The 47262-nt window shown below is 47.2% G+C and carries 51 protein-coding genes; 33 read left to right on the top strand and 18 right to left on the bottom strand.

What is annotated here, in order from left to right; genetic code table 11:
- Window positions 1-256: 256 nt before the first annotated feature.
- From BKE30_RS15885 to BKE30_RS12550, 17 genes are all read left to right on the top strand, one after another.
- Window positions 257-574, top strand: coding sequence for a hypothetical protein (locus tag BKE30_RS15885; RefSeq protein WP_143253732.1), 318 nt, complete (start codon window positions 257-259; stop codon window positions 572-574).
- The gene (locus BKE30_RS12625) at window positions 552-1541 is read left to right on the top strand and encodes a DUF262 domain-containing protein (protein ID WP_076878940.1); all 990 of its coding nucleotides are present in this window, start codon (window positions 552-554) and stop codon (window positions 1539-1541) included. The genes BKE30_RS15885 and BKE30_RS12625 overlap by 23 nt, the downstream gene beginning before the upstream one ends.
- A 146-nt stretch (window positions 1542-1687) precedes the next feature.
- Window positions 1688-2251 carry a DUF4126 domain-containing protein gene (locus tag BKE30_RS12620; protein ID WP_076878939.1) on the top strand — a complete coding sequence of 188 codons (564 nt, stop codon included), beginning with the start codon at window positions 1688-1690 and terminating at the stop codon, window positions 2249-2251.
- 261 nt (window positions 2252-2512) lie between these two features.
- Window positions 2513-2926 (top strand): hypothetical protein, encoded by a 414-nt coding sequence (locus BKE30_RS12615; protein ID WP_076878938.1) that lies wholly within the window; start codon window positions 2513-2515, stop codon window positions 2924-2926.
- 125 nt (window positions 2927-3051) lie between these two features.
- Window positions 3052-3441, top strand: coding sequence for a VOC family protein (locus tag BKE30_RS12610; RefSeq protein WP_076878937.1), 390 nt, complete (start codon window positions 3052-3054; stop codon window positions 3439-3441).
- 211 nt (window positions 3442-3652) lie between these two features.
- Entirely contained in the window at window positions 3653-4318 is a 666-nt protein-coding gene (locus BKE30_RS12605) for a pseudouridine synthase (RefSeq protein ID WP_076878936.1), read from the top strand.
- Window positions 4319-4405: 87 nt separating this feature from the next.
- The gene (locus BKE30_RS12600) at window positions 4406-5218 is read left to right on the top strand and encodes an RNA pseudouridine synthase (RefSeq protein ID WP_198938083.1); all 813 of its coding nucleotides are present in this window, start codon (window positions 4406-4408) and stop codon (window positions 5216-5218) included.
- A gap of 210 nt (window positions 5219-5428) precedes the next feature.
- The gene (pcp, locus tag BKE30_RS12595) at window positions 5429-6046 is read left to right on the top strand and encodes a pyroglutamyl-peptidase I (protein WP_076878935.1); all 618 of its coding nucleotides are present in this window, start codon (window positions 5429-5431) and stop codon (window positions 6044-6046) included.
- 194 nt (window positions 6047-6240) lie between these two features.
- The gene (locus BKE30_RS12590) at window positions 6241-7080 is read left to right on the top strand and encodes an SDR family oxidoreductase (RefSeq protein ID WP_083698573.1); all 840 of its coding nucleotides are present in this window, start codon (window positions 6241-6243) and stop codon (window positions 7078-7080) included.
- Window positions 7081-7158: 78 nt separating this feature from the next.
- The gene (locus tag BKE30_RS12585) at window positions 7159-8043 is read left to right on the top strand and encodes a bifunctional transcriptional activator/DNA repair enzyme AdaA (protein WP_076878934.1); all 885 of its coding nucleotides are present in this window, start codon (window positions 7159-7161) and stop codon (window positions 8041-8043) included.
- Between the two features lie 116 nt (window positions 8044-8159).
- Window positions 8160-9296, top strand: a complete 1137-nt coding sequence (locus tag BKE30_RS12580) for a DUF1176 domain-containing protein (RefSeq protein WP_198938082.1) — start codon at window positions 8160-8162, stop codon at window positions 9294-9296.
- Window positions 9297-9419: 123 nt separating this feature from the next.
- The gene (gene prpF / locus BKE30_RS12575; RefSeq protein ID WP_076878933.1) at window positions 9420-10637 is read left to right on the top strand and encodes a 2-methylaconitate cis-trans isomerase PrpF; all 1218 of its coding nucleotides are present in this window, start codon (window positions 9420-9422) and stop codon (window positions 10635-10637) included.
- An 89-nt stretch (window positions 10638-10726) separates the two neighbouring features.
- Window positions 10727-11044, top strand: a complete 318-nt coding sequence (locus tag BKE30_RS12570; RefSeq protein WP_083698571.1) for a hypothetical protein — start codon at window positions 10727-10729, stop codon at window positions 11042-11044.
- A 45-nt stretch (window positions 11045-11089) separates the two neighbouring features.
- Entirely contained in the window at window positions 11090-11581 is a 492-nt protein-coding gene (locus BKE30_RS12565) for a hypothetical protein (RefSeq protein ID WP_076878932.1), read from the top strand.
- A gap of 2 nt (window positions 11582-11583) precedes the next feature.
- A complete protein-coding gene (locus tag BKE30_RS12560; RefSeq protein ID WP_076878931.1) occupies window positions 11584-11895 on the top strand; it encodes an MGMT family protein in 312 nt (103 codons plus the stop codon).
- Between the two features lie 23 nt (window positions 11896-11918).
- Entirely contained in the window at window positions 11919-12461 is a 543-nt protein-coding gene (locus BKE30_RS12555) for a GNAT family N-acetyltransferase (protein WP_227518403.1), read from the top strand.
- Window positions 12462-12701: 240 nt separating this feature from the next.
- Window positions 12702-13289, top strand: a complete 588-nt coding sequence (locus BKE30_RS12550) for a MarC family protein (protein ID WP_076878930.1) — start codon at window positions 12702-12704, stop codon at window positions 13287-13289.
- Between the two features lie 41 nt (window positions 13290-13330).
- Here the strand turns inward: BKE30_RS12550 and BKE30_RS16060 are convergent, their stop codons facing one another.
- Entirely contained in the window at window positions 13331-13486 is a 156-nt protein-coding gene (locus tag BKE30_RS16060; RefSeq protein ID WP_158073193.1) for a hypothetical protein, read from the bottom strand.
- Between the two features lie 202 nt (window positions 13487-13688).
- Entirely contained in the window at window positions 13689-15341 is a 1653-nt protein-coding gene (locus BKE30_RS12545; protein WP_076878929.1) for an acyl-CoA synthetase, read from the bottom strand.
- Between the two features lie 384 nt (window positions 15342-15725).
- Between BKE30_RS12545 and thrS the strand changes: the two genes are divergently transcribed.
- The 3 genes from thrS to BKE30_RS12530 all read left to right on the top strand — a co-directional run bounded on the left by thrS (window position 15726) and on the right by BKE30_RS12530 (window position 19053).
- Window positions 15726-17648, top strand: a complete 1923-nt coding sequence (gene thrS / locus BKE30_RS12540) for a threonine--tRNA ligase (protein WP_076878928.1) — start codon at window positions 15726-15728, stop codon at window positions 17646-17648.
- Window positions 17649-17653: 5 nt separating this feature from the next.
- Window positions 17654-18205, top strand: coding sequence for a translation initiation factor IF-3 (gene infC, locus BKE30_RS12535; RefSeq protein ID WP_076878927.1), 552 nt, complete (start codon window positions 17654-17656; stop codon window positions 18203-18205).
- A 191-nt stretch (window positions 18206-18396) separates the two neighbouring features.
- Entirely contained in the window at window positions 18397-19053 is a 657-nt protein-coding gene (locus BKE30_RS12530) for a hypothetical protein (protein WP_143253730.1), read from the top strand.
- A 106-nt stretch (window positions 19054-19159) separates the two neighbouring features.
- Here BKE30_RS12530 and BKE30_RS12525 read toward each other — a convergent pair whose 3' ends face one another.
- The 6 genes from BKE30_RS12525 to BKE30_RS12500 form a co-directional block, all read right to left on the bottom strand.
- Window positions 19160-19450, bottom strand: coding sequence for a PA4642 family protein (locus tag BKE30_RS12525; RefSeq protein ID WP_076878925.1), 291 nt, complete (start codon window positions 19448-19450; stop codon window positions 19160-19162).
- Between the two features lie 350 nt (window positions 19451-19800).
- A complete protein-coding gene (gene minE, locus BKE30_RS12520) occupies window positions 19801-20073 on the bottom strand; it encodes a cell division topological specificity factor MinE (RefSeq protein WP_026471910.1) in 273 nt (90 codons plus the stop codon).
- 1 nt (window position 20074) lies between these two features.
- Window positions 20075-20887, bottom strand: coding sequence for a septum site-determining protein MinD (gene minD, locus BKE30_RS12515; RefSeq protein WP_076878924.1), 813 nt, complete (start codon window positions 20885-20887; stop codon window positions 20075-20077).
- Window positions 20888-20965: 78 nt separating this feature from the next.
- A complete protein-coding gene (minC, locus tag BKE30_RS12510) occupies window positions 20966-21682 on the bottom strand; it encodes a septum site-determining protein MinC (RefSeq protein WP_076878923.1) in 717 nt (238 codons plus the stop codon).
- 148 nt (window positions 21683-21830) lie between these two features.
- A complete protein-coding gene (locus BKE30_RS12505) occupies window positions 21831-22952 on the bottom strand; it encodes a preprotein translocase subunit SecA (RefSeq protein WP_227518402.1) in 1122 nt (373 codons plus the stop codon).
- Between the two features lie 8 nt (window positions 22953-22960).
- Window positions 22961-23911 (bottom strand): acyltransferase, encoded by a 951-nt coding sequence (locus BKE30_RS12500; RefSeq protein ID WP_143253729.1) that lies wholly within the window; start codon window positions 23909-23911, stop codon window positions 22961-22963.
- 325 nt (window positions 23912-24236) lie between these two features.
- Between BKE30_RS12500 and BKE30_RS12495 the strand changes: the two genes are divergently transcribed.
- Both BKE30_RS12495 and BKE30_RS12490 read left to right on the top strand, forming a co-directional pair.
- Window positions 24237-24881, top strand: a complete 645-nt coding sequence (locus tag BKE30_RS12495) for an OmpA family protein (protein ID WP_076878921.1) — start codon at window positions 24237-24239, stop codon at window positions 24879-24881.
- 239 nt (window positions 24882-25120) lie between these two features.
- Window positions 25121-25948: a DUF2846 domain-containing protein gene (locus BKE30_RS12490; RefSeq protein ID WP_083698569.1), complete on the top strand. Its 828-nt coding sequence runs from the start codon at window positions 25121-25123 to the stop codon at window positions 25946-25948.
- Between the two features lie 77 nt (window positions 25949-26025).
- On the opposite strand, the gene BKE30_RS12485 is transcribed toward BKE30_RS12490, so the two are convergent.
- Entirely contained in the window at window positions 26026-26577 is a 552-nt protein-coding gene (locus tag BKE30_RS12485; protein ID WP_158073192.1) for a DUF2059 domain-containing protein, read from the bottom strand.
- A gap of 135 nt (window positions 26578-26712) precedes the next feature.
- On the bottom strand, window positions 26713-28251 hold the full coding sequence (locus BKE30_RS12480) for a fumarate hydratase (RefSeq protein WP_076878944.1): 1539 nt from the start codon (window positions 28249-28251) through the stop codon (window positions 26713-26715).
- A gap of 136 nt (window positions 28252-28387) precedes the next feature.
- On the opposite strand from BKE30_RS12480, the gene BKE30_RS12475 reads away from it, so the two are divergent.
- The gene (locus BKE30_RS12475; protein ID WP_076878919.1) at window positions 28388-28900 is read left to right on the top strand and encodes an NUDIX hydrolase; all 513 of its coding nucleotides are present in this window, start codon (window positions 28388-28390) and stop codon (window positions 28898-28900) included.
- 18 nt (window positions 28901-28918) lie between these two features.
- Here the strand turns inward: BKE30_RS12475 and BKE30_RS12470 are convergent, their stop codons facing one another.
- Window positions 28919-30166 (bottom strand): YihY family inner membrane protein, encoded by a 1248-nt coding sequence (locus BKE30_RS12470; RefSeq protein ID WP_076878918.1) that lies wholly within the window; start codon window positions 30164-30166, stop codon window positions 28919-28921.
- 130 nt (window positions 30167-30296) lie between these two features.
- Between BKE30_RS12470 and wrbA the strand changes: the two genes are divergently transcribed.
- On the top strand, window positions 30297-30917 hold the full coding sequence (gene wrbA, locus BKE30_RS12465) for an NAD(P)H:quinone oxidoreductase (RefSeq protein ID WP_076878917.1): 621 nt from the start codon (window positions 30297-30299) through the stop codon (window positions 30915-30917).
- A 114-nt stretch (window positions 30918-31031) separates the two neighbouring features.
- Here the strand turns inward: wrbA and BKE30_RS12460 are convergent, their stop codons facing one another.
- Window positions 31032-31724: a DUF3108 domain-containing protein gene (locus BKE30_RS12460; protein ID WP_076878943.1), complete on the bottom strand. Its 693-nt coding sequence runs from the start codon at window positions 31722-31724 to the stop codon at window positions 31032-31034.
- A gap of 281 nt (window positions 31725-32005) precedes the next feature.
- Window positions 32006-32707, bottom strand: a complete 702-nt coding sequence (locus BKE30_RS12455) for a hypothetical protein (RefSeq protein ID WP_076878916.1) — start codon at window positions 32705-32707, stop codon at window positions 32006-32008.
- Window positions 32708-32972: 265 nt separating this feature from the next.
- Here BKE30_RS12455 and BKE30_RS12450 point away from each other — a divergent pair, with 265 nt between their 5' ends.
- A complete protein-coding gene (locus BKE30_RS12450) occupies window positions 32973-33863 on the top strand; it encodes an energy transducer TonB (RefSeq protein ID WP_076878915.1) in 891 nt (296 codons plus the stop codon).
- Window positions 33864-33933: 70 nt separating this feature from the next.
- On the opposite strand, the gene ybeY is transcribed toward BKE30_RS12450, so the two are convergent.
- The 3 genes from ybeY to miaB form a co-directional block, all read right to left on the bottom strand.
- Window positions 33934-34422: an rRNA maturation RNase YbeY gene (ybeY, locus tag BKE30_RS12445; RefSeq protein WP_227518401.1), complete on the bottom strand. Its 489-nt coding sequence runs from the start codon at window positions 34420-34422 to the stop codon at window positions 33934-33936.
- A 213-nt stretch (window positions 34423-34635) separates the two neighbouring features.
- Window positions 34636-35718 (bottom strand): PhoH family protein, encoded by a 1083-nt coding sequence (locus BKE30_RS12440; protein ID WP_076878942.1) that lies wholly within the window; start codon window positions 35716-35718, stop codon window positions 34636-34638.
- Window positions 35719-35785: 67 nt separating this feature from the next.
- Window positions 35786-37237, bottom strand: a complete 1452-nt coding sequence (gene miaB, locus BKE30_RS12435) for a tRNA (N6-isopentenyl adenosine(37)-C2)-methylthiotransferase MiaB (RefSeq protein WP_076878913.1) — start codon at window positions 37235-37237, stop codon at window positions 35786-35788.
- Window positions 37238-37534: 297 nt separating this feature from the next.
- Between miaB and BKE30_RS12430 the strand changes: the two genes are divergently transcribed.
- From BKE30_RS12430 to BKE30_RS12415, 4 genes are all read left to right on the top strand, one after another.
- Window positions 37535-39547, top strand: a complete 2013-nt coding sequence (locus BKE30_RS12430) for a lytic transglycosylase domain-containing protein (RefSeq protein WP_083698567.1) — start codon at window positions 37535-37537, stop codon at window positions 39545-39547.
- A 220-nt stretch (window positions 39548-39767) separates the two neighbouring features.
- Window positions 39768-40427: a T2 family ribonuclease gene (locus BKE30_RS12425; RefSeq protein WP_143253728.1), complete on the top strand. Its 660-nt coding sequence runs from the start codon at window positions 39768-39770 to the stop codon at window positions 40425-40427.
- A 200-nt stretch (window positions 40428-40627) separates the two neighbouring features.
- On the top strand, window positions 40628-41614 hold the full coding sequence (locus BKE30_RS12420) for a malate dehydrogenase (RefSeq protein ID WP_076878911.1): 987 nt from the start codon (window positions 40628-40630) through the stop codon (window positions 41612-41614).
- 176 nt (window positions 41615-41790) lie between these two features.
- Window positions 41791-42045: a DUF2789 domain-containing protein gene (locus BKE30_RS12415; RefSeq protein ID WP_076878910.1), complete on the top strand. Its 255-nt coding sequence runs from the start codon at window positions 41791-41793 to the stop codon at window positions 42043-42045.
- 42 nt (window positions 42046-42087) lie between these two features.
- Here the strand turns inward: BKE30_RS12415 and BKE30_RS12410 are convergent, their stop codons facing one another.
- Window positions 42088-42651: a hypothetical protein gene (locus BKE30_RS12410; RefSeq protein ID WP_076878909.1), complete on the bottom strand. Its 564-nt coding sequence runs from the start codon at window positions 42649-42651 to the stop codon at window positions 42088-42090.
- A gap of 86 nt (window positions 42652-42737) precedes the next feature.
- The gene (locus BKE30_RS12405) at window positions 42738-43367 is read right to left on the bottom strand and encodes a 2OG-Fe(II) oxygenase (protein ID WP_076878908.1); all 630 of its coding nucleotides are present in this window, start codon (window positions 43365-43367) and stop codon (window positions 42738-42740) included.
- A gap of 179 nt (window positions 43368-43546) precedes the next feature.
- On the opposite strand from BKE30_RS12405, the gene BKE30_RS12400 reads away from it, so the two are divergent.
- The 4 genes from BKE30_RS12400 to BKE30_RS12385 all read left to right on the top strand — a co-directional run bounded on the left by BKE30_RS12400 (window position 43547) and on the right by BKE30_RS12385 (window position 47130).
- Window positions 43547-44404: a 23S rRNA (adenine(2030)-N(6))-methyltransferase RlmJ gene (locus BKE30_RS12400; RefSeq protein ID WP_076878907.1), complete on the top strand. Its 858-nt coding sequence runs from the start codon at window positions 43547-43549 to the stop codon at window positions 44402-44404.
- A 138-nt stretch (window positions 44405-44542) separates the two neighbouring features.
- The gene (gene pssA, locus BKE30_RS12395) at window positions 44543-45364 is read left to right on the top strand and encodes a CDP-diacylglycerol--serine O-phosphatidyltransferase (protein ID WP_076878906.1); all 822 of its coding nucleotides are present in this window, start codon (window positions 44543-44545) and stop codon (window positions 45362-45364) included.
- 106 nt (window positions 45365-45470) lie between these two features.
- The gene (gene msrP, locus BKE30_RS12390) at window positions 45471-46478 is read left to right on the top strand and encodes a protein-methionine-sulfoxide reductase catalytic subunit MsrP (protein ID WP_076878905.1); all 1008 of its coding nucleotides are present in this window, start codon (window positions 45471-45473) and stop codon (window positions 46476-46478) included.
- A gap of 55 nt (window positions 46479-46533) precedes the next feature.
- Window positions 46534-47130 (top strand): protein-methionine-sulfoxide reductase heme-binding subunit MsrQ, encoded by a 597-nt coding sequence (locus tag BKE30_RS12385; RefSeq protein ID WP_158073191.1) that lies wholly within the window; start codon window positions 46534-46536, stop codon window positions 47128-47130.
- The last annotated feature ends 132 nt before the right edge of the window (window positions 47131-47262 follow it).

Here is a 47262-nt window from a genome sequence, read left to right as displayed (position 1 = left end):
TGTTCAGGTTGAGCGGCATTGAGTACATCAATCATTTGATGAAAGGTTGATGGTTTAATGCCAATCAATCGTTTAAATTGATGCTCGGGTAATGATTTGATATCGGTATATTTCATGCTGTCATTATAGATGAAAGTCATACAATTCTTAGCTCAAAAGATGGTCAATACAGTGATCATCTTTTGATTTATGCAAGAGATCTATTATATCACCAAAGTTATATGAACGAATTATGAGTTCAATCCATTCTTATTAGATGGAGCTTAGGGAAAATAGAAGAGCTGTTTCAAGTAAAGAAATAACTTCATATCATAAATTTTTAGAGTATGGTGCTATAGGATGGATGAGGCCTGATCTTTTACCCACCTCTTTCCAAATATCTGAATTAAAGCAAACATGGTTTAATTTTTTCAATTCATTATCTCATGATAGAAGTGAGGTTGGTAATTATAAAGTTACGGCAGGAGCATTTAAAAGTTATTCTCATCTTGAGCAATACACTTTAAGTGGTCTGACCTCACTAAGAAATAAACTTCAAATTGGAGTAGTAAATGTCTCTACAGATCAAACCTAGTGTAACTAATCCAACAATAGCAGATGTTTATCAACTTATTGATGAGAATAAGTTGATACTTCGGCCAGATTTTCAGCGTAAATTTGTTTGGACTCATGATCATCAAGAATCTTTTATTGATACTATTTTAAAGGGATTACCTTTTCCTGAAATTTATGTCTGTGAGGGTGAAATTGATATTCAAAAAATGAAAACTACAAGGTTGGTTATAGATGGTCAGCAACGACTTACTACTATAAGAAATTATATTGATGGCAAATTTGATTACCCTTTGTCAAAAATATCTTCTTATTCAGAACTTTCTCTCGTAAAAAAACATGATTTTCTAGGTTATCAGTTGGTAATGCGGGATTTGGGAAAAGTTGATGATGAAACTACAAGAGAAATATTTAGAAGAATTAATCTAACTAAATTTAAACTTGATGATATAGAAATACATAATGCTATATATGATGGTCATTTTATCCAAGCAGCCAAAGATATATTAGAAAATATAAATTTAGAGCAGTATGGGGTGTTGCGTGAATCTGAATTTACAAGAATGGCAGATCTTCATTTTATTCTCTTAGTAATGTCAACTATAGAAAACAGTGGTTATTTTGCTCAAGATAGAGAAGTTGAACCAAAAGTTATTGAATTCAATAGTGATTATCCTAATAAAAGCCATATGATAGCTCTTTTAATAAAAACATTTGCCATTATAAATGATTTAAATTTACCTGTAGATTCAATGTGGTTTAGAAAATCTAATTTCTTTACTCTTATTGTTGAAACTGCTAATCATATTCAAAATATTCCAGAAAATTATAAAGACAAATTGTTAGAGCTAGAGTCGAATGTTATGACAAACAAAATGAATACGGCTTCTGAATTCTATAGATATTATTCCCATATGTATCAGGCAACTCATAGTAGAGCTGCTCGAGTTGGTAGAGCTAAGTTTCTTCAACCATTTTATTCCAAATAAATTTTATTCTACTCAAATTTAAAAAGCCCCTTAATGACCATTTTATCTACACACTACAGCAAGCCCTTCTACATATCATTTATTAAGATGATTACATCGGATCATTATTGATAAAGTGGTAGGCTTAAATCCACACGGAGGCGCTCATGGAAACAGCCTTAAGCTTATGTATCGGTATTGGACTCAGTGCAGCCTGTGGTTTTCGTGTATTTGTGCCTTTATTGGTGATGAGTGTGGCATCTCTTGTAGGTTGGTTTGAACCCATGCAAGGCTTTGAATGGGTAGCTATGCCAGCGGTATGTTTTGGTCTGGCGGTGGCCACACTGTGTGAAATCTCTGCGTATTATATTCCGTGGGTGGATAATGTCTTAGACACGGTATCAACCCCTGCGGCAATGATTGCGGGCACGCTGGCCACTATGGCGGTGAGTAGTGGTGAGATGTCACAGTTTGCCAGTTGGGCGGCTGCCATTATTGTGGGCGGTGGCACAGCAGGTGCAGTACAAATGAGTACTGTGGCCGTGCGTGCGTTATCCACTGCAACCACGGGCGGTATTGGTAATCCGGTGGTGTCTACAGGGGAGTGGATAAGCGCATTGTTATTGTCAATTTTGGCGCTGATTATGCCTGTGCTAGTAGTCATTATTGTCGTGATTATGACATTGTGGGGGTTGCGATGGTTTAAACGTAGAAAAAGCTTGCAAGCTTAATTTTGAATAAAGCCTTTTAATCAATTTCTTATCAAGTTCATTTGAGTTTGCACGACAGAAGCCAGAATAAAGATTTGCTAAATAAATCAAAAATAATTACGCTACTATGAAATTCTATCATTTTGAAATATAGAAATTATTTTAAAAATATAAATACATATTTTGAGATAAATTAACATGCAGCGTTTACTATTAATTTTAGTTATTGGTTTATGTGTTTTCTATATTCAATCCAGAATGGCGTTTTCAGAATCACACGTGATGCGCTGGATTGCGGAATATAACAATAAAGCCATCGCAGGGGATTCCACAGTTTGTGACGATTTTACCGATGATGTTGAAGTCAACATTTTTGCTGAAACCCTGCAAGGTCATTGGGAAGTCGAGGGCGGCAAGGATGAAATCTGTGGCTATTTAAGGCAGGCGTCAGCAGCGTTTATCGTACTTCAAGCGTCCACCAACACCCAGTTTGACAGTTTACAGATTGAGCGCGGCGGTTTTCCGTGGACAACAGCACAGGTGAAATATCACTACAAGGCAAGCATGCAGGCAGACCGGATTCCAACCATGACCGTGGATGGAAATGACACGTTAATACTGTCTAAGGGTGTTTTTTCAGGCCTTAAAATTAAATTGCTTGAATCAAAATCAGCCACAATTATTGGTCATGAATAGATCGCTAATGCGTGTAAAACTGGCATGGAAAAGGTTGCATGACAATGCTATCCGCATGCCTCAAATGCTAGTATGGTTAGCCTACAGTCCAATTGAAATATCCCAAAATTGAGGAAAGGAAAAATATGTTTAATCACATCATGGTCGGGTCTAATGACATTGAACGCTCAAAAGCCTTTTATAATAAAGTGCTGGCTGTTTTAGGGGCGGGTGAGCCATTTGTAAATGTTTCAAATTCTGGCCATACCCGTTTATTTTATAGTCATGATGGCAATACTTTTAGCGTAACCGAACCAATTAACGATGAAGCAGTAACGGTTGCCAATGGGTCAACAGTAGGTTTTAAATGCAATTCACCGGAACAAGTACGTGAATTTCATGATGTTGCGGTTGCCAATGGCGGCACGTCTATTGAAGGTGCGCCAGGCTTACGCGAAACGACTTTGGGTGAGCTGCACTTGTCGTACGTGCGTGATCCAGATGGACACAAACTCTGCGCCATTTATCGCCCTTAACCCATTGTTTTAGCATCACATCGGCTAATCATAAGTAGGTTTTTACAGTCTATCGCACTGTATTTTTAAGGCCGTGCGATAGGTGGCTCTACTGAGCGTACTGTGATCAGCAGCCTATAATGTGTTTAATAATTAAAGGCAATTTATTATGATCCCTTCAAAGTAGCCCTGTATACTATGGCCTATTAAAATCTTATTGTTAGCTGCTTTCGTGCCCCTCAACGACCATTTTATTTATACGCCGCCACAACAATCCTTAAACATCCTTTATGAAGATGACCATCTGATTGTCATTGATAAACCTGCTGGCTTACTGTCTGTACCCGGCCGCTTGCCAGAACATCAGGACAGTGCCTATTTACGGGTTTTAGAAAAATACCCGCAGGCCAAGGTCACCCATCGTCTGGATATGGCAACCTCCGGCATTTTACTGTTTGCCAAGCATCGGGATGCCGAAGTGGCCATGAGTAAACTGTTTCAGGCCAGAGGCGTTAAAAAGAATTATATGGCGCTGGTGCAGGGATGTTTAAGCGGGCAGGGCAGCATTGAAGTGCCGCTCATCACCGACTGGCCCAACCGTCCCAAGCAAAAAGTGGATTTTGACATCGGCAAACCCGCGCAAACGCTATACCAGCAGCTTGACTACAATGCCGAACAGGATATTAGCCGTATTTTGTTAGAACCCATCACAGGCCGCTCGCACCAGCTTCGTGTGCATCTGGCGCATATCGGTCATCCCATTACCGGTGATAAGTTATATCATTTTGATGCCGCAGCAAGCGCATTAAACCGTCTGGCCTTGCATGCCAGCTATCTGGCATTTGAACATCCCTTGCAAGGGCATCATCTGGCACTTGAATCAGATGTGCCGTTTTAGCAGTACCGTTTTAATCGTCCTACCAATTGCCACATGAACCCGTGGTTTTGCGCGTATAATGCAGCACATGATGTAAATGAAGTAATGATGATGACTGCGCCAAAGACTGAACCCGTACGCCTTGCCAAAGCTGTGAGTGAATTACGCGCCTGTTCGCGCCGCGATGCCGAGCATTATATTGCCGGGGGCTGGGTGATGGTTGATGGTGTGGTGGTGGAACAGCCTAACTATATGATCACCAGCCAGCAGGTAACGCTGCATGAGTCAGCCAATTTAAAGCCGCTCGCACCAGTGACCATTCTGTTTAACAAGCCTGCCGGCTATGACTTTGGCTTAACGCAGGACTTAATCGCGCGTGGCTTGAATCATAAAAGCATGCACATTCGACTGAGTCCTGAGCAGCAGGATTTGCTGAAATATGATGCCTTGCAGCTCATTACCCTAGAAACCCAAGCCAAGGATGACCGCTCCAATATTCGACCCTTGCGCTCGCATTTTCAAAAGCTTATTCCGACACTGCCGCTGGAAAGTGCTGCCAGTGGTCTGGTGGTGTATACACAAGACAAATCAATCGCGCGCAAGCTGATTGATGATGCCAGCCGGGTGGAGCAGGAGTTTATTGTCAAGGTGCAGGGCACACTGTCAGACGATGATTTAAAGCGCTTAAATCAGGGTTTTTATGCGCAAGGCAAATTGCTGCCTGCCGCAAAGGTCAGTTGGCAAAATGAAGACCATTTGCGCATTGCCATGAAAAATGTGCAGCTTGACCAGATTGAAACCATGTGTCAGGCGGTGGGCTTGCAAGTGCTGGAGTTGCGACGTTTACGCATTGGGCGTTTGTCAAAGTCCAAACTGGCAATAGGTGAGTGGCGTTATTTAATGCCGTATGAGAAGTTTTAAACCCTGCCTTATTTCTAAATACGCAAAGGGACTTGCGCTGCTGGTGTAAGTCCCTTTCTGTTGCTGGCTGGTTAAGGTCATCTTTGGTGACTGCATGCATGGATAGGTCAGCTTTATATTGAAAATTCAATACAGGCTGATACAGGGAAAGACGCTATTTTATGCTAGGTTGAAAAATCCTTAAGCACGGCGACCAGTTAGTAATGGACTATGAAAAAACTTCTGCTCACTGCGTTTGAGCCATTTGGCGGCAAGGTAATGAATGCCTCGCAGGAAGTGGCTAACAGTCTGGCTGATCTGGCGTTTGCGCAGGTGCAGCTTGAGGTATTGATTTTGCCAGTGTCGCGCTTTGAAGCCGTTGACATCATGCTACAGGCCATGGCAGCACTTAAGCCGGATGTAATACTGATGCTGGGCGAATCAGGTGGGCGTTTTCAGGTTACGCCAGAGCGGGTGGCCATCAATGTCGATGACTTTATTATTCCGGACAATACCGGACATCAGCCCCAGGGCGAACCCATTAACCCGCAGGGGCCAGTGGGCTATTTTTCGGGCTTGCCCATTTACAGGCTGGTGCAACAACTCCGGCAGGCTGGCATTCCGGCCGCGATTTCTGACACTGCCGGCTTGTACCTGTGTAACCGGCTTTTTTATAGGGTAATGGAAGTCATTGCCCACCAGCAGTTGCCTATCAAGGCTGGTTTTATTCATGTGCCGTATTTGCATGAACAGGTGATTGGCCATGGCCTGAATGTGCCCAGCCTGTCACGCGCGACACTGGTGCAGGCCATGCAGATTGTTATTGAGGTGTGTTTGGCTGATCATTAAGGCTAATAAAAACAGCATTCAACAGTATTAGGTAATCCATTTTTTTAAACAGGGTTATTCTAAAAGCGATTTTAATAAGTCCGCAAGATTCGGGTCGGCAGCCAGCCATGGTTTGCCTAGTATGGTGATGGATCAGGCAGCACCTGAGCAAAAAACTGATCCCATTAATGACCTTATTAAAAAAGAGCCTTGCCATGACAACATCAAACCCTGCTTCATCAGATCAGTCTTCGTTAACTAGCGCTTTACCCAATAACCATTTATTCAATAGCCTGTTACTAAAAAATAAGGTGGCCATTATTACAGGTGCCAGCAGCGGGATTGGTTATGCCACGGCCCGGTTATTTGCCCAGCAAGGTGCAGCAGTGGTCGTGGCTGCCCGCCGACAGGCCAAGCTGGATCAACTGGTGGCTGAAATTCGGGCGCAGGGCGGCCAAGCCATTGCGCTGGCTGGTGATGTTGGCCATGAGCCATTTGCCCGGCAACTGGTTGAAGTTGCCATCCGGGAGTTTGGGCGGCTGGACATTGCCTTTAACAATGCTGCGACACTGGGTGCAATGGGGCCAGTGCCGGATATGTCACTACAGCAATGGAATGAGGTCATGCAAACCAATTTAGCCAGTGCTTTTCTGGCGGCAAAATACCAGTTGCCTGCCATGTTAACATCGGGTGGTGGTTCGCTGATTTTTACCTCAACCTTTGTTGGTTACACGGCAGGAATGCCGGGCATAGCTGCCTATGCTGCCAGCAAGGCTGGTTTGATTGGCCTGACCAAAGTACTGGCCACTGAATACGGCGCACAGAAAATCCGGGTGAATGCGCTGTTGCCGGGTGGCACCGATACACCAACGGGTCGTGAGTTTGCCAGTACGCCTGATGCCCTTGAGTTTGTAGCCAGCCTGCATGCCTTAAAACGTATGGCAAACCCGGCAGAAATTGCCCAGTCAGCGTTATATTTAGCCTCTGATCTATCCAGCTTTACCACGGGTACGGCACTGCTGGTAGATGGCGGCATTTCGATTAATCATGTTTAGCTGTAGTTTTTTACATGGTTTTTTACATAGTTTTTTACGCTGCTAACGCTTAGATCATCCAATTGAGAGTAAGCCCATATGCCAGATTATGCCTGTATTGATTATGAGCGCATTGAAAAAGCCATTGCCTATCTGGTAGAGCATGTGGGCGAGCAGCCCAGTCTGGATGACATGGCCGCGCAGGTGCATTTAAGCCCGTTTCACTTTCAGCGCCTGTTTTGTCAATGGGCCGGCACCACACCCAAGCGCTTTTTGCAGGTGTTAACTCTTGAGCGTGGCAAGCAGCTGTTGCAGCAGTCGCGCTCATTGCTGGAGGTGTCACATGATATTGGCCTAAGTGGCAGCTCTCGCCTGCATGATCATTTTGTACAGCTTGAAGCCGTTACACCGGGTGAGTTTAAGCAAAAGGGCCGGGATTTGCAGATTGATTATGGCGTGCATGCTACGCCGTTTGGGCCATTATTTGTGGCCATGACTTCACGGGGTATTTGCCGCGCCAGCTTTATTGATTTTAGTTCACTGGCGCATGAACTGGCTGCGCTGCAACAGGCATGGCCATTGAGTACCTTGCAGCACAATGAAGGCCTAACAGCCCCTGTGGTTAGCCGCATGTTTCATACCCAGCACAATAACCTGCACGCCTCAAGCCAGCACAAGCCATTTTCCCTGCATGTGTCGGGCACCAATTTTCAGGTGGCGGTATGGCGCGCCTTGTTGAAAATTCCAGCCGGTAGTCTGGTCAGTTATTCCGAACTGGCCAATACGCTGGGCTATCCCAAATCGTCGCGCGCTGTGGCAAATGCCATTGGTGCCAATCCGGTGGCATGGATGATTCCCTGCCATCGGGTCATTCGGGAAAGCGGCGCACTGGGTGGCTATCGCTGGGGTGTGCCGAAAAAACAGCTGATTCAAACCTGGGAACGGCTGCAAATTGCGCCTATGCATGACGTGGCTGGCTCCTGAGCCAAGAGTAAAAACTCGGGTTTTAATTTTTAAATCAACACAAAAATACCAACCCAAAAGCCCATTGCTTGTATGCTAATGCCATAGAAAACCAGCGAAAAACCGGTGAGCACCCCATGCAATCGTGCAAAAAAACAAGTCAGGCCATGCATAGAAAAACAGCCATTAAACACGCAGTTTGTGCTGTATTACTGCTGCCAGGCATGGCGTATGCAGCAACTGGCACCAACATAAATAGCGGGAAAGGCATTCATTTTTCTCATCAGGACTGGGAAGTGGCCTGCGACAATACACGCACCTGCCGTGCGGCGGGCTATCAGGCCGATGATAGTGACAGTTTTCCGGTATCAGTCTTATTCACCCGTAAAGCCGGGGCAGGCCAAAATGTTGATGGACAGCTTAAGCTCGGCAGCACGGATTATGTGGACGGCCAGCCGACGCCTCAATCGGTTCACTTGTTTATCAATAGCACCAGCTATGGCACGGTTGGATTAGACAGTGGATTGTCTGGCACTTTATCTGCGCTGCAAATTCAGGCATTGATTGCCGCACTGGCAGGCCATAGCGTAATTCAGTTTAAGTCAGGGCAGGACACATGGAACCTGTCCGGGCAAGGCGCAGCAGCAGTATTCCTGAAAATGGATGACGTGCAGGGAAGGATTGACACCACCAGCGCATTGTTGCGAAAAGGCAAAAAACCGGAAGCCAGCGTATTGCCTGCGCTTCCCATGACGGTGGTGAACTGGGTAAAACCTGTTGAAAGTTCTGCTTTAAAGCGACTGACAAAATCTGTTGACCTGATTCAGCTTAAACAGGAAATTCTGGCTCAAACCCCAAAAACGGATGACCATTATTGTCCAGTGATATGGGGCGAGGACGTTTACACCACAGCAAATAACGAACCTGCATTGGACATTCAGCCACTAAGCAGCCATAAACTACTGGCCAGTAATTTATGCTGGCGTGGGGCCTACAATGAAGGCTATGGCTACTGGGTGATCAATACACAAAAGCCATATCAGCCCAAACTGGTGACATCCGGTGCCTCTGATTATGCCGATGGGGTGATTAGCGGTGCACAAAAAGGCCGTGGCTTGGGTGACTGCTGGTCACATGAGGAGTGGGTGTGGAACGGCCAGCAGTTTATTCAAACCGATGAATCCACCACGGGAATGTGCCGTCTGGTTGAGCTGGGCGGCGCATGGGATTTGCCAACACGGGTGGCGATTGTAAAAAAACAGGTTAAAAAATAATAGATGTGAAGGCATGATTTAAACACTGGTACCTCATGCTAAATACATGGGAGAAAATGCCTATAACCCCTCATGCAATGCCGTTATAATATGGCCAAATTTTAACAATGCACCGGAACCGAAATGACTGCCGCCCAAAGCAATGCTCCACAAGTTAAGATCCTGGCCACCTATATGCGTGGTGGCACCAGTAAAGGGGTGTTTTTTCGCTTAACAGACCTGCCAGAAGCGGCGCAAGTGCCCGGTACTGCGCGTGACCAGTTGTTTATGCGTGTAATTGGCAGCCCTGATGCCTATGGCGCGCACATTGACGGCATGGGCGGTGCCACCTCCAGCACCAGCAAGTGCGTGATCTTGTCCAAAAGCAGCCAGCCAGAGCATGACGTCGATTACCTGTATGGTCAGGTATCCATCGACAAGGCTTTTGTGGACTGGAGCGGCAATTGCGGTAATTTATCCACGGGTGCAGGTGCATTTGCCCTGCATGCTGGTCTGGTAGATCCCAGCCGGATTCCACAAAACGGCATGTGTGAAGTGCGCATCTGGCAGGCCAATATTGGCAAAACCATTATTGCGCATGTCCCCGTAACCAATGGCGAAGTACAGGAAACTGGTGATTTTGAACTGGATGGCGTGACCTTTCCAGCCGCAGAAATTGTGCTGGAATTTATGAATCCATCTGATGACGGAGAGGGTTCCATGTTCCCCACAGGCAATCTGGTGGATGAGCTTGAAGTTGAAGGCGTGGAGGGAATAGGTACGCTTAAAGCCACCATGATTACTGCGGGTATTCCTACTGTGTTTGTGAATGCCGAAGACATTGGCTATACCGGCACAGAACTGCGTGAAGCCATTAATAGCGACCCTGCGGCGCTGGCAAAATTTGAGGCCATCCGTATTGCCGGGGCACTGCGTATGGGCCTGATTAAAGACCCTGCCGAGGCGGCCACCCGTCAGCACACCCCAAAAATTGCCTTTGTGGCCAAGCCTAGGGATTATGTAGCCTCTAGTGGTAAAACCATTAAAGCCGATGAGGTTGACCTGCTGGTGCGTGCACTGTCCATGGGCAAGCTGCACCATGCCATGATGGGCACGGCAGCAGTGGCGATTGGTACGGCAGCGGCTATTCCGGGCACACTGGTCAATCTGGCGGCAGGCGGTGCCAGTGATTCTGGTGAGGGTCGACAAGCAGTACGATTTGGCCATCCTTCCGGCACCTTGCGGGTGGGCGCAGAGGCCAGGCAGGTCAACGGCGAGTGGACGGTGACTAAAGCCATTATGAGCCGTAGCGCCCGCATTTTAATGGAAGGCTGGGTACGTGTGCCGGATGATTCCTTTTAACGTATTGCCTAAAAAATTATGAACATCAGCGTATTGGCAGCAGTGCGCTGGTGAATAAGCCATAAATTAAAACAACGTGAATTAAAACAATGACTCCGAAAATTTTATTGTCTGTCAGCTTGCTGTTAATCACGATGGTCATCCCAGCCTTTGCCAGTCCGGTTATTGCAACAAGCAAAAATGCATTGCCTAAAGAAGCTCAGCAATTTCTTCAGCGCTATGAAATGTGCAGGCATTTTGCTGGTGAGTTCAATGGGGATCGTTCCGAACGTGATGCCGAACTTAACCGTGAAATGAAAAAATTACGCTGCGGCAGCATGGATCAGGATGAAAAAGTATTTCGTAAAAAATATGTGCATAACAAAAAAGTCATGGCAGCCCTGATTCAGCTTGATGCACCTTATTAATCAGATCAATTAATCATCATTCTGAACATGGAGTCATCACCTAAAATGCCATTTACTCCCATTCATCTAGGTGCAGGACTGGCGGTCAAAGCCATGGGCCAAAGGCATTTTAGTTTAATGATTTTTGCCGGTTCACAGATACTTATGGATATTGAGCCCTTGCTGGGCATCATTTATGGCTGGCCAGTGCTCCATGGTGTAAGCCATACTTTGGGTGGCGCGCTGGTTATTGGTACGATGGCAGCATTTATTGGCAAGCCTGTCAGCCAGTGGGTTTTGCGCTATTTCAGGTATAATAAATGGTCAATAACTTGGCGAGTGGGGTTGATAAGTGCGTATATTGGCACCTTTTCCCATATTGCCCTTGATGCTGTTATGCACAGTGACATGAATCCGCTACGGCCTTTGGTATATGGTAATCCATGGCTGGGAGTACTGACCATTGCACAGTTGCATTTACTTTGTCTGGTGCTGGCTATTATTGGCCTGACAATTATGGCAATTCAACACAGGTGGCGAACGCCAGCAGCCCAATAAGCATGCAAACCAGTCTCCATCAGGATATTTTTCAGGTCGTTGCCTTGATTCCCTATGGCAAGGTGGCCACTTACGGGCAAATTGCTGCATTGGCTGGTTTTCCACGCCATGCCCGGCTGGTGGGCTATGCCTTAAACCGGCTGGATGCAGACAGCGATCTGCCATGGCATCGGGTGATTAATTCACAAGGAAAACTCAGCCTGCAAATACTGGATGAACAGGCAGACAATATCCAGAAAATAAAACTGGAGCAGGAAGGAGTTGTATTTATTGGCGAGTGGGTTAATCTTAAAGTTTATCAGTGGCAGCCCTAAACCAGTTCATGTCTAAATATAAGATGTCTGTTTCTAATAATATTTCTAAAAGTTCACCTATCCAGTTAATTCGCTGCCAGTTTGAGCAGCATGGCCCGCAAATTCTGGCTATTTTTAACCATGCCATTTTGCATACCCTGTCGCTGTATGAATATCAGCCGCGTACCCTGCATGACATCAAGCTATGGTTTGATTTCAAGGTCAAAGCCGGTTTTCCGGTGCTGGGACTGGTCGATGACACTTACCAGTTGCTGGGCTTTGCATCGTATGGATCGTTTCGGCCACAGGCAGCTTTTGTGCATACAGTCGAGCATTCCATTTACCTCCATCCAGACCAGCAGGGCAAGGGACTGGGCAACATCCTGCTACAGGCTATTATTGAGGAAGCCAGCCGTCATCCGTGTCATAGCATGGTGGCGGGTATTGATAGCAGCAATGCCGCCAGTATTGCATTACACCAGAAGTTTGGCTTCCAGTACACTGGTACCATTCATCAGGCTGCTTATAAGTTTGAGCGCTGGCTGGATCTGGAGTTTTACCAGTTGATGCTACCGGTTCCAGATTAGAACAATCATTGCCTTAAAACTCTAAAACAACATTACAACAGCACAAATGGGCGCTGGCTATGACTTGGCTGGTTTGCAAGTTTGATACACATTGGGCCTAGTGATTCATGTGGGTGCGTCCTATTGTCAGTAGGCTGGTTTTGTCTAATAGGCAATTGAGGCAGGCTCAAATGAGTCTGGGCACTGCACAAAGCTTTCCTGCCAATATAGTAAGCACTGAACAAAAAATGGAATAAACCCATGACAATGATCTCTGCTGCGGTCTTATTATTTCTGGTGATGGACCCGCTGGGTAACGTCCCCATGTTTATTTCGGCCTTAAAAAACGTCGCCGCCGAACGCCAGAATACCGTAATTGTGCGCGAGCTGCTCATTGCGCTGCTGCTACTGGTGATTTTCCTGTTTGCGGGCCAGCACCTGCTAAGCTGGTTTCATATTACTGACCCGGCTTTAACGGTATCTGGTGGCGTTATCCTGTTTTTAATTGCCATTCGCATGGTGTTTCCGTCGCATGAAAAACCCTTGCAGGAAGGCATCGACGGCGAACCGTTTATTGTACCGCTGGCAATTCCTTATGTGGTTGGGCCTTCTGCCATTGCCACTGTCATGCTGATGATGACCCGCAGTCCGGAACGCTGGCCAGAGTGGCTGATGGCGGTGTTTCTGGCATGGCTGGCCTCAAGCCTGATCCTGTTTTTTGCCACCAAGCTCAAGCGCTACTTAAGCCAGCGCGTGTTGATTGCCATTGAACGCCTAATGGGGATGCTACTCATCACCCTGGCGGTGCAAATGCTGATGACCGGGATTCACCAGTTTATGCAGGCTTAATATCAACCCAGTGCAACTACTGGTGAAATATGCAATTAGCTTTAATGCCATTGCTGGTCAAGGCGATGTAGTGCCAGCACAATAGTCTGAATTTCGGTGGCCTTGTCCTGATCTTCCAGTGATAAAACAAGTCTGGCTGGCAATTGCATCTGTTGTAAATATTGGGTAATTTCGGTTTTTAAACGCAAGTCTTTCATGGCATACCGCTGGCTGTTATCTACATGACCCTTAGCATAGGTAAAATCTAGTAATTTATAAAACCGTCTATTTTTATAAAATTAATCGTTTTTATAAATCACGATCTTTAAATCAAACGCTGCTTAAAGGTCATTTCCCTTCCATGTTCAAAATAATACAGGGCTAGACGTTAGAATTAGCCCTGCATCAAAGCTGCTGTATTTAAGCCGAAGTGTTGCCCTGTTTCAGCCAGTCACGCAGCACAAATTTTTGCAGCTTACCGGTCGACGTTTTGGGAATTTCAGTAATAATAATTTCCTTGGGTACCTTAAACCTGGCCAAATGCTGCTTGCAATGCGCCAGAATGTCAGCGGTGCTGGTGTGTTCATGATCTTTTTTTAGCTCCACAAAGGCACATGGGACTTCCTGCCATTTGTCATCCGGCTTGGCCACCACGGCAGCCGTTAAAATGGCCGGATGCCGGTACAGTACTTCTTCTACTTCCAGTGATGAAATATTTTCTCCACCGGAAATAATCACATCCTTGGAGCGGTCGGTAATCTTGACGTAGCCATCGCTGTGACAAACCGCCAGATCACCGGTATGAAACCAACCTCCTGCAAAAGCCTCAGCCGTGGCCTGCGGATTTTTTAGATAGCCTTTCATTACAATATTGCCGCGAAACATGATTTCGCCCAGCGTCTGGCCGTCATTGGCAACAGGTTGCATGGTTTCTGGGTCCAGCACCCGCATGGCATCCTGCAAGTGATAGGGCACACCCTGTCGGCTATTGCGCTCGGCTTGGCCCGCAATATCCAGTGCTTCCCAGTCATCCTGCTTGGCACACAGTGCTGCCGGGCCATAGGTTTCGGTCAACCCATAGGTGTGAGTGATATGAAAACCCATGCGCGCCATGCCTTCAATAATGGCGGCTGGTGGTGCAGCACCAGCCACCATGGCTTCTACCCGATGATTTACCGGCGCACGCTCATGTTGCGGCGTATTAATCAGCATGCTATGTACAATGGGTGCCCCACAGAAATACCCCACCTTGTGCCGGGCAATCAGCTCAAAAATCTTCACCGGCTCAACCTTGCGCAGGCACACACTGGTTCCGGCATTGGCCGCCATACTCCACGGAAAGCACCAGCCGTTACAATGAAATAGCGGCAGTGTCCATAAGTAGGTGGAATGCGGTGGCATGCCCCACGCCATCAGGTTGCTGGCCGCATTCAGGTAAGCGCCGCGGTGATGATACACCACACCCTTTGGGTTGCCTGTAGTGCCTGAGGTATAGTTCAGGCTAATGGCATTCCATTCATCATCGGGCAGTTGCCAAGCAAATTCAGCATTGCCCTGTGCAATCCAGCGTTCATATTCAAGCTGGCCAAGGCGTTCATCTGCGCCTTGCCATTCGCTGTCGGCCACATCAATTACCACGATGTCCTGCGCAAGGCTGTCCTGTTCAAGCCCAGCCAGTGCCTCACGGGCAACCGGTGCAAATTCCGGGTCAACCAGCAATACCTTGCTTTCGGCATGTTGCAGGATAAAGGCAATGGTTTTGGCGTCCAGCCGGGTGTTGATGGTATTCAGCACGGCACCAGTCATGGGTACAGCAAAGTGCGCTTCAAGCATGGCCGGAATATTGGGCAGCAGGGTGGATACCGTATCATTTTTGCCAATGCCCAGTTTAACCAGCTGATCGGCAAACTGGCGACAACGCGCATAAGTTTGCTGCCAGCTGAGGCAACGCTCACCATAAATAATCGCAGTACGATCAGGATAAATCATTGCAGTGCGCGCCAGATAGCTTAAAGGCGACAGCGCCACAAAATTGGCAGCAGTACGGGGCAGTTCATTATAGGCATGCGGCATTTTTATTCTCGTCAGTTCAATTTAGTTCAAGTTAGGGTGGGCAAGTCCGGCTTTGCATTGCTGGTGCTGGTGTGTATGGTGGTTTTCCAGATTTGCACTTCCATGCGTTCACTACTGCCTGCATTTTACGCAATATAAGAGGGATACTCTGCTTAAAAACCGAAAAAATGTCTGTAGGGCATAGGTTGGCTAGCCATTGCCGTCAATAGTTGTTAAAGTGTGCGTTTTTTATGGCAAATCCAGTTGTTGAAGCCAATTTAACCTTGCCCGATAGTAGTCTATCCGGCAATTAAGCGTCAATTTGGTTCATTGATTTGCCATCACATTTATCATCTCGCGGTGATATGCCCTTTGGTAGAGGGCATCACTCCTTAAGGATACATTATGCCTGTTATTACACTGCCCAATGGCGACCAGAAACAGTTTGACCATCCGGTTTCGGTGATGGACGTTGCCTTAAGCATTGGCCCCGGCCTTGCCAAAAACACGATAGCCGGCAAGGTAAATGGCCAGTTGCGTGACGCGTCCGACCTCATCACTGACGACGCTACAGTGCAGATTATTACGCCCAAAGATGACGAAGGCGTGGAAATTATTCGCCATTCCTGTGCACACCTGATTGGCCATGCAGTCAAGCAATTGTTTCCCGATGTGCAAATGGTGATTGGGCCGGTAATTGAAGAAGGCTTTTATTACGACATTTTTAGTCCGCGTCCCTTTACGCCGGATGATATGGCGGCCATTGAAAACCGCATGAAAGACCTCATTAATGAGGAATATGATGTTATTAAAAAAATGACCCCGCGTGATGAGGTCATCCAGACCTTTACCGCGCGTGGTGAATCCTACAAGCTGCGTCTGGTTGACGATATGCCGGATGAAACTGCCATGGGGCTGTATCATCATCAGGAATATGTCGACATGTGCCGTGGCCCGCATGTGCCCAACACCCGATTCTTAAAAGCCTTTAAGCTGACCAAACTGTCGGGTGCTTACTGGCGCGGCGATGCCAAAAATGAGCAATTGCAGCGGATTTATGGCACTGCCTGGGCAGACAAAAAACAGCTGGCTGCTTATATACAGCGCATTGAAGAAGCTGAAAAGCGCGATCACCGCAAAATTGGCAAGGCACTGGATCTGTTCCACTTGCAGGAAGAAGCACCGGGCATGGTGTTCTGGCATCCCAATGGCTGGACCATTTATCAGGTTCTGGAACAGTACATGCGCAAGATTCAGCGCGACAATGGTTATCAGGAAATCCGCACGCCACAGGTGGTTGACCTTATCCTGTGGGAAAAGTCCGGACATGCGGCCAACTATGCCGAAAACATGTTCATTACCAATTCTGAAAGCCGTACCTATGCAGTAAAGCCGATGAATTGCCCCTGCCATGTGCAGGTGTTTAATCAGGGCTTAAAATCCTACCGTGACCTGCCGCTGCGTCTGGCCGAGTTTGGTTCATGTCACCGTAATGAGCCATCCGGTTCACTGCATGGCATTATGCGGGTGCGTGGTTTTACGCAGGATGATGCGCATATTTTCTGTACCACAGCGCAAATTGCTGATGAAGTGGCCGCATTTATCAAGCTCACGCTCGACGTGTACAAAGACTTTGGTTTTGAAGATGTACAAATGAAACTGTCAACCCGTCCTGAAAAGCGGGTCGGTAGTGAAGAGATGTGGGACACTGCCGAAAAAGCACTGGCTGATGCACTGGACGCGGCTGGCTTGCCGTGGGAGCTGCAACCGGGTGAAGGCGCATTTTATGGCCCGAAAATTGAATTTAGCCTAAAAGACTGTCTGGGCCGGGTCTGGCAATGCGGTACAATCCAGTGCGATCCAAACATGCCGGAACGTCTGGACGCCAATTTTGTGACTGAAGACAATAACCGTGACCATCCTGTCATGTTGCACCGTGCAATACTTGGCAGTTTCGAGCGTTTTATTGGTATACTTATTGAACACTACGCCGGTTACATGCCGCCGTGGCTTGCGCCGGTTCAGGCGTGCGTCATGAATATTACCGATGCACAAAGCGATGCGTGCAAAAATGTTACTCAACTGTTAAATCAGCGTGGTTTACGCGTAATCAGTGACTTGAGAAACGAGAAAATCGGATTTAAGATTCGTGAACGTACCCTTGAGCGCATTCCTTACCTACTGGTCCTGGGTGACCGTGAGGTGGAAGAAGGCACAGTTAACGTGCGTACACGTACTGGGAAGAATTTGGGAACCATGTCCATTGATGCATTCATTGAACTGGTTCAATCCGCCGTTGCCGAACGTGGCCGGTATATTTTGGAGTAATAGCGATTAAACAGCCTGACCGTAACCCGCAACAGGTTGCCAAGAGCAACCGCCCTGCCATCAATGATGAAATCCGTGCCAAAGAAGTACGTTTGGTTGATGAGGCAGGCGAGCAAAAAGGGATTGTGCCATTAACTGAAGCACTGCGCGCTGCTGAAGCCGTTGAACTTGACCTGGTCGAGATCGTGGCCAACGCCGAGCCACCGGTGTGCAAGATCATGGACTACAACAAGCATTTGTTTGACCTGAAACAAAAGCAGAAAGATGCCAAGAAAAAACAGCATCAGGTTCAGGTAAAGGAAATCAAACTGCGTCCGGGTACGGATGTGGGCGATTACCAGATTAAGCTACGTGCGATCATTCGCTTTCTGGAAGACGGGGATAAGGTTAAAGTTACCCTGCGCTTCCGTGGTCGTGAAATGGCGCATCAGGAACTGGGCTTAAAGCAGCTGCAAAAAATCGAGGCCGATGTAACCGATTTTGGTACGGTAGAGCAATCGCCCAAAATGGAAGGCCGTCAAATGGGTATGCTCATTGGACCCAAAAAGAAAAAATAAGCTGGTTTAGCTGTTTTTTCTAAAATAAAAAAAGCAATGCTGCGCAGGTGGTATTGCTTTTTTTATGTCGGCTATTTGGCTAAAGGTGTTTTGTGGGGGCTTTTTTTGTCATAGTGCTTTTTTTATACCGGTAAAAAATGCTACAGTCCCTGCACAAACAAGAATATGGATATACCGTGGAGATGGATACGATGCGTGGTTTCACAACAATTAAATTGCTATCTGTAGCATTTGCCTCGCTGGTGAGTACGCAAAGCTTTGCACTGGGCTTGGGTGGCCAATTATTATATTCCAATCCCGAAGTCAGGGACTATGATGACCTGAATTTTGATCTGGCCGGGGTTTCCGGCACTTTGCAGCTTGGTGAATTTGACAGTCTGCTGGCGCCTGCCGTGCATGCCCAGTTTGCCACTGGCGATGGAGATACGCCCAATGGCAAAACAGATATCAATTATTTTGAAGTGACAGGCACAGGTGGTGTACTGCTGTATGACCACAACAATGTCGTCGTCCGTGGCGTAGCAGGCATTGGCATTGGCATTGCTGATATTGATGTCAAGGCCACCACCATCACGAACAATACCGATGCTTCCTTTGTGGTGTTTCCGGTATCGGTTGAAGCCAGCTATTTAGTGCCCAATACCAATTTAAGCTTCTTTGCCAATGCAGGTTATAAGCTGTATCTGGATGTGGCGGATGAGCGTATTCGCTGTGCTGATGGCACGGTTTCTTCTGACACTGGCTACACGGTGTGTGATGGCAAAGGCGGCTTTGCAGCAGATTCTGAGTTTCCAGTTGGTAAAATGCAAGGCGTACAGCTTGGATTCGGGGTAAAGCTGTTTTACTAATAATCAATCCGCATAAATAAAAAAAGCGATGCTTAGAGACATCGCTTTTTTATTGGCTTTTTGCCGGGCGACAAGCTGGTAAATCAGGCCAGATTGTCAGGCAAACTTATGCGGCAAAGCGCGATAATACATCCAGAAATGGCTGGGACTGACTGGGATACTGTGCAATCACTTCATGGATAGTTTGGCCTTGTGGATTGGTCGCATTGATATTGCGGCCATCAGCCACGAACCTGGTCAGCAGGCGCTCAAAATCATAAGGACGCATGTGCTTAAAAGCCGTGTAGAGCACTGAGAAATCAGCGTCTGTACCATGTGGCGGTAGATGATTTAAATAAGCAAAGACACGGGAATCAGGCCATTCTTCATTAAATGTCGCAGGTTGTGAAACGGCCATGTGGCTCTCCTGTGGGATGAATCAAAAGCAGCCAGCCGATAAAGGCAAAGATGCTTGAAAAATAAAATGTAAAAAACGTTAGAGAGGTAGACACAGTAGTCTTGCGAAACAATGTTTCTCATGCCAACTCGAAGCACTGACGAAAAAAGTTTCTCGCCTTGCAATGAAAAAGCAGTGATTTGCTGATCTAGTCCACTTGAAGCATAGCTTCTCGTGTTGCAGTGGGGAAAAGCAGTGCTTTTCTTGTTCCACCTCATAATTTTGCCTGAGTTTGCCAGCCGGGTAAAATGAGAAAAACTGAAAACCTTCATCATTTTTCCCGTACTGGCTTAACTGCCTGATATGACGGTTTAGCGTTCTTCCGGCAGGTTAATGTTCATTTCCAGCATTTCAATGTCTGCCTCAGAGCGCACACTCATTTGCACGTCCTGTTCATCCACACCCCGGACATAACGATTGACCACTTCCATGATTTCAATTTTCATGCGGTCAATCTTGTCCTGACTCAAACGACGGCCCAGCCGATTTTCACTGGCCACAATAACTTTCAAGCGATCCTTCGCAGCCTTGGCACTGGTCGGTTTTTCATCGTTCTTAAATAAATTACTCCAGAAACCAGCCATGTTATCCTCCAAATAGTCGAGCTAACCAACCTTGTTTTTGTGGTTGAATGTGACGGTAAGGACGCTCTTCTCCCAGAAAACGTGCGACCAGATCATCATAAGCCTCACTGGCCTTGGAAATCTGTTCACGAATTACCGGAACGCCCTGGTTAGACGCGTTCAATACCGATGGGCATTCTGGAATGACACCCAGGGTAGGAATTTTTAAAATATCATCAGCGATATCTTCAATGCTCAGCATTTCTTCACGCTGGGCACGGTTTGGATCAAAACGGGTAATCACCAGATGTTTGCGAATACGCCCTTCATTTTGCTCAACTTTTTTGGTTTTGCTGTCCAGCATGCCAATAATGCGGTCTGAGTCACGAACCGAGGAAATTTCCGGGTTGGTCACAATCAGTGCTTCATCAGCGTGATACATCGCCAAAATGGCACCGCGCTCAATTCCCGCTGGCGAATCACAGATAATGTAATCAAATTCCTGTGACAGTTCGTCAATAACGCGGCCAACACCTTCATCACTCAAGGCATCCTTGTCGCGGGTTTGTGAGGCGGGCAGGATGTACAGGTTGTCAATATCACGATCCTTGATCAGGGCCTGTTGCAGACGCGCTTCATTGTTGATGACATTAACCAGATCATAAACCACACGGCGTTCACAGCCCATGATCAGGTCAAGGTTACGCAGGCCCACGTCAAAATCAATGACGACAGTCTTGTGGCCACGCTGAGCCAGTCCTGTTGCAAAAGATGCACTTGTCGTGGTCTTGCCAACGCCACCTTTGCCTGATGTTACGACAACAATTTTGGCCACCGAATAAACTCCTGTGTGAAATTACAGCGGACTAGATATCTGTTATATCTATTGATCTGTATATAATTTATGCATACCTTAATGGGGTAGCAGATGGAATTCAAGTTCCTGATCGGAATTCAGGCAAATATGCACTGATTTGCCAATCCTGTCAGCGGGTATATCATCCGCCACACAGTAGGTTCCTGCAATGGAAACCAGTTCTGCTTCCAGACGCTGGCAAAAAATCCGGGACTGCTGCTGGCCGCTGGCACCAGCAATAATGCGGCCCCGTGCTGTCCCGTAAATATGAATGCTGCCCGAGGCAATAACTTCCGAGCCGCTGTTCATGTCTGCAATTAAAATAATGTCGCCGTCATCCTGATTCAGGCTCTGACCGGTACGCAGTACTTCCTTATGGATAATATTGCGAGCTGCCGGACGCGGGCTGGCAACTGCAGCCACCGGTGCTGGCACAGGTTCGGCTCTAGGTATGGCCACCGCTGTTTCTTCGGTGGGCTTGATTCGCTGCATAGGCTGGTCACGGTTAAGCACCGGAAACTGGATAATGCGTGCCTGATCACCCAGTACGCCATCAATCACGGCCATGGGTTGCAGGCCAAAATCAACCAGCAACTGGATCAGGGCAATCAGGCTATTCTCAACTGTACTGTCCAGAATCACCAGTGTCCCGTTGTGTTCCCCCCGGCTTCCCAGATGTTTTTCCAGTTCCTTTTTTATTTTGTCATGATCACTGGTCTGAAAAACTAAACGCGAAAAATTGACCATCCGGCCATTAATGCGAATATCGCTCATATTTTGTCCTTAGGGGCTATATTGCCTGAGCACAGGCTTTTAGCACATCAACTACCATCAAATTGATTTGAATCGTAGTCCAAATTAATCTTTTAAACCAGCCATGTTGGGGCAGTTTTCACCATCATTTATTGTAAAACACAAAAAATTAAGCATCGCGTCCAGACACTGGCTGTTGAGCTGCCCGGGCCAAGTCTTTCTGCGCTGCCTGATCCAGCTTCCAGTGCTGGACTTTAACCTGCTGCCGAATGACTTCAAGGCTTTCAAATACCAGCGATTCCACCAGCTTTTCGAGGGCAGGCGTATCTATCTGGAGTTGACCCACATAACTGGCACTGGTGTTGATTGCCGCATTTACCGGCTGGCTGGTGGTTGCAGGCTGGGCAAAGGGTTCTATCAACCCTGCAGTGATATTTTCACCCAGACGCTGGCCAATACTTTGGAGTTGCTGTTCCAGCATTGAACCGACTACCGGGATCAGGCGCAACAGCCGATGCAGTTCCGGCGTATCACTAATGGCCTTGCTGACAATCTGGCCAACACCCAGCGCAATGTGCTGCTGCTGGGCCTGTAATGCCGTGGCAAGGTTATTTTGCAATACTTCGCCCATAGCCTGTTCAATTTGCACCCGGTGACTGTTCACCAGTTGATGCAACAGGTGATGATGGGTGGCACCAGTCTTCAGTTCGCGCTCAACGCCATCCAGAATAGTCAGCACAATGCGGTCAGACAATTCTTCCATCACCACCTGATAATAAAAAAAGCCTGCCTTTAGCCAGCTATCCGGCAATACCTTGTAGCCAAGCTGGTACAGGCGGTAACCAATCACAATAGCGCGTAATAAACGCAAGGCACGGAAAGTGGGAATACAGGCCAGAAATTCATACCAGTGAATAAATGGAAAGAAAAACCAGCGATGATGGTGCTTAAAAATAATGGCTATTAGCCAGCGCACCAGCAACTCACTTACCAGATAAATGGTAATCCATTCATCCATGGTTTGAACCACCGGATGCAACTGTTCACGGTAATAATAGACCCAGCCCGCCTGATCAATAAACTGTGCCGCCGACAGCCCGATATTGGTAAACATCAGGTGATCAACCGCGATGGTGAGCAAGTTCACCACAATCAGCAACATCATCAGGATGTCGTAAATTAAAAAGGCACGCCAGTTACGCGTGGGTGGTTTTTGGTCCGGCAATCCTTCAGGAGTATCCAGAAATGGGCCGTTATGATGAGAAGCTGAGTGGTGAGTAGTTGGATTCATTTAACCCATCACGTTGAGGATTGATGGGAGAGGCTGGGTAAATCGGGGTTCAGGCTTTGTTCTGACCCTGCAAAGCGTTGCAGCATCTGTTTAATGCGCTGATCCTTATCCTGCCAAAGCTGGCTAACCCAGTCCTGAAAGCGTGCACGGTAAGCCATATCTTCTTCATAATCACCGGCCAGCACCCAGTTTGGCAACTCAACCTGACGAATATCAACCCCGATACGGCGTACACGACCCGTCCAGAAATCACCATAGGTGGGAATACCATCCGGATACACAATGGTCATGTCCATCAGCGCATCAATTTCCTTGCCCAGAATCTGTAGGGCCAGCGCAATACCACCGGTTTTGGGCTTAAGCAAATGCTGGTAAGGCGAGTTTTGTGCCTGCTTTTTCTGTGTGGTAAAACGTGTACCTTCCAGATAGTTGAGCAGGGTATATGGCTGGCTTTGCAGGTTGGCACAGGCGCGTTTGGCTTCTTCTAGATCCTGCTGTTTTAAAGCCGGATTTTTGGCAATCGCTTGTTTGCTGTGGCGTTTCATCATGGGAAAACCCAGAATCTTGAATGCCAGCCCCAAAAAAGGAATAAAGATCAGTTCCCACTTGGTAAAAAAACGGGTAAGCGGCATGCGGGTTAGGCCGACATACTGCATGATGGTGGTATCCACCCAGCTCTGGTGGTTGCACATGAGCAAATAACGTCCATCCATGCTCAATTCGGTAGGCAAGGTAATATGCCAGTCAATATCCGGCAACACATGATCAATGAGCCAGTTATTGACACCTAGCCAGCTATTGGTCAGGTTAATAGCCAGCTCATCAATTTTGCGGGAGGGGATAATGGTTTTTAGCAAGCCCAGCGTCAACACTGGTGGCCCATGCAGGAAGGTACTTGATGTAATGGCCGTGGCAATGGTCAGACCACGAAGCTTTTCAGCCACTTTCTTGTTTTTCATGAATTTGTCTAGTACAGCCATGGGATGACTTTCTCACTTGCAGCGTTATTTAACTTCTGGATGGTAAAAAAGAATAAGGGCAAGTGCAAATTGCATTTTGTTCCAAAAACCATATCGAAGATTATTTGCTGCCTATTAATCCCGGTGCATGTTAAGAAATGGCAGCAAATAAGACAAAATAAGCTAAATTGATTAGAAATAATGCAAATGCCCAACTCAAATGTAACAAAAAAATTATTTGTTAACAAAAAGAGTATAGTGCTGCTTTACATTCCTGATCAGAATGTTTTTCAGCAAGTTCAATAAATTACTAAGGAGAAAATCCATGCGTGCACTTGTTATTACAGCTTTGGTGGGTAGCCTTTCATTGGCCGGTTGTACAACTAACCCAACTACTGGAGAAAGAGATTATAACAAAACTGCAATTGGTGCCGGTTTAGGTGCATTGCTTGGTGCAGGTGTTGCCAAATCCAATGGCGATAAAGACAAGGCTGGCCGTGCTGCTGCAATTGGTGCAGTTGTAGGTGCCGCAGGTGGTTATTTCCTTGACCAGAAAGAGAAAAAACTGCGTCAGCAAATGGCTGGTACTGGTGTGGACGTATCCCGTAACCCGGATGGTTCCATTGCGCTGGTAATGCCGGGCAACATTACATTTGCCACCAACTCTGCCAGCATTAGCCCAAGCTTCTACTCTACGCTGGACAAAGTAGCGTCTACACTGGCTGAAGATACCAAAACTGCTATTGTAGTAAGTGGCCACACTGACAGCACCGGTAGCGATGCCATTAACCTGCCATTGTCGCAAAACCGTGCAAACTCTGTTGCGAACTATCTGGTTAACAAAGGCGTTTCCAGCAACCGTATCAATGCACAGGGCTATGGTTCTTCCCAGCCTGTAGCGTCCAATGCAACTGCTGAAGGTAAACAGCAAAACCGTCGTGTTGAGCTGAGCATTTACGCCCGTCAGTAAAACCGCAACGTTAATTAAAAGTCATAAAGAGCTGGCACATGATGCCGGCTTTTTTTATGGAACCCCAAGAAAAGTAATCGCACTGGCTTTTATTCGTCGCTTAAATTAGCAAGGTGATTCATTTTATGGAATGTTTTATGTTATTTTCCCAAGGCTAGTGTTAGGATGCTAGTGTTAAGAGATACCTAGCTGCATTGAGGCAGTTATTAAACAACAAGATAAAACGCCTGAGGGAAGCCATGCGTTATTTACCGATGCATTATTTACCAGTTATGACACTGTTGGCAGTTGCATTCACAGGATGTGCTACTACACCAAAGTCTGAAGCAGCACAGGCTCACCGGTTTGATTTGTTTGGTCTGATTAAATACAAGCAGCAGCCCAATGAGGAAGCGATTGCTAATCCTTCCACCTTAAAAACCATTGATTATGCCAATACCGACCTGCACAAGAACCGGTTCCGGCTTGATCCGTTTTCAGTGGGTGGCTGGGTCAACCAGAATGAAGGCGAGCCTTTTAAGCAAGTAATGCCAACAACGCCGAATTCTGCCATTGTGTATTTGTATCGTACCCATAGCACCTGGAATCATCAGGAAATTGTAGCGCCCAATTTCTTTTTAAATGACAAGCGCATTCCCAGTTTGCTGGATAACCACTATTACTGGATTGAACTGCCCGCTGGCACTTATCGCCTGAATATTAGCCGCCCCGTGGGGGTGATTCATTTCCAGAAAGGCACGGCCGTTGATTTTTCTGTTGAAGCCGGTAAAAGCTATTTCTTAAGATATGAAGAGCAAAAATTCCGTGGTAAGCCTAATAATACAGATGGTTTGCTAAAAGCAGGGCCATTGATGCAGATGCCGACTGAGCAAGCCTTGCGTGAAATCAGCAGCACGACGCTTAGAACACCGGGTTATAGCTTTGTGAAGCGTGACACTATTGATCAGCCGGAGCTGGCTGCCTTTAATGGTAAAGCACCAGACAAAGTGAATAAGAAACTGCTGCAAGAGAAAAAGCAGCTTCATCTGGACAAGCCATTTAAGTTGTGGAATCCGCTGACCTGGTAAGCCTTAAAAGACTGTGTGAATAAACAAAAAAGCCGAATCTGCAAAGACTCGGCTTTTTTATGCCGTGGTTTATGATTTTAGCGGGCTGGGGTCGATGGATTTTCTGTTTTGGCCTGCTGTAATTGCATTAATTCAGCCATTAATGCTTCCATATCTTTACCCATAAAATTTTGCATATTTTCTTTTAAGTCAACCATGGTAATTTCCATGCTTTGGCGAATCACCTGTGGCATTTTTTGCATAATGGACTGGCCTACGGGGGAACTGTAAAAATCCAGTTGTGCCTGTATTTCTTCCTGACTAAAAATAGTGCTGTACATCTTAACCATTCTGGGCTTTAACTTGTCCCAGTTCATACTGTCCTGTGCTGTTTTCAGCATTTGTGCGGCCAGCTTGTCAGCAACAGTTTGTTGCTCATGGCTCAGCGTTTCTCGCTCGAGGATATGTTGTACAATTTGATTGGCCTGTAACTGAAGCTGGGGCTTAAGCTCGGTCATCACCTGATTGATGGTCTGGTCAGCCTGTACCACCACCAGTAATTTTTCAACTGTTTCAACCTGAGCAGGTGCAGCTATAGCTGTGGTTGAGCCTAAAGCCAGTAGTAATGTACACAGCGTTTTTTTAAACATTGTTCTGTTTTCCTGTCTGGTGTCCTGTTTAATTGACGAGTTAATTTCAGGTTGGTTTTGTTGGGCAATAAAAAAAGCACCCATGACGAAACGCATGAGTGCCTTGAGTGTAGCGAAATGAACTACAGTCGTAAATTAACCTACAGCATCCGTGACAGGAATTTTACCAATCTTGGCTTGCCAGATTTTTGGCGCCGTGGCGTGTACTGAGGTGCCGTTAACATCCACAGCCACAGAAACTGGCATGTCTTCCACTACAAATTTGTAGATAGCTTCCATACCCAGATCGGCAAACGCCACTACTTCAGCTTCACGGACAGCCTTGGACACCAGATAAGCTGCACCGCCAACCGCCATCAGGTAAGACGCGCCGTGTTTTTTGATGGCTTCTACAGCGGCAGGGCCACGCTCGGCTTTACCAATCATGCCAAACAGGCCAGTGTGTTCCAGTACCTTGTCGGTAAATTTGTCCATACGGGTGGCAGTGGTCGGGCCAGCAGGGCCTACCACTTCATCACGTACCGGATCAACTGGCCCCACGTAATAGATGAATTTGCCTTGTAGATCAACTGGCAGTTCTTCGCCATTATTGATCATGTCTACCATGCGCTTGTGCGCGGCATCACGCCCGGTATACATGGTGCCGGATAACAACAAGGTGTCGCCGGGCTGCCATGCATTCATTTCTTCACGCGTCAAGGTATCAAGGTTCACACGCTTGGCCTTCGAGGTCGACCAGGTCACTTGCGGCCAGTCTTCCAGTTTTGGGGTAGGTAGGTGCGCTACGCCAGAACCATCCAGATGGAAGTGCGCATGACGGGTGGCGGCACAGTTTGGAATCATGGCAACCGGTTTGCCTGCAGCATGACACGGATAATCTTTGATCTTGATATCCAGCACGGTGGATAGACCGCCCAGACCTTGCGCTCCAATTCCCAGCGCATTGACTTTTTCATACAGCTCAATACGCAGCTCTTCCAGCTTATTTTGCGGGCCACGAATCAGCAGTTCGTGCATGTCGATGTCTTCCATCAGGGCTTCCTTGGCCAGCAGGACTGCTTTTTCAGCCGTACCGCCAATACCAATACCCAGCATGCCCGGTGGGCACCAGCCTGCACCCATGGTAGGAACGGTTTTTAAGACCCAGTCCACAATGGAGTCAGATGGGTTTAGCATTACCAGTTTGGATTTGTTTTCAGAGCCACCACCCTTGGCTGCGACAGTTACATGCACCTGATTGCCTGGAACCAGTTTGTAATGAATTACCGCAGGGGTATTGTCCTTGGTATTCTGGCGGCCAAACGCCGGGTCGCGCAAAATCGAGGCACGCAATACATTGGTATTTTCCAGATAGCCCTGACGTACACCTTCATTGATGGCATCGTCCAGACTCATGCTCAGGTCAAACCGAACATCCAGACCGACTTCCATAAACACGTTTACAATGCCAGTATCCTGACAAATCGGCCGGTGACCTTCGGCACACATGCGCGAGTTAATCAGAATCTGGGCAATGGCATCCTTGGCAGCAGGATTGGCCTCAGACTCGTAGGCGCGGTTCATGGCCTGAATAAAGTCCAGCGGATGGTAGTAAGAGATAAACTGAAGTGCGTCTTTGATTGAGGTAATCAGGTCATCTTGCTTGATGACTGTCTGTGTTGCAAAAGAGGTCATATCGTGGTCTCGCAGAGGGTTTTGCTGGCCAATCGCAACATTGGGCTGGCGTGTGCGTGCAGTGCGGCGATTATACAAAAAACATACCGCAATGTGAGATACTTTAGTCCCACCCTTAAAAATAAGATGCATCGTATTGATCAATAAAGCCTGTCCGGTGCTATTGCGTCAGCGTCAAAATACCAGGGAACGGCAACTGAAAGTTCTGGCCTTTAGGCATCCTCTTGCCGGGTTACAACTGGTAAAAGGAACAATAGAGCCGGGAGAGCTGCCTGCACATGCAGACTTACGTGAGTTATGGGAGGAAGCAGGGATTGAGGCCCGTGTGATGAGTCAATTGGGTACTCAAACTATCGAAGCAACTGGCCAGCTTTGGCATTTTTATTACTGCGCTGCAAACCGTGTTCTGCCTGATCAATGGCAGTTTTATACGCAGGATGATGGCGGGCACTGGTTTGAGTTTTTTTGGCATCCACTAGTCTATGATAATTGCCAACCCTCAGCCTTTTTTCTAAGGGAAGCTGTACCAGCCATGCATGGTTGGCATCCAATGTTTCAGCAGGCACTGGTGTTTTTACAGCAGCGCCTGACTTCCAGTTGTATGGATGAACTAAACAAAAAAATTCTGTGCCCTAAGTTTTATTTATAGCAAAAAAACTATTTTGCATTATGACTCTGCATCAAAAATCCGTGCCATGGGAATAGACAGTTTGGCTGCCAGATAATCATCCGATTGCACAAATAACGGGCCAATGACTTTTAGCCAGCGATCATCGCGGTGTACCCGGCCAAGGTCTTCACGCTTGGGTAGCGGAAAATTCAGCGTACGGTAAAACGCCCAGAAATCAATGGAATTCAGGTCGCGGCACAGCATGTAGTGGCCTTCTTCGGTACGTTTGATCAGGTTGTTATCCTCCAGTATTTCAAGGTAGGAGGTTTCTTTTTCAAACTCGCCACGCCCTAAAATAGACAGGGCATCCTGATCACTTACCGCAAGCCCGAGTTTCTGATGATGGTAAAATAGCTCCATGATATCCAGCAAAATCAACACAGGATGACGGTTAATATCGGTGCGGGTGGTAAATGCAGTAATGGCGTAACTGACTTCTACACCCAGCAAAATCACGTTCCACGACAGAAAAATCCACAACAGGAAAACCGGGAAGGCGGCAAATGCGCCATAGACCAACTCATAACTGGTAAAGTTGCTCATAAGCAGGCCAAATGACTGGCGCAACCCCTCAAACATCAAGGCACTAAAAAGGCCCGCAATAAATGCCGAGGTAATTGGCACACGCCGATTGGGAATTGTCCAGTACAGCAGGCTGAAGCCAAGCCAGGTGAGCGCAAAGGAAATCAGCCACAACCACAGTTCACCATTTAGCTCATAACCGGCAATGTTATTGCTCAGGAACTTCATGGAGGCAAGGGTAGACGATACCGCAAAGGCACTGCCCAGCAGGATCGGGCCAAGTGAAATAATCGTCCAGTAGCGCATAAAGCCAATCATGCCACCCCGCGATTTGGTCACTCGCCAGATGTGATTAAAGGCATCCTCAATGGAACTGAGCATAAGAATGGCAGTCACAAACAAAATCAAAATACCCAGCACGGTCAGGTTGCTGGAAGTTTCAGTAAATTTGTTCAGGTACTGCTCAACGGCAACGCCAGTACGGGGTAGCAGGTTACTGTAAATAAAATGCTGGAGCTGTTCACGGGCGGGTGCTAAGGCCTTAATCGAAGAAATGATGACCAGAAAGACGGTTAGCATGGGAACCACTGCAAACAGAGTGGTATAAGTGAGCGAACCGGCTTGCTGGCGGCATTTGTCGCTTTCAAAACGCTCCACCACAAACAGTAAAAATTGAAACCATTCTTTGTGATAGAACGGTAATTTTTCCAGCAGTTTTACCATGGATTTCCCCAAGTGAACCTGCATTACAGGTTATGATTTAATAGAACTGGAAAAATCTTAACATTGTTAACTTCTGATTCTGTGTATCTTTTTTGACATTAATGTCAGCTATTGACCTGTAGGTATTAAAATGTCGCGTTATGTTCTGGTCTTGTATTACAGTAAATATGGCACTACCCGCCAGATGGCCCACTTAATTGCCGAAGGGGTTGAGCAGCAAGGCCTGCAACATGGACTGGAAGCCAGAATCCGTACGGTGCCTGACATTGCACCAGTTACTACAGTGCAGGCCGCTTCAATTCCACCTGAAGGCGAGTTGTATTGCGAGCTTGAGGATTTACGCCAGTGTGCCGGTTTGGCGCTGGGTAGTCCGACGCGGTTTGGCAATATGGCTTCACCCCTAAAATATTTTCTGGATCAAACCAGCAGTCTGTGGCTGGCGGGTGATTTGCAGGGTAAGCCGGCCTGCGTGTTTACGGCAACCGGTACGATGCATGGCGGCCAGGAAAGTACCTTGCTCAGCATGATGAACCCGTTACTGCATCATGGCATGTTTCTGATGGGCCTGCCGTATGCGCAGCCGGCACTATCTTCCACCCAGCGTGGTGGTACGCCGTATGGCGCCAGTTATGTAACAGGCCCCAGTCATGACCAGCCATTAAGCACTGAGGAAAAAAGCCTGTGTATTGCACAGGGCCAGCGGCTAGCGAAGCTGGCGCAAATACTGGCTGAGCAGGAGCGTATTCAATAGGATTTAGAGGCAATTAACCTAATCTTAAAAGTTATAACTCCTGAAAAGAAAAATCCCCGGAAAGATTAACTTTCGGGGATTTGCTGTTTAACCTGCCATAAAACTTTGGTTAATTTACGAGGCCTTATAGTTGGTTAGGTTGAGGCTATAGACACTGCCATCATCATTATGGGTGACTTTAACCGGCAGGTAATCCAGACTTGGTGCCAGCCAAAAGACAGTACTTTTGTCCTTTTTCTGATGGTTTATCCGTACCTTGACGGCATCATAAGTCCCACTGGGCGTGGTGACTTTCATGGCACCTTCATTAACAAACTGGCGCGGTGTAATGTCCTTTTGGTCGGCAATCAGATAAGACGATTTCAGGCCGCCTTTTTTCAGGTCTTCGCGTAACTGGATTTCAACATTCAGGTCATCCAGTACCCCGGACTGCCACGGCAACTGGCTGTTTTTCTGGTCACGTTTCACCTGAATGCTTTTGCTGGCATGATTAAAGTCAAGGCTGGTTTTCTGGTTATGCACCAGTATCTTGTACTGGCGCTGATAATGCTGTGAAACCACCTGATGATTGCTCAGGCTAAATACACTTTTTTCATTGGCTGTAGCAATAACAGGCACACGGGCATCAAAGTTGTATACCCACTGGTTACCCTGTCTGGACAGTTTACGTACTGCAGTACCTGCCGCCTTGTTATCCAGATTAAAGGTATAGGTGGCGGTAAAAGGTACAACGGCATGAACACTGCCTACAGTAGTTGAAACCACTGCAGCCGCCAAAAGAATATTGGAAGAAATTTTAGTCAACATGTGTGTAAAACCAGTCATTGTTATCATCACCTCGTTCATCTGCTAGGCTGTAAGCCTTAAGGCTACAGTTGTGTCGGCATGTTTCAGTCTACCAATAGATGAGGGTGAATTGCCAAACCACAAGGGACAATGCATAAAACCTGAACATTCAGCATAGTCACACACTAAGTGATCGGTGCAAATTATTGCGTTAATTTTCAGGTTTTGGCACATCACCAAATTTAATGTAAGGCATTACTGATCAAGTAAAACCGCACGATAGGGCTTTGTTGGGGCGTGAGCTATTTAAAATCGCCGGGCTTGGGGTCGATGGCAGAATCTATTTCCTGCAACTCATCCTCATCACCGTCTAGATCCAGAATCAGGGTGTTGCGCTGCGGATCACGCCGGAAAATACCGGGCAAATTCAGGTTGGCTTTCAATACAAACTGGCCTTCACGCAAAATGGCATGGTTAACATGAATCTTGTTGAGGGTACGGATGACCTTGTCGGATTTTTCCAGATATTTGTTAAGCCCCAGATACAGCAGGTCATGCTTGATTTCAATGACATCCAGCTTTTCCAGAATCAGCCCCAGCGGGTCTTTGTGCAAAATGCGCTGGAACACATACACGGCAATATTAAAGGCAATTTTTTTGAATGCACTGCTAAAGCTGGCACTAATCACCTGTGTTTCACTGATTTGCTCAAATACCAGTTGCTGAATGTCCTTGTCCAGTTGCATTTGTACCAAGCGCAGGTCTACCGATAATGTGGTGTAAATGCCCTTGTAATCCAGTGTGGCATACAGGCGGCACCAGTCATCATAAATATCGGCATGCAGATCCTTGAGTGCCTCTACATTGTCAGTCACATACTTTTGGATGGTGGCATTGAGCAGGTTTTGTGACAGCGGTAATTCACGTTCTTCCTCAATTAAATCTTCTGCCTTGTGATAAAAGCCCCTAATGTTCCGTGCAATTTTTTGAAAAACGCGTTGCATATCCTAATTTCTCATTGGCTTGATCACATTGATTGCACAGCATGCTTTGACTACAATGCTGGCTCACTGCGTGCAGATATAAATCCTTGAATGTATCCAAATTAGCACAGTTGCTGCTTTATTTTACATGCGATGGTTATAAAAATGAAACCTGATTGGCTAATCAGGGTTTTATTTGAGCAGTTACAGGGTGGCAGTTTGCAGGATGACCTGACACAAAGCGGGCAAAGCCCCTTAACAGGGAAGGATCAGGGTTTTTAGCGTAATGACAAAACAGGTTTTAGTGCGTCATATAGGGCCGGCAAATTTTGCCCAGGATCGCCTGTTGCAGGGCGCAGTGCTTGTGGCCTGCCTGTTTCACGCAGGATTGCTGGCTACGACGTTTATTGCGCCTAATCCACCCAAGGCAGCCATGCAGGATATTGCCATTGCTGTGCATTTAAGTCCTAAAAAAGTAGAAGATGCCGATTTTATTGCACAGGCGGATCAGCAGGGTGCAGGCGTGCTGCGTAATATCCACCGCATGACCAGCCCGGATCAGCAGGTTGCATCCATGGACCAGCAGGAAGTGGCTGAGCAAGTGGCTATGCAAACTGAAAAGCAGAGTCAGGCCCGTGCAGCATCAGAACAGGTACTGGTGACTACTTTAAGCTGGCAAAAGCAGGCACGTAACCTTGAGCGTGAGCAGGAAGCCCAGACCCGGGTATCCAGTAGCCCTGACATGGCGCAACTGGCCATGATTGCCTCGCTGGAAGCGCAATATGCCAAGCGTAAACAGGAATATACCCACAAAACCAACGTGCATACAGTCGATAGTGTCTCAGCCCGTGCAGATGATACGGCACTGTATATGACCCGGTTTACCCAGAAAGTAGAACAACTGGGCAACAAGCATTATCCATTGGAAGCACGCGCCCAGCATTTGCATGGCGAAGTGCAATTGATGGTAATTTTAATGCCGAATGGTCATATTCGTGCCATTCGCCTGTTACAGGGTTCGGGTTACCGGATTCTGGATGAAGCAGCCAAGGATTCTGTGCGGCAGGCGGCGCCATTTGGCCCGTTTGACAAAAAGATGAAGGAGTATACCGAGCTTCGGATTATTAGAACCTGGCGCTTTTCTGAAAGCATGGATGAGTTGCAGATTGGCCAGTAACAGTAAAGGACTACTGAAAAAAATAAAGCTTTAAAAATAAGACCAAATGAAAAAAATGGACTTAGGCTGATTATTCCATTTCGTAAGGGTTGGTGAAGCCTAATTGCTGTAGCACCTGAATTTCCAGTGCTTCCATTTCCGTAGCTTCCTCAGTACCCAGTTCATGGTCATAACCCATCAGGTGTAAGGTGCCGTGTACCACCATGTGGGCAAAATGCGCCTCAGGGGTTTTATACTGCTCGGCGGCCTCTGTCAGCACCACAGGCACACAAATCACCAGATCACCGAGTGGAGCCTGATCCAGCATGGACAGGATTTCTTCGGGCAGTTCACTGGGAAATGACAGTACATTGGTAGGTTTGTCTTTGTCACGGTAATGCAGGTTGAGTGACTGGCTTTCTGCATTATCTACCAGACGAATACTAATATCACAAGGTTGGTCAAAATTGATGGCGGTCAAGGTTTGCGCCACGTATTTAAGCACTGCCGCCCGCTTGACCAGCAGATCAGGTGAGCGATAGGCATTTTGTAAGCCAAGTTTAACGAAGCGCTGGTTCACCGGCATCTCTTAAGCATAGTTTTCAATAGGGTTTTCAGTAATGCAGGGTAGGGAGGTAAAAGATACTACCCTGCAATTGTTACTCGCTTACGCATCTCAGGCATATGAGACCTATAGGTCGCAAGGGATTGCGCCCGGATGGTGATTATTAATCACCGTTTATTCCTTGCTACCTCAAGCATAGCTTTCGGTCTTGCGGCGCGGTAACCATTCTTAATCGTCACTGGCTCGCGCCTCATGCTGGGCATCAGCAGCCTGATCATTGGACACAATAGCCTCTTGTACGCGCGCCTGTCTGGCCCGTTTTGCTTCCATTGACAGTTTTTGCTGTTGATCATCAAAGCCTTCATAGGCTTCAACAATTTTTTGTACTAGCTGATGGCGTACCACATCACGTGAATGAAAACGGGTAATGTGGATTTCATCAATACCTTCCAGCACTTTCAGGGCATGTGCCAAACCGGATTGCTGGCCACGCGGCAAGTCTACCTGTGTGATATCACCGGTAATCACCGCGCGCGAACCAAAGCCCAAACGGGTCAGGAACATTTTCATTTGTTCTGGGGTGGTATTCTGGGCTTCATCCAGAATCACAAACGAGTGATTCAAGGTGCGGCCCCGCATGTAAGCCAGCGGTGCAACTTCAATAACCTGACGCTCAATCAGCTTGGCCACTTTTTCAAAACCCAGCATTTCATACAGGGCATCGTATAGTGGACGCAGATAAGGATCAATTTTCTGGGTCAGGTCGCCGGGCAAAAAGCCCAGTTTTTCACCAGCTTCCACCGCAGGGCGTACCAGCAGAATACGCTGGATTTCGTTACGTTCCAGCATGTCTACGGCGGCAGCAACCGCCAGATAGGTTTTACCCGTACCCGCAGGACCAATACCAAATGAAATGTCACTTTGCAAAATACGCTGCACATAGCGACGCTGATTGGCACCACGCGGCAGAATCTTGCCTTTACGGGTTTGCAAATAAACCTGAAAAGAGGCTTCTTCATCCGGCTCAATGTCCCGCTCAGTCTGGCTGCCCTGAATTAACAGATGCAACTGGTCGGGACTAATGGCACGGTTTTCCGCTGATTCTTCATAAAGGCGTTGCAGCAACACTTCGGCGCGTTCTACCGCTTCAAGTTCGCCATCAACAATAAACAAATCACCACGCTGGGCAATTTTGACATCAAGACGTTGTTCAATCAGCTTAAGGTGGGCGTTATAGGCACCCAGCATGGATTTTAAGCGTTCCAGCGTTACACCGGAAAATTCAACAGTACGACGAATAGATGCTGTCAACATGATTCCTTTTTAGAGAGGTAAGCCATTTGAGCTTACGATAGGCTGGTTTCAGAGGTCAAGAGGTTCAATCGGTTAAGGTTTCGAGACTTACCAGCTCGCCTTCCACCAGATTCATGCTTCTGATTTGGGTAATTTTAATGTCGGCAAAACGGCCAATCCAGCTGCTGTCACCCACAAACTGAACCAGTCGGGTGTTATCGGCGCTGCCGATCAGCATATCATGGTGGCGATCCGATGGTTTTTCAATCAGTACCCGCACAGTTTGACCCAGCATGGCATTGGTTTTATCAATGCTGGAGCGCTTAATCACTTCTTTAACCTGTGACAGGCGTACTTTCTTCACATCTTCAGGGGTGTCGTCCGGCAGTTCGGACGCTGGCGTGCCCGGACGCTTGGAGTAAATAAAGCTGTAGGAATGGTCGAAATCCAGATCCTTGATAAATTGCAGGGTTTCGTTAAATTCCACATCGCCTTCACCGGGGAAGCCAATAATAAAGTCACTGGACAAATGCATGTCCGGGCGAACCTGACGCAAGCGCGCAATCTTGTCGATATAGACATCAATGGTATGGTTGCGTTTCATGCCAGCCAGTACGGCATTGGAACCACTTTGAACCGGCAAATGCAGGTGTGAAACCAGTTGTGGCAAGTCAGCATAGGCTGCTATCAGTTCATCGGAAAATTCCAGCGGATGGCTGGTGGTATAGCGCAGGCGGCCAATACCGGGAATTTCACTCACCAGTCGCAGTAGCTGGGCAAAGTTGCAAATATCGCCATCAAAGGTTTCACCGCGATAGCCATTCACATTCTGGCCCAGTAGGGTCACTTCGCGCACGCCCTGTTCAGCAAGACTGACAATTTCGGCCAGCACGTCATCCAGTGGACGGGACACTTCCTCGCCACGGGTGTACGGCACTACGCAAAACGAGCAGTACTTGGAACAGCCTTCCATAATGGATACAAAGGCCTTATAGCCGTCTACTTTTGGTTCAGGCAGGAAATCGAATTTTTCAATATCCGGGAAGGAAATATCAATCAGGCTAATTTTTTTGCTTTTGGGCGCCGTCTTGTTTTCCTGATGCTGGTCTAGTAGCTGGGGTAGGCGATGCAGGGTTTGTGGGCCAAATACCATATCCACATAAGCCGCACGTTTCTGGATCACTTCGCCTTCCTGCGACGCCACGCAGCCGCCCACGCCAATAATCACATTGGGATTGGCTTCCTTAAACTTGCGCCAGCGCCCCAGTTCACTAAACACCTTTTCCTGCGCCTTTTCGCGGATAGAGCAGGTGTTCATCAGCAGCACATCAGCTTCGCCAGGATTACTGGTTAGTACATAACCATGCGAGTCACCCAGCAGGTCGGCCATACGACTACTGTCATACTCATTCATCTGACAGCCTTGTGTTTCAATATAAAGTCGCTTAACAGGCACATCAGTCCGCGCCAGTTCAGGCTGGCTGCTGGCTATTTCTGTTGTACGGGATATTGAGGGGACAAAGGTTTGAACCGTCATGAATGCTCCTTGGGCTCACGGCTGCCGGGCCAGAACAGGCCTATCAGGGTGAACAGGCGTATCAAGCTATAAAACGCGCGATTCTAGCATTTTGCCAATCAAATAGCATGGGTTTGGCCGATAGAAATTCCGTGTTTACAAAAAGTGCAGGGGCCTGCTGTAAAGGGCTAAAATGTTAAGATTGGCCAGTTTGTTGCGTTCAACGTTACACAAGCTCACTGTTCTCAATGGGTAGAGGCTTCTAAAATTATCTTTGCGTGATTGTTTGGCAAAAGCACATAAATTAAGGTTAATGATATGGCAGAATCAATAAATCCTGACGTTCCAGAGGTTTATGTGTCTACAGTTAAAAAAAAACTAAAAAGCAAAGCAACATGGATGGTTAAGGCCGGACTTTTTGCAATCAGCCTTGGTATTTTGCAGGCACAGGCTGCCGACAGTGATTTTAACCAGGCATTAATCGCCGCTAACAATGACAATATCAGCATGCTGGACAATTATCAGGCTTCCATGCAGGACAGCGTGCTGGGCTATTATCCCGAATACTGGAAGCTTGGCAGTGACTTGGTGACCCAGAGTCCGCAGGCTATTTTATCCTTTGTCTCGCGTTATCCCAATTCTGCCATGTCCGAAAAGCTGGCAGCCGACTATATTGAAACCAAGGTGCAGGCTGGGGATTTTGCCAGTGCCCGTTTACTGGTCCCTTATGTGACCAATGCCGATGAGGCCGAAAGCTGTGCCATTGGACAGGTACAGGCCATGGCAGGTGATCCGCTGGTATTTTCGGAGTTTAACCGGGTCTGGCTAAAAACCAGCAAGCAGCCAGAATCCTGTTTAGGACTGGCCCGGCTGATGGTCAGTAGCCCTTTAAAGAGTGCGCAGGACCGTCAGCAACGCCTGTGGACCCTGTTGCGGTCTGGTGAGCTTGGCAATGCCGTGCAGGTGGGGCAGCGTCTGGGCATTACGCTTGATTTTGCTGAACTGAATTATATTGCAGCCAATGCCTTTAATTATTTGCAAAATGCACCACTGGCCAGTAGCACTGATCAGGCCAAATTTTTGTTTGCCATTGCACGGCTGGCCGACAGCTCAGTAGACATGGCAGCAGGCCAGATTAATCAATACCGTTCACGCTTGCCGCAAGATGTCATGCGTTATGCCTACCGGATAGTGGCTTATAAGGCTGCCAATTCAGTCATGCAGAATGGCTTTAATGCCCAGTCTGTCAGCTGGTTTGACCAGAGCTATGGCTATTCGTTTAGTGATGAGGAAGCTGAAAGTTATGCACGGCAGGCAGTTCGCTTTGGCCAGTGGAATGCTGTTCTGCGTGCAGTGGATAGCATGAGCCTGCCGTTGCAGCAGGAACGCATGTGGCAATACTGGTTTGCACGGGCCAGTGAACAGCGTGGCGGCGACCCAACTGCGCAGGAGCAGGGCAGAGCCGCAGCCCGGGCTTTTTATACCAACCTTGCGCTGGAAGAAGACTACTATGGCCTGCTGGCCAGAGATCGTTTGGGTCAATCATTGACAAAATTGGGCACTTCTTATAATCCCACCACGCAGGATTTTCAGCGTCTGGACAGCGACGTACATTTTCGGCGTGCCTTTGCGCTCTACAATATCAACGCCTCAGCCAGTTATAGCAACCGTGAATGGAACTGGGCAGTAAGGCAGGCTTACCTAAAGCATGATGATGGCATGATTTTAGCAGCAGCTAGCCGTGCCAATACAATGGGCTGGTATGACCGGGCCATTTATGCGGCCGAGCGAACCACAAAGCTGCACAATTATGAGCTGCAATTCCTGACGCCTTTCCGGGAGCAGGTGATCCAGCATAGCAGTAATGTGGGGATTGATCCGGCGTGGGTCTATGGCTTAATCCGGCAGGAAAGCCGCTTTGTGCTGGCGGCACGCTCGCATGTGGGTGCAGGTGGCCTGATGCAGATTATGCCGGATACAGCCAAGTGGATAGCACGACAGCTAGGTGAAAGCTATACCGGAGCCGCGCTATCTAGCATGCAGACCAATATTCGTTACGGTACGTTTTACCTAAGTCATATTCATGGGCAACTGAGCAATCAGCCTGTGCTTGCCACAGCAGGTTACAACGCCGGCCCAAACCGCGCCAAGCGCTGGCAGCCTACTGATATGCCGCTTGAGGCTGACCAGTATACGGAAAGCATTCCGCTGCTGGAAACTCGTGATTACGTTAAACATGTCATGACCAATGCAACCTACTACGGGTTGCTACTGGGCAGAAGCAATCAGACGCTTGCACAGCGTATGGGAAAAATACCTGTTCAATATTAAATCCATTATTAGATAAGGAAATGTGGCATGGCAGGGACGACACCGACCACACAGTCAGGCATAGCAAACACGCCAGCCGTAATGCGCAATCATGAATGCAGTATGTTCACGTTTGTTCAACACGATGGTGCTGTCAAAAGGCGAAAGCTGGTTTAACATAGCGGACCGAAATTTATGCGTTCAGGCTTTTTATCCTTTTTCTGGCGGGTGATCTAACCAAATGAAATTACGGCATACAATGCTGGGTACAGTTTCTTCACTGTGTTTATTGTCGCTTACCCAACAGGTGATGAGTGCAGAGAACGTACGTCCGCAGCGTTTTACGCTGGTAATTCATATGTCACCAGCCATGTGTGCGCTTGATCCCAGCAAGCGGCAGCTGCGCCAGTGTCAGGAAGGATTTTCCTTAACCATCGCTTCTCTAAAGCCCGAAGTTCCTGCCAATGATTCTGATGACTGTGTCAGCCGTACGCCGGCAGCACTTAACCCATTGCAGGCCCGTGTGGTTGAGCGTGTCATGCCTGATGAGCGCCTGCGGCAGGAAGACTGGCAGCGCAATGGCGGTTGCACTGGCATGAGTCCCAGTACCTACTTTAGAACCATTGCCAATTATGCAGGACGCCTGCGGGTTCCGCCCGAATTTAATGCATCCAAAGAAATTACCATGCAGCGCAGTAGCCTGATCCGTCAGCTCCAGATGCTCAACTCCACACTGCCAGCGGATGGGATCCAGTTGCGCTGTGTCCAGACGTCACGTTTTAATGCACCGGTACTAACCGAAATGCGGGTCTGCTACAACCCGCAGGGCCAATATGTGTCTTGTCCGGCTACAGTACGTTCCAACTGTCCGGCTACGTTTATCGTACAGGGCGCGCCCTAAGCCCTGAACCTTTGTTCGCAGCGCTTTTCCAATTTTTTCAGCAAAAACCCTGCAACTTTTGTAGATTTGCCTGCCCCCATACTCGCACCCGTCGCGTTAATCAAGTACAATCTTGGCGCCGAGATAAAGAGCCATCGATATTAAAAATTGGTGCTTTTTGGTCTATCAGACATTCCTTGTCCCATAATTGGAGAAACTACATGAAGCAACCTGTTCGTGTTGCCGTCACTGGCGCTGCTGGTCAAATTGGTTATAGTTTGTTGTTCCGTATTGCCAGCGGGGAAATGCTGGGCAAGGATCAACCTGTTATTCTGCAAATGCTGGAAGTTCCATTTGAAAAAGCCCAGCAAGCGCTAAAAGGCGTCATGATGGAGCTGGAAGACTGTGCATTCCCATTACTGGCGGGCATGGTAGGTACTGATGATCCAAAAGTGGCGTTCAAGGATGCTGACTACGCACTGCTGGTTGGTTCCCGTCCACGCGGTCCTGGTATGGAACGTGCCGAACTATTGGCAGTAAACGGCGAAATCTTCATTGCGCAGGGCAAAGCCTTGAATGAAGTGGCCAGCCGTGACGTTAAAGTACTGGTTGTTGGTAACCCTGCCAATACCAATGCTTACATTGCCATGAAATCTGCACCTGACCTGCCGGCGAAAAACTTTACCGCCATGCTGCGTCTGGATCACAACCGCGCCCTGAGCCAGCTTGCTGCCAAAACTGGTAAAGCTGTTGCTGACATTGAGAAAATGGCCGTTTGGGGTAACCACTCTCCAACCATGTATGCGGATTACCGTTTTGCCATCATCAATGGCGAAAGCGTAAAAGACATGATCAACGATCAGGAATGGAATGCCAACGTATTCCTGCCGACTGTTGGTAAGCGTGGCGCTGCCATTATTGAAGCGCGTGGCCTGTCTTCTGCTGCTTCTGCTGCCAACGCGGCCATTGATCACATGCGTGACTGGGCACTGGGCACCAACGGCAAATGGGTCACCATGGGTATTCCATCTGACGGTTCTTATGGCATTCCTGAAGACGTGATGTACGGCGTGCCAGTAACCTGTGAAAACGGTGAATATACTCGTGTGGAAGGTCTGCCAATTGATGAATTCAGCCGTGAAAAAATGGACGCGACGCTAGCCGAACTGGAAGGCGAGCGTGCTGCCGTTGCTGACCTGTTAAAATAACAGCTAGGCCATAGTGATACCAAAGCCCTGATTACAGCCATGTAATCAGGGCTTTTTTTAGCATGAACATAAATCAAAAAATAAAAAACGCACAATAAACTACGTTTTGTTGCTTGTCATTATCGCTGCCTGGTTTATAAATTTTATTATCAGATTTAATAAATTAGGAGTTAATCATGATTGTTGGGTCACCTAGTCTGGAAACCTTATTTGAGCAATTGGGACTGGATTCATCCGAGGATGCTATTCAGGAATTCATTCATACTCATCAGCTGTCTGAAAACGTCAAGCTGGGCGATGCGCCATTCTGGACATCAGGCCAGTCACAGTTTCTTAAAGAAAAGTGGCATGGCGATGATGAGTGGGCGCCGATTATTGACCAGCTCAACACCGAGCTTCACAGCGACTCCATGCCAAAAGTATCCTCTTAAGTCTGAGTAAAGGCTCATTTATCTTTAAACAATGTAAGGGTATTAGTGAAGATGTGGTTTGAGCAGTTCCTTAAACCAGTCTTCATGGCGGTATAAATCCAGTTCCGCGGCTTGTCTGATGCTATTAACATCCATAGTAGGGAGTTGCATCAGGCGGCTCAACCAGTGTTTAACCAGTGCCGAATGTTTTTCAGTAGCGCTTAAGCGTGCTAGAGCCAATAAAATATCGGGGCTATCACAATGCGACAAGGGCTTAATCACCTGTTTGCTAATCACCAGATAGCGCTGTTCTTTGGTGACATGATAAAACTGCAAGTAGGTTTCTCCCAAAGCGGCACTTAGTTCTACATGCTGCGCAAAGTTGCCCACTTCCATCAATGCAATTTCCAGCAAGGCTGCTGCTTCAGTTAAAAAATACACTTGCTCGGTTTTCTGATGGCTAAACTGGATCAGCTGTACCCGCAAGTGAGCACGGATTTTTGCCAGTTCTGGCGTTGGATTGGTTAAAAACTGCTGATCGGTTTCACCAATTTTTCTGACAATATCAGCACTGCTTTGCAGAATGCTGTGTTGAATGGTACTGCTTTGAACAGAAGGATGAGTCATGGCTTACCTGTTTCAATAGATCAAAAAGATAAAAACAATGGGACATAAAGCAATGGTCAAATTTAAAAATACGTAAAAAGAAATAGTTAAAAAATGCTTTCGTCGCGCCGTAACCAGCCGGCAATAGAGCGACGTTCTTGGGTTGCAGGGCACACTTCATGCAATAAGTTACTCTGAAACACAACCAGCCGATTGGGTAGCGGTAAAATTTTATGCCATTGCTCGCTGTGATCCTGTAGATGCAATTCACCGTGCCAGGCTAAGTGCCATACAGGATTAAGATAAAACACGGTTGAAATAACGCGTGCTTGCTGCGTCGGATGCTTTGCCGAGTGGCTGCTTAATGGGGTATCACGATGTAACTTGTAATAATCCCCGGCCGCATAGCTTGCATAATGCGCTTCAACACGACGAATGCCTGAATATAACTGTTGATTGAGGCTGTTTCCCAGTTTTTCAAGTAATGCCAGATACTGGCTGCCTGTAGTATCCGTGGGCAATAGCCAGCGGGTAGTATCCCCGCGAATGGCCTGATTTAACCCGCCCTGTGCAATTTTGGCCTGCTGAAACTCGGCTTGTAGGTGTTTGGATTCCTCAATCAGTGCATTAAACAGGGCAGTGGGACAGGCTTCATCCACAATAAAAAATCCCTGTTCCAGCAGTGCATCAAGATTGGCTGCACTGAGCCAGTGGTCGGCTTGCTCAAGAGGATTCATGCTGCTCATAACATGTAAGATTAAAATAAAAGGTTTGATTCATTGTAGCGTTAAACTAAACCATACGGATACCGACAAGCAGCATGGCAATACAACCAAATGCGATTGCATCCATTTCAGGGGTCACTTCATGCTACCATTATGCCAAATCTGATAAGCAAGGCGTTTAAATTACAATCATGAATTATCGACATCATTTTCATGCTGGCAACTTTGCGGACGTCATGAAGCATGTTTTGCTGATTGAGCTGTTAAACCGCTTAAACAGCAAGGACAAGCCTTATCGTTATATTGATACCCATGGGGGTGCTGGCCTTTATGACCTGTCACGCGCACCGGCCCAGAAGTCGGGTGAATATCTGGAAGGTATTCACCGTCTGGTGCAACTGGACCGTTCAGTCGTCCAGCAGGCACCGCAGGCAGTTCAGACCTATCTTAAAGATGTTGAAAAATTGCGTAGCCAGCAAAGCAAGGGCTGGTATCCGGGATCGCCATGGCTGGGCAGCCAGCATATTCGTCCAGCAGATAGTGGGACGGTATTTGAAATGCAGCCGGACGTGTTTTTTGACCTGAAGGACAATATCCGGGACCCGCGCTTTGGCATTCATCAGCGCGATGCCTATGAAGGCTTGCTGGCTGTTATTCCCCCCAAGGAAAAGCGCGGCATGGTGATGATTGACCCGCCGTATGAACTGGAACGCAAAGACTTTCCACAACTGGTTGAATTGCTGACCAATGCCTATAAAAAATGGTCTACCGGTGTATTTGTGCTGTGGTATCCCATTAAGGATCGCAGCATGATTGAACGGTTTGAGAAAAAAATGCTCAAGACCGGCATTAAAAAACAACTGATTTGTGAATTATGTGTTTGGCCGGACGATACGCCAGTGGGCCTGAACGGCTGTGGTTTGTTAATTATCAATCCACCGTGGCAATTTGCCGATCAGGCAGAAGTTATTTTGCAATGGCTATTCCCGCACTTGCGCATGACAGAAAATGGGGGACACGCAGCCGTACGCTGGCTGGCTGCTGAATAAAGCTGGCACGCTGCCTTGCAGAACTACAGGGCAGCCCTGTACATTTGTTGTCGCTAAAGGCTAATGAAAGCAACATCATAGTGAGATAGACTCACAATTTTTAATAACGCATCCATAAAAAGATCCGGGAGCTAATCCATGTCACAGCCTTCAAATCTGGAACCTCATTCACAAAAGCCACTGGATGAAGACCATGATGGATTAACTTTTGAGATTGTTGAAGAAGAACAAACACAGGAAGGTCACAAGATCAAAAGCCGCGGGATTTACCTATGGCCCAACCTGATTACCACAGCAGCGCTGCTGTCCGGTTTTTATTCCATTATCGCCAGCAGCAACAATGAATTTACCCATGCCATTCTGGCCATTTTTCTGGCTTCCTTGCTGGATGGTCTTGATGGCCGGGTGGCGCGCTGGACTGGTGCCCAAAGCGCGTTTGGTGAGCAGTATGATTCATTGTCAGACATGCTGTCGTTTGGTGTTGCTCCCGCCATGCTGATGTATAGCTGGGCGCTGGAACCATTAGGCCGCATTGGTCTGGCCTGTGCATTTATTTATACGGCCTGTGCCGCATTTCGCCTGGCACGCTTTAATGTACAGATTGGTACGGTGGATAAACGCTATTTTATTGGTCTGGCCAGTCCGCTGGCCGCCATTTTGGTTATTACTGCGGTATGGGTTGGCATCGATAACGCTAGCCTGTTTAATATTTCAGATCTGTTCTGGCAAGTGGTCTATGCGGCTGTGGTGGTCATTGCAGGTTTGCTGATGGTCAGTAATGTTAAATACTTCAGCTTTAAGCAACTGGATCGCAAGCGTGTACCATTTGCTGTCATGCTGCCGGTTGTACTGGTTTTAACTGCCGTAACCTATAACATTCCCATTGGTATTTTAATCGTGGCCCTTATTTATGCCTTGTCGGGAATTGTGACCACCATTACCCAGCGTACAGGCAGGTAAGTTTGTCAAAATGCAGCAGATAACTCTTTTCTAACAAACTTCTTCTTCTGTTGGGGACTGGCTCGTACTAGTGTAGAAAAACTGGCCCCAACAGATGAGAAGTTTCATGCTAATTCAACAAAAACAAAAATCTGAGCCAGCCTCCAGCGAAATTACTTCTGAAACTGCTTATCTTAATCGCCGCCAGTTAATGACGCTTGCAGCCGCAGGTTCACTGGCTAGTCTTTATCCATTAGGCGCTGCACAGGCAGCAGGTACTTACCAGCCAGTAAAAGAGCGCAATGATGCACCGCTTTATTTGCGTAAAAAAATTACTGCCCGGAAAATTGCCCTGACTAATCCGACACAAAATATCATTACGCCCTATGATGCAGTTACCACCTATAATAATTTTTATGAATTTGGTACTGGCAAATCTGACCCTTCTAGCAATGCCGGTACAATCAAGGTTGACCCATGGCGCATTAAAGTTGACGGCTTATGCAACAAGCCAGGTACTTTTAACCTTGAGGATATTTTGGCACCCTATACACTGGAAGACCGCATTTATCGGTTTCGCTGTGTTGAGGCATGGTCAATGGTGGTGCCATGGCTGGGTTTTTCACTGGCCCAACTTATCAAGCGCTTTGAACCCAAAAACAATGCGCGTTTTGTGCAATTCACCACTTTGCTAGACCCCAAGCAGTTACCCAACCAAACCAGTAATGATCTGGACTGGCCTTATATTGAAGCATTAAGGCTGGATGAAGCACTACATCCTTTGGCGTTTATGGCAGTCGGTTTGTATGGCCGCAGTTTGCCAGACCAGAATGGCGCGCCATTTCGTTTAATCGTACCCTGGAAGTATGGCTTTAAGTCCATCAAATCCATTGTACGTATTAGCTTTACTGATAAAGCACCAGTAACCACATGGCTTGGGTTAGCACCACAGGAGTACGGTTTTTACGCCAATGTTAATCCAAATGTTGATCATCCGCGCTGGAGTCAGGCGCGGGAACGGCAATTGCCTAATAGCCTGTTTAATCCCAACTGGAAAAAAACCCTGCCTTTTAACGGTTATGCATCAGAAGTCGCTTCACTCTACAAAGGAATGGATTTAAAGCGCTTTTATTAATAACCCCATGATCTGATAAAGCGTGAATAAAACGATGGATAAAAAAGCAGCAAATATGCTTATTCAAAAATCAAAGCCGCTGACATTTGGCTTATTGCTCCTGCCATTGTTATGGATGCTTTATCAGGCGGTACTCGCTCCCCAGTTGCTGGGGGCAGATCCTGCCAAGGCGCTGGTTGATCAAACCGGAGAGTGGGCCATTCGCAGTATTCTGTTTGCACTCGCAATTACCCCACTTCGGATATTAACGGGTTTAACCGGCTGGATACACTGGCGCAGAATGGCTGGGCTGTTTGCATTTTTTTATGCACTGGCACATTTTGTCGTATACATTGGCTTTTTCCTGCAACTGGATTTGTCCCGCATTTATCAGGAAATTATTCAGCGTCCCTATATCATCGTGGGTGCAATTGCATTAATTCTATATCTGCCCTTGGTCATTACTTCTACCCAGCAATGGCAGCGTCGCCTTAAAAGAAACTGGATCAAGTTACACAAGCTGGTTTATCTCATTGGCATTCTGGCAGTCATTCATATGACATGGCTTAAAAAAATTGGATTAATGGATACCTGGCCCTATGCGCTTATTTTAATGGTACTGCTACTCATCAGATTCATTCCTAAGCTAAAACAGCAAAAAAATAATAATTAAGCCTAAAAGTATTAAATTTCCATAAATCAACAGCTAAGCCTAGAGCAAAAAACCTAGGCCGTTCATAAAACGTTCGGTCAATGTGATAGGGATAAAATAAGTATTGACGTGGGAATGGGATGGTCTATAATG

Origin of the sequence: Alkanindiges hydrocarboniclasticus (genome assembly GCF_001982605.1) — a bacterium.
Taxonomy (GTDB): domain Bacteria; phylum Pseudomonadota; class Gammaproteobacteria; order Pseudomonadales; family Moraxellaceae; genus Alkanindiges; species Alkanindiges hydrocarboniclasticus.
Note: the sequence above shows the minus strand (reverse complement) of the source record. Positions and strands in the feature narration are given on the sequence as shown.

What these genes read in the sequence shown, in the direction of transcription:
- prpF (WP_076878933.1), top strand. Translation starts at nt 9,420, where the DNA reads ATGACTGCCGCCCAAAGCAATGCTCCACAAGTTAAGATCCTGGCCACC.
- BKE30_RS12425 (WP_143253728.1), top strand. Translation starts at nt 39,768, where the DNA reads ATGAAATTACGGCATACAATGCTGGGTACAGTTTCTTCACTGTGTTTA.
- BKE30_RS12580 (WP_198938082.1), top strand. Translation starts at nt 8,160, where the DNA reads ATGCAATCGTGCAAAAAAACAAGTCAGGCCATGCATAGAAAAACAGCC.
- BKE30_RS12615 (WP_076878938.1), top strand. Translation starts at nt 2,513, where the DNA reads ATGCGCTGGATTGCGGAATATAACAATAAAGCCATCGCAGGGGATTCC.
- pcp (WP_076878935.1), top strand. Translation starts at nt 5,429, where the DNA reads ATGAAAAAACTTCTGCTCACTGCGTTTGAGCCATTTGGCGGCAAGGTA.
- BKE30_RS12450 (WP_076878915.1), top strand. Translation starts at nt 32,973, where the DNA reads ATGACAAAACAGGTTTTAGTGCGTCATATAGGGCCGGCAAATTTTGCC.
- BKE30_RS12400 (WP_076878907.1), top strand. Translation starts at nt 43,547, where the DNA reads ATGAATTATCGACATCATTTTCATGCTGGCAACTTTGCGGACGTCATG.
- BKE30_RS12385 (WP_158073191.1), top strand. Translation starts at nt 46,534, where the DNA reads ATGCTTATTCAAAAATCAAAGCCGCTGACATTTGGCTTATTGCTCCTG.
- BKE30_RS12505 (WP_227518402.1), bottom strand. Translation starts at nt 22,952, where the DNA reads ATGAATCCAACTACTCACCACTCAGCTTCTCATCATAACGGCCCATTT.
- BKE30_RS12585 (WP_076878934.1), top strand. Translation starts at nt 7,159, where the DNA reads ATGCCAGATTATGCCTGTATTGATTATGAGCGCATTGAAAAAGCCATT.
- miaB (WP_076878913.1), bottom strand. Translation starts at nt 37,237, where the DNA reads ATGACGGTTCAAACCTTTGTCCCCTCAATATCCCGTACAACAGAAATA.
- BKE30_RS12415 (WP_076878910.1), top strand. Translation starts at nt 41,791, where the DNA reads ATGATTGTTGGGTCACCTAGTCTGGAAACCTTATTTGAGCAATTGGGA.
- BKE30_RS12410 (WP_076878909.1), bottom strand. Translation starts at nt 42,651, where the DNA reads ATGACTCATCCTTCTGTTCAAAGCAGTACCATTCAACACAGCATTCTG.
- BKE30_RS12430 (WP_083698567.1), top strand. Translation starts at nt 37,535, where the DNA reads ATGGCAGAATCAATAAATCCTGACGTTCCAGAGGTTTATGTGTCTACA.
- BKE30_RS12420 (WP_076878911.1), top strand. Translation starts at nt 40,628, where the DNA reads ATGAAGCAACCTGTTCGTGTTGCCGTCACTGGCGCTGCTGGTCAAATT.
- pssA (WP_076878906.1), top strand. Translation starts at nt 44,543, where the DNA reads ATGTCACAGCCTTCAAATCTGGAACCTCATTCACAAAAGCCACTGGAT.
- minE (WP_026471910.1), bottom strand. Translation starts at nt 20,073, where the DNA reads ATGGCTGGTTTCTGGAGTAATTTATTTAAGAACGATGAAAAACCGACC.
- BKE30_RS12525 (WP_076878925.1), bottom strand. Translation starts at nt 19,450, where the DNA reads ATGGCCGTTTCACAACCTGCGACATTTAATGAAGAATGGCCTGATTCC.
- BKE30_RS12405 (WP_076878908.1), bottom strand. Translation starts at nt 43,367, where the DNA reads ATGAATCCTCTTGAGCAAGCCGACCACTGGCTCAGTGCAGCCAATCTT.
- BKE30_RS12490 (WP_083698569.1), top strand. Translation starts at nt 25,121, where the DNA reads ATGCGTTATTTACCGATGCATTATTTACCAGTTATGACACTGTTGGCA.
- BKE30_RS12550 (WP_076878930.1), top strand. Translation starts at nt 12,702, where the DNA reads ATGACAATGATCTCTGCTGCGGTCTTATTATTTCTGGTGATGGACCCG.
- BKE30_RS12500 (WP_143253729.1), bottom strand. Translation starts at nt 23,911, where the DNA reads ATGAAAAACAAGAAAGTGGCTGAAAAGCTTCGTGGTCTGACCATTGCC.
- BKE30_RS12495 (WP_076878921.1), top strand. Translation starts at nt 24,237, where the DNA reads ATGCGTGCACTTGTTATTACAGCTTTGGTGGGTAGCCTTTCATTGGCC.
- BKE30_RS12560 (WP_076878931.1), top strand. Translation starts at nt 11,584, where the DNA reads ATGCAAACCAGTCTCCATCAGGATATTTTTCAGGTCGTTGCCTTGATT.
- BKE30_RS12530 (WP_143253730.1), top strand. Translation starts at nt 18,397, where the DNA reads ATGCGTGGTTTCACAACAATTAAATTGCTATCTGTAGCATTTGCCTCG.
- BKE30_RS12625 (WP_076878940.1), top strand. Translation starts at nt 552, where the DNA reads ATGTCTCTACAGATCAAACCTAGTGTAACTAATCCAACAATAGCAGAT.
- BKE30_RS12610 (WP_076878937.1), top strand. Translation starts at nt 3,052, where the DNA reads ATGTTTAATCACATCATGGTCGGGTCTAATGACATTGAACGCTCAAAA.
- BKE30_RS16060 (WP_158073193.1), bottom strand. Translation starts at nt 13,486, where the DNA reads ATGAAAGACTTGCGTTTAAAAACCGAAATTACCCAATATTTACAACAG.
- BKE30_RS12470 (WP_076878918.1), bottom strand. Translation starts at nt 30,166, where the DNA reads ATGGTAAAACTGCTGGAAAAATTACCGTTCTATCACAAAGAATGGTTT.
- BKE30_RS12555 (WP_227518403.1), top strand. Translation starts at nt 11,919, where the DNA reads ATGTCTGTTTCTAATAATATTTCTAAAAGTTCACCTATCCAGTTAATT.
- BKE30_RS12545 (WP_076878929.1), bottom strand. Translation starts at nt 15,341, where the DNA reads ATGCCGCATGCCTATAATGAACTGCCCCGTACTGCTGCCAATTTTGTG.
- BKE30_RS12480 (WP_076878944.1), bottom strand. Translation starts at nt 28,251, where the DNA reads ATGACCTCTTTTGCAACACAGACAGTCATCAAGCAAGATGACCTGATT.
- BKE30_RS12600 (WP_198938083.1), top strand. Translation starts at nt 4,406, where the DNA reads ATGATGACTGCGCCAAAGACTGAACCCGTACGCCTTGCCAAAGCTGTG.
- wrbA (WP_076878917.1), top strand. Translation starts at nt 30,297, where the DNA reads ATGTCGCGTTATGTTCTGGTCTTGTATTACAGTAAATATGGCACTACC.
- BKE30_RS12570 (WP_083698571.1), top strand. Translation starts at nt 10,727, where the DNA reads ATGACTCCGAAAATTTTATTGTCTGTCAGCTTGCTGTTAATCACGATG.
- thrS (WP_076878928.1), top strand. Translation starts at nt 15,726, where the DNA reads ATGCCTGTTATTACACTGCCCAATGGCGACCAGAAACAGTTTGACCAT.
- BKE30_RS12620 (WP_076878939.1), top strand. Translation starts at nt 1,688, where the DNA reads ATGGAAACAGCCTTAAGCTTATGTATCGGTATTGGACTCAGTGCAGCC.
- BKE30_RS12565 (WP_076878932.1), top strand. Translation starts at nt 11,090, where the DNA reads ATGCCATTTACTCCCATTCATCTAGGTGCAGGACTGGCGGTCAAAGCC.
- BKE30_RS15885 (WP_143253732.1), top strand. Translation starts at nt 257, where the DNA reads ATGGAGCTTAGGGAAAATAGAAGAGCTGTTTCAAGTAAAGAAATAACT.
- BKE30_RS12460 (WP_076878943.1), bottom strand. Translation starts at nt 31,724, where the DNA reads ATGTTGACTAAAATTTCTTCCAATATTCTTTTGGCGGCTGCAGTGGTT.
- msrP (WP_076878905.1), top strand. Translation starts at nt 45,471, where the DNA reads ATGCTAATTCAACAAAAACAAAAATCTGAGCCAGCCTCCAGCGAAATT.
- BKE30_RS12455 (WP_076878916.1), bottom strand. Translation starts at nt 32,707, where the DNA reads ATGCAACGCGTTTTTCAAAAAATTGCACGGAACATTAGGGGCTTTTAT.
- BKE30_RS12590 (WP_083698573.1), top strand. Translation starts at nt 6,241, where the DNA reads ATGACAACATCAAACCCTGCTTCATCAGATCAGTCTTCGTTAACTAGC.
- minC (WP_076878923.1), bottom strand. Translation starts at nt 21,682, where the DNA reads ATGAGCGATATTCGCATTAATGGCCGGATGGTCAATTTTTCGCGTTTA.
- BKE30_RS12485 (WP_158073192.1), bottom strand. Translation starts at nt 26,577, where the DNA reads ATGTTTAAAAAAACGCTGTGTACATTACTACTGGCTTTAGGCTCAACC.